This is a genomic window from Ruegeria sp. AL7, from assembly GCF_056536105.1.
In genome coordinates this window covers 2258214-2312967 of the sequence record NZ_JBQFJF010000001.1, presented here as the reverse complement: position 1 = coordinate 2312967, position 54754 = coordinate 2258214, and the positions used below count along the sequence as shown (strand labels likewise).

Annotated in this window: 60 protein-coding genes (2 of these 60 only partly in view); 35 read left to right on the top strand and 25 right to left on the bottom strand. The window is 58.1% G+C overall.

The window, feature by feature from the left end; translation table 11 throughout:
* The 6 genes from serA to ACR3E2_RS11670 all read left to right on the top strand — a co-directional run.
* Positions 1–1359, top strand: the 3' portion of a protein-coding gene (gene serA, locus ACR3E2_RS11695) for a phosphoglycerate dehydrogenase (RefSeq protein WP_480484180.1). It extends 237 nt beyond the left edge of the window; the window shows 1359 of its 1596 coding nt (coding positions 238–1596); the start codon falls outside the window, past its left edge; it ends in the stop codon at positions 1357–1359.
* Positions 1360–1480: 121 nt separating this feature from the next.
* Positions 1481–2209 (top strand): metallophosphoesterase family protein, encoded by a 729-nt coding sequence (locus ACR3E2_RS11690; protein WP_480484179.1) that lies wholly within the window; start codon positions 1481–1483, stop codon positions 2207–2209.
* Positions 2210–2244: 35 nt separating this feature from the next.
* Positions 2245–3123 carry a phosphoserine phosphatase SerB gene (serB, locus tag ACR3E2_RS11685; RefSeq protein ID WP_480484178.1) on the top strand — a complete coding sequence of 293 codons (879 nt, stop codon included), beginning with the start codon at positions 2245–2247 and terminating at the stop codon, positions 3121–3123.
* Positions 3124–3164: 41 nt separating this feature from the next.
* Entirely contained in the window at positions 3165–3494 is a 330-nt protein-coding gene (locus ACR3E2_RS11680; protein ID WP_480484177.1) for an ArsR/SmtB family transcription factor, read from the top strand.
* Positions 3482–3910 (top strand): SRPBCC family protein, encoded by a 429-nt coding sequence (locus ACR3E2_RS11675; RefSeq protein WP_480484176.1) that lies wholly within the window; start codon positions 3482–3484, stop codon positions 3908–3910. Before ACR3E2_RS11680 ends, ACR3E2_RS11675 begins: the two co-directional genes overlap by 13 nt.
* 22 nt (positions 3911–3932) lie before the next feature.
* Positions 3933–4253, top strand: a complete 321-nt coding sequence (locus ACR3E2_RS11670; RefSeq protein WP_480484175.1) for a YciI family protein — start codon at positions 3933–3935, stop codon at positions 4251–4253.
* A gap of 5 nt (positions 4254–4258) precedes the next feature.
* On the opposite strand, the gene ACR3E2_RS11665 is transcribed toward ACR3E2_RS11670, so the two are convergent.
* Positions 4259–5257 (bottom strand): asparaginase, encoded by a 999-nt coding sequence (locus tag ACR3E2_RS11665; RefSeq protein ID WP_480484174.1) that lies wholly within the window; start codon positions 5255–5257, stop codon positions 4259–4261.
* Positions 5258–5436: 179 nt separating this feature from the next.
* Between ACR3E2_RS11665 and ACR3E2_RS11660 the strand changes: the two genes are divergently transcribed.
* Positions 5437–5973, top strand: coding sequence for an invasion associated locus B family protein (locus ACR3E2_RS11660; RefSeq protein WP_209505046.1), 537 nt, complete (start codon positions 5437–5439; stop codon positions 5971–5973).
* A gap of 303 nt (positions 5974–6276) precedes the next feature.
* Here the strand turns inward: ACR3E2_RS11660 and tcuB are convergent, their stop codons facing one another.
* From tcuB to ACR3E2_RS11645, 3 genes are read right to left on the bottom strand one after another with little or no spacing between them, the layout of a single operon-like run.
* Complete coding sequence (gene tcuB, locus ACR3E2_RS11655) at positions 6277–7356, bottom strand: tricarballylate utilization 4Fe-4S protein TcuB (protein ID WP_480484173.1); 1080 nt, start codon at positions 7354–7356, stop codon at positions 6277–6279.
* Positions 7346–8740: an FAD-dependent tricarballylate dehydrogenase TcuA gene (gene tcuA, locus ACR3E2_RS11650; RefSeq protein WP_480484172.1), complete on the bottom strand. Its 1395-nt coding sequence runs from the start codon at positions 8738–8740 to the stop codon at positions 7346–7348. The genes tcuB and tcuA overlap by 11 nt, the downstream gene beginning before the upstream one ends.
* An 11-nt stretch (positions 8741–8751) precedes the next feature.
* Positions 8752–9432, bottom strand: coding sequence for a GntR family transcriptional regulator (locus ACR3E2_RS11645; RefSeq protein ID WP_480484186.1), 681 nt, complete (start codon positions 9430–9432; stop codon positions 8752–8754).
* Positions 9433–9510: 78 nt separating this feature from the next.
* On the opposite strand from ACR3E2_RS11645, the gene ACR3E2_RS11640 reads away from it, so the two are divergent.
* Positions 9511–10575: an AbrB family transcriptional regulator gene (locus ACR3E2_RS11640; RefSeq protein ID WP_480484171.1), complete on the top strand. Its 1065-nt coding sequence runs from the start codon at positions 9511–9513 to the stop codon at positions 10573–10575.
* Here the strand turns inward: ACR3E2_RS11640 and ACR3E2_RS11635 are convergent.
* The 5 genes from ACR3E2_RS11635 to ACR3E2_RS11615 form a co-directional block, all read right to left on the bottom strand.
* A complete protein-coding gene (locus ACR3E2_RS11635) occupies positions 10544–11524 on the bottom strand; it encodes a D-2-hydroxyacid dehydrogenase family protein (protein WP_480484170.1) in 981 nt (326 codons plus the stop codon). The two genes, ACR3E2_RS11640 and ACR3E2_RS11635, sit on opposite strands and share 32 nt — an antisense overlap.
* Positions 11521–11757: a hypothetical protein gene (locus tag ACR3E2_RS11630; protein ID WP_480484169.1), complete on the bottom strand. Its 237-nt coding sequence runs from the start codon at positions 11755–11757 to the stop codon at positions 11521–11523. Before ACR3E2_RS11630 ends, ACR3E2_RS11635 begins: the two co-directional genes overlap by 4 nt.
* A gap of 51 nt (positions 11758–11808) precedes the next feature.
* Positions 11809–12897 carry a 4-oxalomesaconate tautomerase gene (locus tag ACR3E2_RS11625; protein ID WP_480484168.1) on the bottom strand — a complete coding sequence of 363 codons (1089 nt, stop codon included), beginning with the start codon at positions 12895–12897 and terminating at the stop codon, positions 11809–11811.
* A 10-nt stretch (positions 12898–12907) separates the two neighbouring features.
* On the bottom strand, positions 12908–14938 hold the full coding sequence (locus ACR3E2_RS11620; protein ID WP_209194861.1) for a tripartite tricarboxylate transporter permease: 2031 nt from the start codon (positions 14936–14938) through the stop codon (positions 12908–12910).
* Positions 14939–15012: 74 nt separating this feature from the next.
* A complete protein-coding gene (locus ACR3E2_RS11615) occupies positions 15013–16101 on the bottom strand; it encodes a tricarboxylate transporter (protein WP_480484167.1) in 1089 nt (362 codons plus the stop codon).
* 139 nt (positions 16102–16240) lie between these two features.
* Here ACR3E2_RS11615 and ACR3E2_RS11610 point away from each other — a divergent pair, with 139 nt between their 5' ends.
* From ACR3E2_RS11610 to ACR3E2_RS11585, 6 genes are all read left to right on the top strand, one after another.
* Positions 16241–16909 carry a response regulator transcription factor gene (locus ACR3E2_RS11610; RefSeq protein ID WP_480484166.1) on the top strand — a complete coding sequence of 223 codons (669 nt, stop codon included), beginning with the start codon at positions 16241–16243 and terminating at the stop codon, positions 16907–16909.
* 53 nt (positions 16910–16962) lie between these two features.
* A complete protein-coding gene (locus tag ACR3E2_RS11605) occupies positions 16963–18273 on the top strand; it encodes a sensor histidine kinase (protein ID WP_480484165.1) in 1311 nt (436 codons plus the stop codon).
* Between the two features lie 554 nt (positions 18274–18827).
* A complete protein-coding gene (locus ACR3E2_RS11600; RefSeq protein ID WP_267364300.1) occupies positions 18828–18995 on the top strand; it encodes a hypothetical protein in 168 nt (55 codons plus the stop codon).
* 108 nt (positions 18996–19103) lie between these two features.
* Positions 19104–19481 (top strand): lysozyme inhibitor LprI family protein, encoded by a 378-nt coding sequence (locus tag ACR3E2_RS11595; RefSeq protein WP_480484164.1) that lies wholly within the window; start codon positions 19104–19106, stop codon positions 19479–19481.
* A gap of 93 nt (positions 19482–19574) precedes the next feature.
* Positions 19575–20762: a dual-specificity RNA methyltransferase RlmN gene (rlmN, locus tag ACR3E2_RS11590; protein ID WP_480484163.1), complete on the top strand. Its 1188-nt coding sequence runs from the start codon at positions 19575–19577 to the stop codon at positions 20760–20762.
* A gap of 286 nt (positions 20763–21048) precedes the next feature.
* Entirely contained in the window at positions 21049–21669 is a 621-nt protein-coding gene (locus ACR3E2_RS11585; protein WP_480484162.1) for a cytochrome P460 family protein, read from the top strand.
* Here ACR3E2_RS11585 and ACR3E2_RS11580 read toward each other — a convergent pair.
* The 3 genes from ACR3E2_RS11580 to ACR3E2_RS11570 all read right to left on the bottom strand — a co-directional run bounded on the left by ACR3E2_RS11580 (position 21666) and on the right by ACR3E2_RS11570 (position 24644).
* Positions 21666–23324 carry a U32 family peptidase gene (locus ACR3E2_RS11580; protein ID WP_480484161.1) on the bottom strand — a complete coding sequence of 553 codons (1659 nt, stop codon included), beginning with the start codon at positions 23322–23324 and terminating at the stop codon, positions 21666–21668. The two genes, ACR3E2_RS11585 and ACR3E2_RS11580, sit on opposite strands and share 4 nt — an antisense overlap.
* 64 nt (positions 23325–23388) lie before the next feature.
* A complete protein-coding gene (locus tag ACR3E2_RS11575) occupies positions 23389–23727 on the bottom strand; it encodes a hypothetical protein (RefSeq protein ID WP_480484160.1) in 339 nt (112 codons plus the stop codon).
* A complete protein-coding gene (locus ACR3E2_RS11570) occupies positions 23724–24644 on the bottom strand; it encodes a DnaJ C-terminal domain-containing protein (RefSeq protein WP_480484159.1) in 921 nt (306 codons plus the stop codon). Before ACR3E2_RS11570 ends, ACR3E2_RS11575 begins: the two co-directional genes overlap by 4 nt.
* 160 nt (positions 24645–24804) lie before the next feature.
* Between ACR3E2_RS11570 and ACR3E2_RS11565 the strand changes: the two genes are divergently transcribed.
* Positions 24805–25188, top strand: coding sequence for a hypothetical protein (locus ACR3E2_RS11565; protein ID WP_267363718.1), 384 nt, complete (start codon positions 24805–24807; stop codon positions 25186–25188).
* Here ACR3E2_RS11565 and ACR3E2_RS11560 read toward each other — a convergent pair whose 3' ends face one another.
* Positions 25189–26289, bottom strand: a complete 1101-nt coding sequence (locus ACR3E2_RS11560; protein WP_480484158.1) for a cystathionine gamma-lyase — start codon at positions 26287–26289, stop codon at positions 25189–25191.
* A 3-nt stretch (positions 26290–26292) separates the two neighbouring features.
* Entirely contained in the window at positions 26293–27135 is an 843-nt protein-coding gene (locus tag ACR3E2_RS11555) for an LOG family protein (RefSeq protein ID WP_480484157.1), read from the bottom strand.
* A 79-nt stretch (positions 27136–27214) separates the two neighbouring features.
* Between ACR3E2_RS11555 and ACR3E2_RS11550 the strand changes: the two genes are divergently transcribed.
* The 3 genes from ACR3E2_RS11550 to dapD all read left to right on the top strand — a co-directional run bounded on the left by ACR3E2_RS11550 (position 27215) and on the right by dapD (position 29707).
* Positions 27215–28126 carry a threonine/serine dehydratase gene (locus ACR3E2_RS11550; protein WP_480484156.1) on the top strand — a complete coding sequence of 304 codons (912 nt, stop codon included), beginning with the start codon at positions 27215–27217 and terminating at the stop codon, positions 28124–28126.
* 44 nt (positions 28127–28170) lie between these two features.
* Positions 28171–28770, top strand: coding sequence for a GntR family transcriptional regulator (locus ACR3E2_RS11545; protein WP_480484155.1), 600 nt, complete (start codon positions 28171–28173; stop codon positions 28768–28770).
* A 109-nt stretch (positions 28771–28879) separates the two neighbouring features.
* Positions 28880–29707, top strand: coding sequence for a 2,3,4,5-tetrahydropyridine-2,6-dicarboxylate N-succinyltransferase (gene dapD / locus ACR3E2_RS11540; RefSeq protein WP_480484154.1), 828 nt, complete (start codon positions 28880–28882; stop codon positions 29705–29707).
* A gap of 117 nt (positions 29708–29824) precedes the next feature.
* Here dapD and ACR3E2_RS11535 read toward each other — a convergent pair whose 3' ends face one another.
* Positions 29825–30241: a hypothetical protein gene (locus tag ACR3E2_RS11535; RefSeq protein WP_480484153.1), complete on the bottom strand. Its 417-nt coding sequence runs from the start codon at positions 30239–30241 to the stop codon at positions 29825–29827.
* Positions 30242–30467: 226 nt separating this feature from the next.
* Positions 30468–30803, bottom strand: coding sequence for a cupin domain-containing protein (locus ACR3E2_RS11530; protein ID WP_209505030.1), 336 nt, complete (start codon positions 30801–30803; stop codon positions 30468–30470).
* Between the two features lie 115 nt (positions 30804–30918).
* Between ACR3E2_RS11530 and ACR3E2_RS11525 the strand changes: the two genes are divergently transcribed.
* Positions 30919–31263: a hypothetical protein gene (locus ACR3E2_RS11525; RefSeq protein ID WP_209598381.1), complete on the top strand. Its 345-nt coding sequence runs from the start codon at positions 30919–30921 to the stop codon at positions 31261–31263.
* Here the strand turns inward: ACR3E2_RS11525 and ACR3E2_RS11520 are convergent.
* A complete protein-coding gene (locus ACR3E2_RS11520) occupies positions 31260–32318 on the bottom strand; it encodes a transporter substrate-binding domain-containing protein (RefSeq protein WP_480484152.1) in 1059 nt (352 codons plus the stop codon). The genes ACR3E2_RS11525 and ACR3E2_RS11520 overlap by 4 nt on opposite strands.
* 209 nt (positions 32319–32527) lie before the next feature.
* On the opposite strand from ACR3E2_RS11520, the gene dapE reads away from it, so the two are divergent.
* The 3 genes from dapE to rnr are packed head-to-tail and all read left to right on the top strand — an operon-like array spanning position 32528 to position 36552.
* Entirely contained in the window at positions 32528–33667 is a 1140-nt protein-coding gene (dapE, locus tag ACR3E2_RS11515) for a succinyl-diaminopimelate desuccinylase (protein ID WP_480484151.1), read from the top strand.
* 3 nt (positions 33668–33670) lie between these two features.
* Complete coding sequence (locus ACR3E2_RS11510) at positions 33671–34246, top strand: TIGR04282 family arsenosugar biosynthesis glycosyltransferase (protein WP_480484150.1); 576 nt, start codon at positions 33671–33673, stop codon at positions 34244–34246.
* Between the two features lie 47 nt (positions 34247–34293).
* Positions 34294–36552, top strand: a complete 2259-nt coding sequence (rnr, locus tag ACR3E2_RS11505; RefSeq protein WP_480484149.1) for a ribonuclease R — start codon at positions 34294–34296, stop codon at positions 36550–36552.
* Here rnr and ACR3E2_RS11500 read toward each other — a convergent pair.
* Together ACR3E2_RS11500 and ACR3E2_RS11495 are read right to left on the bottom strand one after the other, a co-directional pair.
* Positions 36543–36929: a DUF1801 domain-containing protein gene (locus ACR3E2_RS11500; RefSeq protein WP_480484148.1), complete on the bottom strand. Its 387-nt coding sequence runs from the start codon at positions 36927–36929 to the stop codon at positions 36543–36545. The two genes, rnr and ACR3E2_RS11500, sit on opposite strands and share 10 nt — an antisense overlap.
* Positions 36926–37624 carry a glutathione S-transferase family protein gene (locus ACR3E2_RS11495; RefSeq protein ID WP_480484147.1) on the bottom strand — a complete coding sequence of 233 codons (699 nt, stop codon included), beginning with the start codon at positions 37622–37624 and terminating at the stop codon, positions 36926–36928. Before ACR3E2_RS11495 ends, ACR3E2_RS11500 begins: the two co-directional genes overlap by 4 nt.
* 84 nt (positions 37625–37708) lie before the next feature.
* On the opposite strand from ACR3E2_RS11495, the gene ACR3E2_RS11490 reads away from it, so the two are divergent.
* Positions 37709–38422: a helix-turn-helix transcriptional regulator gene (locus ACR3E2_RS11490; protein ID WP_480484146.1), complete on the top strand. Its 714-nt coding sequence runs from the start codon at positions 37709–37711 to the stop codon at positions 38420–38422.
* Positions 38423–38509: 87 nt separating this feature from the next.
* Positions 38510–39802, top strand: a complete 1293-nt coding sequence (locus tag ACR3E2_RS11485; RefSeq protein WP_480484145.1) for a lytic murein transglycosylase — start codon at positions 38510–38512, stop codon at positions 39800–39802.
* Positions 39803–39852: 50 nt separating this feature from the next.
* Here ACR3E2_RS11485 and ACR3E2_RS11480 read toward each other — a convergent pair whose 3' ends face one another.
* Positions 39853–41250: an aspartate aminotransferase family protein gene (locus ACR3E2_RS11480; RefSeq protein ID WP_480484144.1), complete on the bottom strand. Its 1398-nt coding sequence runs from the start codon at positions 41248–41250 to the stop codon at positions 39853–39855.
* 77 nt (positions 41251–41327) lie between these two features.
* Positions 41328–42011, bottom strand: coding sequence for a GntR family transcriptional regulator (locus ACR3E2_RS11475; RefSeq protein WP_480484143.1), 684 nt, complete (start codon positions 42009–42011; stop codon positions 41328–41330).
* Positions 42012–42151: 140 nt separating this feature from the next.
* Here ACR3E2_RS11475 and ACR3E2_RS11470 point away from each other — a divergent pair, with 140 nt between their 5' ends.
* From ACR3E2_RS11470 to ACR3E2_RS11450, 5 genes are all read left to right on the top strand, one after another.
* Positions 42152–43237 (top strand): polyamine ABC transporter substrate-binding protein, encoded by a 1086-nt coding sequence (locus ACR3E2_RS11470; RefSeq protein WP_267363696.1) that lies wholly within the window; start codon positions 42152–42154, stop codon positions 43235–43237.
* A gap of 69 nt (positions 43238–43306) precedes the next feature.
* The gene (locus ACR3E2_RS11465) at positions 43307–44434 is read left to right on the top strand and encodes an ABC transporter ATP-binding protein (RefSeq protein ID WP_480484142.1); all 1128 of its coding nucleotides are present in this window, start codon (positions 43307–43309) and stop codon (positions 44432–44434) included.
* Positions 44434–45324, top strand: coding sequence for an ABC transporter permease subunit (locus ACR3E2_RS11460; RefSeq protein ID WP_480484141.1), 891 nt, complete (start codon positions 44434–44436; stop codon positions 45322–45324). Before ACR3E2_RS11465 ends, ACR3E2_RS11460 begins: the two co-directional genes overlap by 1 nt.
* Complete coding sequence (locus ACR3E2_RS11455) at positions 45321–46139, top strand: ABC transporter permease (RefSeq protein ID WP_480474178.1); 819 nt, start codon at positions 45321–45323, stop codon at positions 46137–46139. The genes ACR3E2_RS11460 and ACR3E2_RS11455 overlap by 4 nt, the downstream gene beginning before the upstream one ends.
* Positions 46136–47440, top strand: coding sequence for an NAD(P)/FAD-dependent oxidoreductase (locus ACR3E2_RS11450; protein WP_480484140.1), 1305 nt, complete (start codon positions 46136–46138; stop codon positions 47438–47440). Before ACR3E2_RS11455 ends, ACR3E2_RS11450 begins: the two co-directional genes overlap by 4 nt.
* Here ACR3E2_RS11450 and ACR3E2_RS11445 read toward each other — a convergent pair.
* Genes ACR3E2_RS11445 through ACR3E2_RS11435 form a run of 3 tightly spaced genes read right to left on the bottom strand, consistent with a single transcriptional unit; the run spans position 47433 to position 50280 of the window.
* Positions 47433–48320, bottom strand: coding sequence for a phosphotransferase (locus ACR3E2_RS11445; RefSeq protein ID WP_480484139.1), 888 nt, complete (start codon positions 48318–48320; stop codon positions 47433–47435). The two genes, ACR3E2_RS11450 and ACR3E2_RS11445, sit on opposite strands and share 8 nt — an antisense overlap.
* 50 nt (positions 48321–48370) lie before the next feature.
* Positions 48371–49033 carry a flagellar hook capping FlgD N-terminal domain-containing protein gene (locus ACR3E2_RS11440; RefSeq protein WP_480484138.1) on the bottom strand — a complete coding sequence of 221 codons (663 nt, stop codon included), beginning with the start codon at positions 49031–49033 and terminating at the stop codon, positions 48371–48373.
* 2 nt (positions 49034–49035) lie between these two features.
* Positions 49036–50280: a flagellar hook-length control protein FliK gene (locus ACR3E2_RS11435; protein WP_480484137.1), complete on the bottom strand. Its 1245-nt coding sequence runs from the start codon at positions 50278–50280 to the stop codon at positions 49036–49038.
* A 110-nt stretch (positions 50281–50390) separates the two neighbouring features.
* Between ACR3E2_RS11435 and ACR3E2_RS11430 the strand changes: the two genes are divergently transcribed.
* The 6 genes from ACR3E2_RS11430 to ACR3E2_RS11405 all read left to right on the top strand — a co-directional run bounded on the left by ACR3E2_RS11430 (position 50391) and on the right by ACR3E2_RS11405 (position 54081).
* Positions 50391–50666, top strand: a complete 276-nt coding sequence (locus tag ACR3E2_RS11430; RefSeq protein WP_480484136.1) for a rod-binding protein — start codon at positions 50391–50393, stop codon at positions 50664–50666.
* Positions 50656–51015: a flagellar biosynthesis protein FlgN gene (locus tag ACR3E2_RS11425; RefSeq protein WP_480484135.1), complete on the top strand. Its 360-nt coding sequence runs from the start codon at positions 50656–50658 to the stop codon at positions 51013–51015. The genes ACR3E2_RS11430 and ACR3E2_RS11425 overlap by 11 nt, the downstream gene beginning before the upstream one ends.
* Before the next feature lie 210 nt (positions 51016–51225).
* On the top strand, positions 51226–52437 hold the full coding sequence (locus ACR3E2_RS11420; RefSeq protein WP_209505009.1) for a flagellin N-terminal helical domain-containing protein: 1212 nt from the start codon (positions 51226–51228) through the stop codon (positions 52435–52437).
* Between the two features lie 77 nt (positions 52438–52514).
* Positions 52515–52889, top strand: a complete 375-nt coding sequence (gene flaF / locus ACR3E2_RS11415; RefSeq protein WP_267366590.1) for a flagellar biosynthesis regulator FlaF — start codon at positions 52515–52517, stop codon at positions 52887–52889.
* Positions 52889–53290: a flagellar biosynthesis repressor FlbT gene (gene flbT, locus ACR3E2_RS11410; protein WP_480484134.1), complete on the top strand. Its 402-nt coding sequence runs from the start codon at positions 52889–52891 to the stop codon at positions 53288–53290. The genes flaF and flbT overlap by 1 nt, the downstream gene beginning before the upstream one ends.
* Positions 53287–54081: a DUF1217 domain-containing protein gene (locus ACR3E2_RS11405; RefSeq protein ID WP_480484133.1), complete on the top strand. Its 795-nt coding sequence runs from the start codon at positions 53287–53289 to the stop codon at positions 54079–54081. The genes flbT and ACR3E2_RS11405 overlap by 4 nt, the downstream gene beginning before the upstream one ends.
* Before the next feature lie 75 nt (positions 54082–54156).
* On the opposite strand, the gene ACR3E2_RS11400 is transcribed toward ACR3E2_RS11405, so the two are convergent.
* Positions 54157–54754 carry the end of a DUF427 domain-containing protein gene (locus ACR3E2_RS11400; RefSeq protein WP_480484132.1) on the bottom strand. Its footprint extends 977 nt past the window's final position, so 598 of the gene's 1575 nt are visible here — the last part of the coding sequence; the start codon falls outside the window, past its right edge; it ends in the stop codon at positions 54157–54159.

Genomic DNA, 54754 nt, shown 5'->3' with positions numbered 1-54754 from the left:
AATGTCGACAAAGAGGCGGCCTCGAAAAAAGGTGTGATCGTGATGAACACACCCTTCGGCAACATGATCACCACCGCCGAACACGCCATCGCGATGATGTTCGCCGTGGCGCGGCAGATCCCCGAGGCCAGCACCTCGACCCATGCGGGCAAGTGGGAAAAGTCCAAGTTCATGGGGATCGAGCTGACCAACAAGACACTGGGCGTGATCGGTGCCGGCAACATTGGTGGCATCGTGTGCGAACGCGCGTTGGGCCTGAAGATGAAGGTTGTCGCCTATGATCCTTATCTGGGCGAAGAGAAAGCCTCTAAGATGGGCGTCGAAAAGGTCGAGCTGGATGAACTGCTGGCGCGTGCCGATTTCATCACCCTGCATGTGCCGCTGACGGATCAGACTCGCAACATCCTGAGCCGCGAGAATCTGGCCAAAACCAAAAAGGGTGTACGGATCATCAACTGTGCCCGTGGCGGTCTGGTCGATGAAGTGGCGCTGGCCGAGATGCTGCAATCCGGCCATGTTGCCGGAGCGGCCTTTGACGTGTTCAGCGAGGAACCCGCCAAGGACAACGCATTGTTCAACCTGCCCAACGTGGTCTGCACGCCCCATCTGGGCGCGGCGACGACCGAGGCGCAGGAGAACGTGGCCTTGCAGGTGGCTGAACAGATTTCGAACTACCTGCTGACAGGCGCGGTCGAGAACGCGCTGAACATGCCCAGCGTGACCGCGGAAGAAGCCAAGCTGATGGGGCCGTGGATCAAGCTGGCAGGTCATCTGGGCAGCTTCATCGGCCAGATGACGGACGAGCCGGTCAAGGCGATCAACATCCTCTATGACGGTGTGGCCGCTGAAATGAACCTGGCCGCGCTGAACTGTTCGGTGGTCGCGGGGATCATGAAAAAGTTCAACCCCGAGGTGAACATGGTCTCGGCCCCTGTGGTCGCGAAAGAGCGCGGGATCAAAATCTCGACCACCAATCAGGATAAGTCGGGTGTTTTTGATGGCTACATCAAAGTCACGGTCGTAACGGACAAGCGTGAACGGTCGATCGCTGGCACGGTGTTCAGCGATGGCAAGCCGCGCTTTATCCAGATCAAGGGCATCAACATCGATGCCGAGGTCGGCGCTCATATGCTGTACACCACCAACGAAGACGTGCCAGGCATCATCGGCACGCTGGGTCAGACCATGGGTGAGAGCAACGTCAATATCGCCAACTTTACCCTCGGCCGCGCTGAGGCCGGAGGCGAAGCGATTGCATTGCTCTATGTCGACGAACCGGTCCCGGCCGAAGCGCGGGCGAAGCTTGCCGAAACAGGCCTGTTCACACAGATCAAGCCACTGGAATTCGACGTCGCCTGATCGGGGCTGTTGAGTTTGAGGAACAGTTCAGGACCCGGTTATGCGAATATCCGGGTCCTTTGTTCTCTCAAACCATGATCTGAGGCACAAGCAAGCTGAACTTTATCGCCGGAGGCCGTCTATGACGCAGCCAATCTATGTTATTGGTGATCTGCACGGGCAGGTGGCTGAGCTGGAGCGCGCGCTGTCCCTGATCCAAAGCGACGGCGGCCCCGATGCTCAGATCGTGTTTCTGGGTGACTACGTTGACCGCGGCCCTGACAGTCGCGGGCTGATCGAACGCCTGATTGCCGGGCGTGATGCGGGTCGGAACTGGATCACTCTGCTGGGCAATCACGACCGCATGTTTGCCTGGTTCATGGAGGACACGCCGCGCCACGATCCGCATTTGTTGGTGGGATACCACTGGCTGCATGACAGGTTGGGCGGGGTCGAAACCCTGCGCAGCTATGGGGTGGAATTCGAAGGTCAGATCCGCCTTGAAAACCTGCACCGGATGGCACAGGCAGCCGTGCCGAAATCGCACCTGACCTTTCTGCGCGATCTGGTGGCGATGCATCAGACGCCCGAGATTGCCTTTGTTCATGCGGGTATCCGTCCGGGTGTGCCGCTGAATGAACAGCAGGCAAGTGATCTGATCTGGATCAGACAGGACTTCCACGACTACCAAGGCCCGCATCCCAAACTGATCGTTCATGGACACACGCCTGTGGATCAGGCGACGCATTATGGCAACCGGATCAATCTGGACACGGGGGCCGGGTACGGACGACCGACGGGCGTCGCGGTATTCGAGGGACAGAATTGCTGGGAACTGACCGAACAGGGTCGAAAACCGTTGACGCCCTGACTGTCCCGCATGGGTATGACACTGGAGATTGGAATATGTACGTCGCCACTTTGCTGACCAACCCGGCTGCACCCTCACTGGACCGCGCCTTGCCGGAATCGTTGCGCAACGCGTGGGGCGGTGGGGATGTCCTGTGGCTCAGCCCGGACGAGGCGGTCGAGTTTGACCTGCGCGACATGCCCGCCAATCGCTGGGACGTTTGGGCAGACTTGCAGGGCATGGGCGTGGACCTGATTGTGCAGCCCGCACAGGGGCGGCGCAAAAAGATGCTGTTGGCCGATATGGACAGCACCATGATCCAGCAGGAATGCATTGACGAACTGGCGGATGAGGCTGGCGTCGGCGAAAGGGTCAAGGACATCACCGCCCGCGCCATGAACGGAGAGTTGGATTTCGAAGGTGCCCTGATCGAACGGGTTGGTCTGCTGAAGGATCTGGATGAAAGCGTCATTGGCAAAGTTCTGCGCGAACGGATCACGCTGATGCCCGGCGGACAGGCGTTGCTGGCAACGATGCGGGCCAACGGTGCCTATGCTGCACTGGTGTCCGGTGGCTTTACCGCCTTCACCGCGCGGGTGGCAGAACTGCTGGGGTTCGATGAAAACCGCGCCAACACTCTGCTGGCCTCAGATGGCAAACTGACGGGCGATGTGGCGCGTCCTATTCTGGGACGTCAGGCCAAGATCGAAGCGCTTGAACAGATCTCGACACGCCTTGGCCTGTCCGAAAGTGACGTGATCGCCGTGGGCGACGGGGCCAATGATCTGGGCATGCTGGGGCGGGCCGGAACCGGGGTTGCGCTTCATGCCAAACCGTCGGTGGCCGCAAAATGCGACGTGCGGGTGAATCACGGCGACCTGACGGCACTGCTTTACCTGCAAGGGTACAGTCGCACGGATTTTGTCGAATCCTGACAGGGCTTTTCATTATTTAACATTTGTGTTAAATAGAGGTCATGAGCACGCTTCTGACCACCTTTTCCGCTTTGTCTGATGCCACCCGGTTCTCGATTGTCGAGCAACTGATGGAGCAGGGCGAACTGCCCGCCGGTGACCTGATCGAAGGGCGTGGAATATCCGGCGCTGCGATCTCGCGACACCTCAAGGTGCTGCGCGAGGCAGGGTTGGTGCAGCAGCGTGTGCGGGGCACCCAACGGATGTACTCCATCCGGCCCGACGGGCTGCGGATGATTGCCGACTGGACCATCTCCAAACGGCAATTCTGGGAGAGCAGCCTGGATCGTCTGAGTGAAGTAATCGAAAGGGAGAATTCATGGCCGACCTGAAACTGGAACGGGACTTCCCCGTCAGCCCAGAAGACCTGTTCGCATGGATCAGCGACGGCAGCCGGTTGTTGCAATGGTGGGGGCCCGAAGGGATGCACGTACCTGATCACAATCTGGATTTCTCGCGCACCGGCCCGTGGTACTCGGTGATGGAGAATGGCGAGGGCCAGCAATACAAGGTCTCGGGCCACGTCACGCATGTCGACCCGCCAAACTCGGTGGGGTTTACCTGGGGCTGGCATGACGATCAGGATCAGCGCGGGGCCGAAAGCCACGTCACCTTCACAGTCACAGCGACAGGCACGGGGTCACGTCTGGTTTTGGACCACCGCGAACTGGCCGATGCCGAAGCAGCCGCGAACCACAATCAGGGCTGGACGTCTTCGCTGCGCAAACTCGAAGCGAAGTGCAAATAAGGTTTCATCAGGGAGGAGCGATATGCCCCAATATTTGTTTGTCTATCACGGGGGACACACCCCGACCGACCCCGCCGAGGTCGAGGCGACCATGGCCGCTTGGGGCGCATGGTTTCAGGGTATGGCCGAAGCGTTAGAGATCCCCGGTAACCCGGTCGGACAATCCTATACGGTCAGCAGCAACGGGGTTGTCGACAATGGCGGTGCAAACCCGGCCTCGGGCTTTACCGTGATCAAGGCCGACAGCATCGACGCCGCGACCGAGATGGCCAAGGGCTGTCCGATGGTTGTCAACGGCTCGGGCTCGGTTGAAGTGGCCGAGGTGCACGAGATCGAGATGTAGCGGCCTTAGCCGGGGAAACCCGGCGCAGGTTTGATCACGCCGCATTCCAGCCCCCGGCGGCTGTATTGTGTGGCGTTCATGAATTTGCGGGTGGCCGGGTGATCGGCCTCCAGCACACCTAGGCTCACCAGAATAGCGGCGATGGCGCATTCGCTGGCCCGTGTGGTGCCATCGGTGATCTTCAGCGCAACGCCCATGCGTTTTTCCGGGATGATGGCCACAAACACCGCCTCGGCCCCGGTCTTGATGGCGACGCGCCCGTTCATGGCGCGCATCAGTTCGGTGCAGGCACGGGTCTCACCGGCAACCAGTTCCGGATGTTTCACCATGGCTGCCACCAACTGAACCGCCGCCTCGCTGGAACGGTCGGACCGATCCGAGGCGCTTGCGAACCACGCCATCGACCGGGCCAGCCCGGCCAGCGACACGGCGAAATTCGGGGCGGAACAGCCGTCAATACCGTAACCGGGGCTGGTTTCGCCTGACGTCTCTTCGATGGCAGACAGGCAGGCCTGCTGCACCGGGTGGTCGATTTCCAGATATTCCGGTCCTGCGCCCATATGCTGACCCAGTGTCAGGAAACCACAATGCTTGCCGGAACAATTGTTGTGGATCTGGCACGGGGTGTCATCCGCCAGAATCAGCCGATCCCGCGCGGCAGTGTCCGCTGGCTCCTGTGGCCCGCAGCGCAAGTCGTGCTCGCTCAGCCCCAGATGATCAAGCCACGCTGTCACGCGGTCGGTATGGATCGCGGCCCCATTGTGGGACGCGCAGGCCAACGCAAGATGTTCGCTGTTCAATCCGTATTTTGCCGCGGCTCCCGACGTGACCAGCGGAAGCGCCTGAATCATCTTGGCGGATGAGCGCGGATAGATAACCGCCTGCGGGTCGCCCCAGCTGAGCACGATCTGGCCGGTGTCGTCGCAGATGACCGCGTGACCCAAATGCAGGCTTTCCAGCAAGTTGCCACGCCACAGTTCTGTCATTGCTACGGGCTGCGTCATCTGGACCTCCGAAATTTATGCGCAAAATTCTGCCAATCGCCCTTTCGCCTGTGGCGAAACCTGCGTTAGTGTGTGTATGTCGGCAATCATCGGAATGCGCAACGGAATAGACGGGCCGGAAGGGTTCGCAGCCATGTCCGATGGATTTGAGGTATCGGTCGAGCTAGGAGGCTGGACAAATGGGATCAATGCTCGTTCGTACGATCGCGGGCCTGTGTGTGGCAGGCATCGCCGCAACGTCTGCACTCGCCCAACAGGCGACAAGCACAAACCGGGTTGCTGCAAAAACGGACTGGAGCGTTTTTGTCGAAGATGATCCCACCGAATGCTGGAGCGTTTCGGCCCCCAAGGAAACCGTGAACACCCGGGGCGGGCGCGTCGTATCCGTGCGGCGCAGCGACATCCTGTTGTTTGTGTTCTATCGCCCCAATGCCGAGGTCAAAGGGCAAGTGACCTTTACCGGCGGCTATCCGTTTGCACCGGGATCGACAGTGAACCTGAATGTCGACGGGTCCGAGTTTGAACTGTTCACCGAAGGTGAGTGGGCCTGGCCCGCATCAGATGCAGATGACGCCAAGATCGTCACCGCGCTGAAACGCGGAACCGAGGCTGTTCTGACTGCCCGGTCCGAACGCGGCACACAAACCAAGGACACTTTCTCGTTGCTGGGCTTCACCGCAGCAATCGAAGACGCCGAAAAGCGCTGCACCAAATAAGCACCCCGGCCTAAGCAAATGGTCCCGTCTTTGGCGGGGCTTTTCTTATGTGGACTTCCGTCAAGTGGGTCAGTCCATGCTGCGATTGCTCAATCCGCCCTCAAATGGCAGGATTGAGCCCAGAGTGCAAATTGCTGCGGTCGGCCCAAATACGTGCGAAGCGTGCGTCGCTGCCGTTGGTCCTACAATGGACGGCCCATTCCGGACGTTGACCGCCACTCGAAGTGCCGCAACGCAGAGTTCTTCACAATCATATTTGATCCTATTGCATGTTCTTTCTGCTCACTCAGACGCGACGGGCTGTTAACGGACCATGGACGCATCTCTTTTTCGTTGTGCGTCTCGGACCAGCGCCGCAAGCCGATAGAAGCCGTGTGCCATTTTTGTGTAGGGCGTCAGCAGGAAGAAGGTCAGGACCGATCCGAGGTGGATGGCCAGCAGTGCGGGCATCAGAGGTGTTGAACCGAGGGCGTAAAGAACCAGCCCGCTGAGCCCCACAAACCCGAGCAACAGGATGAAGCCGATATCCCCGCCCCAGGCCGACGGATCGCCGAGGTCTCGGTCTGACTTTAGCTTGAGCAGCGCCATCGCACCGCACCCCACCGTCAGCAGAAGCCCCCCGGAAATCCCGAACAGTTTCGGCAACGACCAGAACCCGTAAGGCGCGTACATTCCGAAGACATAGTGCATGATCGTCGCCACCGAGGTCGACGCAAAGCACAGCAGAAAACCATACATAACAGCGTGGTGGATGTGACGTCGGCCCTGACTGAACCGGTCTTCGTCCTCAAAGTTACAACCCTCGCCATGGCCTGCGGCCAGATCCTGCATCTTGCCCGCGCGTTTGAGCGCAACCGTCAGATCAGACATCTGGATCGGTTTGCCACCAACCTCTGCCCAATAGCGCCTCAGGCTGAAGGCGATACTGAACAGAGGAAGCAGGAATGCAGGCGCAAAGATCGCGACCATCGCGTTGTGGGACAGGACGGCATAAAACCCTTCGCCTCCACTGGAACCGATGGCGCGGGTCGCCCAGAACAACAGGGCAAATCCGACCACCAACGCCAGGGCGATGGCTCCGCCATGGGTGTGGAACCGGCGTGCCAGCGGCTGCGGCCAGGCGAAGCTTTCCCAACTGTCTCGCCGCACTTCAGCCAGCGCCTTGGGCAGGTTCAGGTCAAACGCGTGCGGGGCGGTGTACTGACAGGCGTAGTAACAGCCCCGGCAGTTGTGGCACAGGTTGGCCAATTGCGTGATGTCCCCATCCGAGAACGCGCGCTCTGCGTGCAGCGACGGGAAGACCGAGCAATAACCCTCGCAATAGCGGCAGGCGTTGCAGATCTCGGCCTGGCGGCGGGCTTCCTGAATAAGATCAGTTTGCATAAGCGGCGGCCTCTCGTCCTGCGATGCGTCCAAAGACAGTTCCGATGGTCATGCCAAAGCCCGCCAGATAGCCTTGCCCAAGGATGGACCCGGCCATCGTTTCCCCGGCCGCCCAAAGGTTTTTGATCTTGCCGCTTGGGGTCGAGCACTGGGCTGTCTCGTCAACCTTCAACCCAAGATAGGTAAAGGTCACGCCGGTCCGCATCGAGTAGCCGTAAAACGGCGGTTCGGTAATTGGGCGCGCCCAGTTGGTCTTGGGCGGGATCAGGCCCGAGGTCGCCACCCCGTCCAGTTCGGTCGGATGAAACCCGCTGGTGTCACCGCAGGCGGCGTTGAATGCGCTGACGGTTGCTTTCAGTTTCTCCGCGGGCAGGCCCATCATCCCGGCCAATTCGTCCAACGTGTCCGCCTTTAGCGGAGGGAACACGGACGGCATGAACAGGTTCAGCGATTTGGCGTCGATGATGGCATATCCCACCTGATCCGGCTGCGCCGCCACCAAACGGCCCCAGATCGCGTAGCGTTTGGGCCAGACGTCTTCGCCCTCGTCATAGAACCGCTCGGCATGTTTGTTCACGACGATGGAAAACGGAACGCAGTCCAGACGGGTGACGATGCCGCCGTCGAATTTCGTCGCGCGCCCGTCGATGGCAACGGCGTGGCATTGGGTCGGGTCGCCAACGCTTTCTACTCCTTGGTCCAGTAGATCAGACAGGACAACGCCTCGGTTGTAAGGCGTTCCCCGGATCAGGAAGTTCTTGGCAGGTTCACCCCAGGCTCGGGTGAGCCAATCCGTGTCGGCCTGAAAGCCGCCGGAGGCAACGATGACCGCCTTGGGCGCGATGCGATGAGACTGGCCTTCATAGCTATAGTCGACCCACTCGATCCGATCACCATTCAGTTCCAAATGCGTGACGGCGGCTTCGTACAGCACATCTACACCCAAACCTGCCGCCGTGCGGTAATAGGCATTCACCAGAGATTTGCCGCCCCCCATGAAAAACGCATTGGTCTGTGCCAATGACAATGTGCCGGAAAGCGACGGCTGAAACCGGACCCCGTGTTCTTGCATCCAGGGAAGGCATTCTTCCGACGTGCGGATCGCCAACCGGGCAAGATGTTCATCGGTTTTTCCACCGGTGACTTTCAGCAGATCCGAGAGGTATTCGTCTTCGCTATACGCCTCGACGAGCGGACCCAACGGGCCCGAATGCATGCAGCGAAAATTGCGCGTATGGCGTGAGTTTCCGCCGCGATAAGGTTTTGGCGCCGTTTCAAGGATCAGAACACGGGCGCCTGCCTCGGCTGCAGTCATCGCAGCGCAGAGAGCCGCATTGCCGCCACCGATCACAGCGATATTGTAAGCTTCCTTTGGGGTGGCCATATCCTGTCTACCTACTGGCTTTCGTCGATTGAGCGGTCGCGGTCCTGCAACGCGCGGATGCGCATCCGCTGCGCAGCCTGAATATGCGCGCGCATCTCTGTCTCGGCCGCTGCGCCATCGCGGGCTTTCAAAGCCGCCATGATGCGCCGATGCTCGGCCACTGCGGCCTCGGCGCGGTCGCTATCCAGCAATTGCGAGGGACCCAGGATCAACAGCGCCTTTTGCAAGGACAACATGGATTTTGCCAGAAATCGGTTCTTGGCCGCATCCAGAAGTGTTTCGTGAAAGATCTTGTTGATTTGGGCCGCATCGGGGCCAGTACCCGCCTCGGCCAGCCGGTCGTTCAGAACTTCAAGCTCGTCCAGTTCGACATCAGACGCCGCGCGGGCTGCCAGACGGGCCGCTGTCCCTTCAAGCACGGCGCGCATCTCATAGAGTTCCATGACCTCGGCGTAATCCAGACTGCGCACGGTGGCACCTTGCCGTGGCACATGCGTGACCAGCCCGTCGGCCTCCAACTGCCTTATCGCCTCGCGTACCGGGGTACGGCTGACGCCCAACCGTTCAGACAGCTCAATCTCACGCAGCCGGTCGCCGGGCAAAAGAGTGCCCTCGCGAATCTCGCCCAGCAGGCGCTGATACGCAGAATTGCCTTGTGGGCCAGGTTGTAACGGGTCGTCCTGAAGGGTCATCGCAGGCTCTCTTGTCATCTTGCGTCCAGTTGTATACACATGGATACATTATAAGTCAATGAAGCTGGAACGCTTACCTTGCACAGCCAAACTGATACCCCCTCTCTTCTGACGAAACGGGCCGTCACGCTCGGCCTGGCGGTGTTGGGCACAGGGGTATTTTGGGCGCTAAACCTGCCGCTACCTTTTCTGTTCGGGCCAATGAGCGCATGTTTGATTGCAGCTCTTGCGCACGCACCGATGGAAGGCTTTGGACAGGTCTCGGTTGCCGCCCGCACTATACTGGGCGTGGCGGTAGGGGCATCGATTACGCCGGCTCTGTTTGCTGAATTGCCAAAAATGGCCGCGTCAATTGCGCTGATCCCGTTCTTCATCCTGCTAATCGCGCTGGTAGGTGTGCCATTCTTTCGCAAATTCTGGGGCTTTGACTCCACAACGGCTTTCTACGCAGCCATGCCGGGCGGTTTGCAAGACATGATCATCTTTGGCACTGAGGCGGGGGCCAATCCGCGTACCTTGTCCTTGATCCACGGTACGCGCGTGCTGATCATCGTGACGTTGGCCCCCTTGTTCCTCACCGTGTTCTATGATGCCCAACTCACCAATCCGATTGGCGAGCCCGCGCACAACCTGCCAATACATGAATTGGCGCTGATGGTTCTGGCCGCCATTATCGGCTGGAAAGGCGGGGAGCGGATCGGCCTGTTCGGGGCGTCAATCCTGGGGCCAATGATCCTTACGGCCGCCTTGTCAATGGGCGACTTAATTCATACCCGACCGCCTCGCGAGGCCATCCTTGCAGCGCAGTTTTTCATTGGCTGCGGAATTGGTGTGAAATTCGTAGGTGTCACATGGGTCGAACTACGCCGGGTAGTGGCAGCGGGCTTCGCCTATGTCATTGTCCTTGCCGTCCTGGCAGCCACTTTCACCGCCGTTGTCACCACCTTGGGACTGGGCCAACCTGTCGAGGCGTTTCTGGCCTTCGCGCCCGGTGGGCAGGCAGAGATGACGGTGCTGGCCATCGTCTCGGGCGCGGATTTGGGCTTTGTGATCACCCACCATCTGACAAGGATCGTGCTGGTGATCATTGGTGCGCCCATCGCCGCGAATCTTATTCTGCGTTGGTCCAAACCTCGGGGTTGATCATGTGGACCGGAGCGCCTTCGGCATAGGCGTTCACCTGATCGAAAATATCCGCGAATTGCAGGTCGAACTCGTCTTCAGTGACAAAGCCGATATGTGGGGTCGCGATCAGGTTGGGATGTGACAAAAGCGGGTCGGTCGAATCAATCAGTGGCTCGGAATCAAACACATCAATCGCCGCTTTGCCGGGGCGACCGACTTTCAGCGCCTCAAGCAAAGCACCAGGTGCGATCAGCCCGGCTCGCGAGGTGTTCACAAACAGCGCCTCCGGCTGCATCTGTGCGAAATCCGATGCGGTGATGATCCCGCGCGTATCCGGTTTCAAGCGCACATGGACCGAGACAACATCGCTGCTGCCAAAGAACGCTTCACGGCTGGGCGCGACCTGTGCGCCATCCGCCTGCGCACGCGCCCGGCCTTCTACGGATGACCACCAGACCACATTCATCCCAAAGGCCTCGGCATAACTTGCAATGGCGCGAGCAATGCGGCCATAGCCATAGAGCCCCAACTGACGCCCCCGCAGCGTCTTGCCCACGCCCGCCTGCCAGTGCCCTGCTTTGACCGAGGCCATTTGTGCGGGCAAATCCCGCATCCCGACCATGATTAGCGCCCAAGTAAGTTCAGCTGCAGCATAAGACGGCGTTCCGCCGTGCATGTTTGAGCACAGCAGCACGTCTTGATCTGTACAGGCTTCGACATCGACATGCGGATAAACGCTGCGCTGGCTGATAAGTTTCAGGTTTGGTAATTTCTCCAGCAAGGCGCGGGTGACTTTGGTACGTTCGCGGAACAGGACAAGCACCTCCGCGTCATGCAGTCGTTCGGCCAGAGTGTCAGTTTCTTCGACATGATCCGTCCATAACGTCACCTCATGACCGGTGAGTTTCTCAAAACAAGGCAGGCCACGCAGCGTGTCAAACCAGTCATCAAGAATGTGGACCTTCATCGGCTTTCTATACCCTGCTCGGTGTACAGTTTTCTTGGCGTCGGCACAAAATGACATGTGTTGAGAGCGGAAAGTGCATTGCGGACCCATTCGCTTTGATCCAGCAGATGGTTGAACTGCTCATCGCAGCCAGCAATCGGTGTCGGGTAGTCCGCGATGTCCCGCCGTAGGGCCGACTGCGCCAACATGAGTTCCTGACGCGCGATATCGAGGCATTCCGAGTAGTTGTCCATCGTGTCACTCCCACTATGTATACAATAGTATACTATTTGGGTTGCACTTGATCAACTCCCGTTCCAAACAGACTCAGGCACATAAACATGCCCGTCCGCCAACTTGCGCGCGGTCCGCACCAAACCCGCCGCGTTCACTGTGAACCCGTCGGTGGTGGAAAAATCCACCAACACGTCGATATTGCCCGAGGCGTGTTCCAGAACGACTTCAGCCGGGCTTGTCGTGGGGCGATCCAGCAAACCGTCGGCGACGGTTCCGGGAGTCAAAGCGCAAGACGCCATGCATTGCGCGCCGGTGACCGCCATGGTCGGGTGGGTTTTCCACGGCATGAAATACCGCACTGCGAGCGTTCCGCCTTCTCTGGCCGGAGCAACAAGGCCGAACTTAGGGGTGACCGATTTGGACACATCCCCCATACCCATCCGCTGCCCTGCTTCGATCCTAACGGCCTCCATCCGGTCAAAGAACGCGCGGTTTGCGTCCAGCTCATTGGCGCTCTCATAGCCCGTCAATCCGAAGTCTGTGGCGCGGGCGATAGCCATCGGCATAGCGACATCCATGCAGGTCAGTTCGACGCCCTGAACTGCATCGCGCAGGTTGCCCGTAGGCAGGAACGCTCCGGTGGCCGAGCCCACCACGCCCATGAAACTCAACTGCACCGGCGCTGAATGACCGGGAACGCCGGCGATCTCCGCATCACCCTCATAGGTCAATTCGCCCCCGGGTGTATTCACCTTGGCCACGATCCGAGCCCCAGTGTTGACGGCCCGAATGCGAACTTCAGTTTCATCACCCTGCGGTTTGAACAAGCCCATCTCGATGGCAGCAGGGGCAACGCCAGACAGGATATTGCCGCAAGTGGGTTTGAAATCGACCAGCTTGTCCTCGACCGAGACCTGCGCGAAGAAATAGTCGATATCGGCCCAGTCATCCTCGCCGACCGACAGCATCGCGACCTTTGTGGTCACCGCCGCGCCGCCGCCGATGCCGTCGATGTTCAGCGACTGCCCGGACCCAAGAGCGGCGATCAACACCTCGGCCAGCGCGTCCAGATCCTCAGGCAAATCCGAGCGGCGGAAATACGGGCCTTTCGACGTGCCGCCACGCATCAAGATATAAGGGATTGCGGTTTGAGTCATTTTGAACCCCTCACTTCAACGGCCAGGGCAGGCTGACCATGTCCTGCAACAGACCTGGCGGGAAATCGCGGTTCAGAGCGCCCGCCATCAGGCACATGAACCCGATGCCGCAGGCGGTCAGGATCAGAGTCATCTGCCAGCTGGACCCGGCGCGGATACGGAGAAAGGCGATCAGGAACCCTATCAGGGCGAGGATGAAGCCCACCACCCACGTGGCCGCGATCAAACTGGCGAACCACGCCAGAGTGGACCACAGACCGTGGGGTGCGCTGGCGTCTTCACCGGCGATTTCCTTGTCGGCAAAGATCACGTCGCCTTCGGGACGTCGCATCATCTGGATCAGAAGGATCACGCAACAGAATAGCGAGACGCTGCCGATAACCAGCGGGATGATCTTGTCGGTCATATTGTAGTCGGGGATCATGTTGGCGTTGACCAATGCGACGATCAGATAGGCCATGATCACCAGCAGAAAGATAAGCGGCGCGCGTTTGGTACCGGCCTGAACATCACCCTCGGCCATGATCATCTTGGCCTGCCGGATACCCAGAATGACCGAAACAACCGTGACCACGATCAGCACGATGACGATAGGGCTGAAGACATATTCCATCCCCTCGCCAAAGCTTTTGCGGAACCGGAATGAGGCGATCTGGAACGCCTGATTGGTGAACTTCTCAACCGGGTTCGACAGAACGAAACCGATCAGGAAGGCCGGGCGCGACCAGTCGAAACGGCGTAAAAAGATGCCGATCAGGCCGATCACGAACAGGGCCAGCAAGTCTTCGAAGTTTTGGCCGGATTGGAACGCCGCAAAGCTGATCAACATGAACAGGAACGGCGCCAGATAGGTGAAGCGGATCGTGGTCAGCTTGGCGATCCCGCCCGATGCCGCGATGCACAGGATGGTCCCGACGACGTTGGCCAACGCCAGCAGCCAGACGATCGAATAGGTGATGTCGAGATTGTCCTTGAGCATGCTCGGACCGACCTCGATATCGCCTGACCCCAGCAAAGCCACCGCGCCGATGAAGATCGCCATCGAGCCTGAACCAGGGATGCCAAACAGCAGAGTTGGCACCAGCCCTCCACCCTCTTTGGCGTTGTTCGAGCTTTCCGGGCCGATGACGCCGCGCACTTCGCCTTTGCCGAAATTGCTCTTGTCCTTGGTGGATTGCACCGAGTGACCGTAGGCGATCCAGTCGACAACCGAGCCGCCGAGGCCGGGAATGACTCCAACAATCACGCCAATGATCGAACAACGCACCGACAGCCATATATTTGCGAACCAGTCTTTGACGCCGTCCAGCCAACCGGCGCCCAGTGAGGCCCCCTTGGCAATCGACCGATCTTGACGCAGCAGCGATACGATCTCGGGCACCGCAAAGATACCCAGGCCAACGATGACCAGCTTCAAACCGTCCGTCAGATAAGGAATGTCGTAAGTTGCCATGCGCAGCGAACCGCCTGCATCCGCCTCACCAATCGTGCCAACCATCAGGCCCAGACCGGCGGCGGCGACTCCTTTCAGCGGGATCCGCCCGGCCAAAATGGCGACCATCGACAGGCCGAGAATTGTGATCATCAACATCTCGGGCAGGCCGAAGGCCAGAACGATGGGTCGCGCGATAAGTATGAACATGGTCAGGAAGGTCGCGCCGACGAGCCCTCCGAATAGGGACGAGGAAAAGGCTGCTGACAAGGCCCGTGCAGCCTCGCCCTTTTTCGCCATCGGAAAGCCGTCCAGCACGGTGGCCTGCGAAGCAGAACTGCCGGGGATGCCCATCAAGACGGACGCAAACGTGTCCGAGGTCGGCACCACCGCAACCATCCCGATCATCAGCGCCAGACCAAGGATCGGGTCCATTCCGAACATGAAAGGCAACAGCAGGGACAGACCGGCAATACCGCCAAGCCCCGGAAAGACGCCCACAGCCAGCCCCATGACGACGCCGAGAATGAGATACCCCAGAACGATGGGTTGCAGGATCAAACCCCACGCGTCACCAAGCGCAGGTAGAGCGGTGGCGAAAACCTCCATAGCGGCCGCCTTTCATAAACTGTTTTGTATGTAGAGAAACGCACGCCCTTCGTTGGGCGCGACGACGTGTCAGCTTAGTTCAGCTCGACGCCGTAGGCCTCTTTCAGCCAGTTCAGGACGTATTGCTTGGCATTGTCATCCACATTGGTCGCCGTCTGCAGAGCAGATTTCGAGCCGTCGCCGACGAACACCGGATACTTGCCGACGTGCTTCGAGGAGATATCAGCAAAATCACCCCGCTCGGTCACTGCTTGGAACGCTACGGTATAGGCGTCGACGACCTCTTGCGGCGTGTCACCGGGCAGGAAGGCCAGCTTCTGAACCGGGAAACCTGCCACGAAGAAGGCTTTCCATGCGTCCCATGCCTCACCACTGGTTTCGCAGCCATCGGTGGCCTCGCAGACCTCCTTGAAAGTCGGAATGTCCGGGAAGGTCGGGTCACGAACGATATTGCCATCAGCATCCAATGCGCCCCAAGTCATCATGGGAACGGCCTGACCGGCTTCGACCAACGGAGCCGAGCCGCCCAGAAAACCGGACGAGGTCTGGTAGTCGATATTGGCTTCGCCACGTTCGAACATCAGGCGACCATCACCACGGCCTTTGATGCCAAAGACCGGCTCCACATTCATACCCAACATCTGCCACGCCAGCAGCGGGACCAGATCCAGCCGGGTCGCGCCCTGCGAGCCGTAGATGAAATTGGTGTCTTTCAGCGCATTGGCAGAGCCATCGAATTTGGCTCCGTCCTCTGCGTTCAGATAGGCGACACCGCCGGTGCCCGACGCCATGACAGGAATCCAGTCATTGTATTCATAGCGGACGCGCGGGTCACTCAGCAGATAGGGGAACTGTGTCGAGCCAGAGGTGCCGAACAGCAGCGTGCCGTCGTCATGGCTCTGCTCCTGAAACCAGTTCGCACCCTTGGTCGATCCTGCACCGGGCATGAATTTAACCACAACGGTTGGCTGACCCGGCAGAGCCTCGGACAGAAGCGGCGCAAAGAAGTTGGCCCATTTAGCCGACCCGCCCGTTTCCGAGAACGGAATGACCCATTCGATGGTCTTGCCCGAGAAATCGACCTCGGCGGCGGCAGGTGCAGCGAATCCGGCAGCGGCGATCAGCCCCACGACGGCACGACGAGTGAAGTTGGAAATGGCCATTAGTTCCTCCCTGTTGACCAGACAACCACGTCAGCGTCCTTCGCACCACCGTGATTGCAAATAGAACTGCGGGGTTGATTCCCCCTCCCATCTGGCGATCATGGAACGCCAACCTTGCGCGAAACTTGCGGGAGACCTGATGCGGATCGTCATCGTCGAGGATAACGAAACCCTCGCCAACGCAATTGCTTACCGCCTGCGGGATCGAGGCCATGCCGCGGATGTGCTGACTGATGGCGACGCCGCCGATTTGTATCTGGAGCAAGAAGGCGCAGATCTGATCGTTCTGGACATCAACCTGCCGGGTCGGTCTGGGCTTGAGATTTTGCGGTCCCTTCGCAACCGGGGTGACAGCGCGCCCGTCATCCTGCTAACCGCGCGCACCGAGACCAGCGACCGCGTTTCGGGTCTGGATATGGGCGCCGACGATTACTTAGTGAAACCCTTCGAGATGGATGAACTCGAGGCCCGCATCCGTGCCCTGTCCCGCCGCAAACAACTGGATTACGGTGCGCGCGAAACGATCGGAGACCTGGAATTCGACCGCACCGCCCGGCAGGTGAGCGCAAAGGGCCAAGTCCTCGATGTGCCGCGTCGGGAAATGGCTGTGCTTGAATGCCTGCTGGAACGTCGCGGCAGGATCGTCCCCAAAAGTCAGTTGATCGACTACGTCTACGGCGTGGGAGCCGATGTCGACGATTCGGCCGTCGAGCCGCATGTGTCACGACTGCGCAAGCGCCTTCAGAACCTTGGCATCCGGATCAAGACCGCCCGTGGCCTTGGATATCTGCTTGAGGTGCAGAAGTGATCCGGCACGGCTCACTCAGGCTCAGGCTTTTCATTCTGATTCTGACGCCCTTGGTGCTGCTTGCAATCCTGCTTGGATACTGGCGCTACACGGTGGCTCAGCAAACGGCGCAGGAGCTTTTTGACGACAGCCTGTTGTCCGCCGGTCTGGCTATATCGCGCGATGTGGCGGTTTCAGAAGGCGATGCCCTGTCGCCCACCACGCGCAGCTTGATCCGCGACGCATCGGGCGGAGAGATTTTTTATCACGTGACCGGACCCGGTGGCATCTACGTCACAGGGTATGCATACCCTCCGACCGCTGCAAACCCGTCTGAGCAAGACGCGTACCAGCCGAGGTTTTTCGAGGCGATCTATCGGGATGAGCCGGTGCGCGTACTGAAAATGACCGAGCGCGTCACACTTGATAACCTGGTGGGCGATGCGACAGTAACAGCTTGGCAACGCGTTGCGGATCGCAACGCCTTTGCCAACGAACTGTCGATCCGCGCCGCGATCCTGATGGGTATCCTGCTGGCCACCCTTGCTGTTGTCGTGTGGTTCGGCGTCGCGCGAGGGCTGCGGCCCTTGCTGGATTTGCAGGATGCGATCGACCTACGCTCACCTGACGACCTGAGCGAAATCAAACGCCCGGTCCCGGTCGAGGTTCATGGCATTGTTCAGACCTTGAACCGGCTGTTTGGACAGGTCGAGCACAGCATCAACGCCCATCAGGTGTTTATCTCAGAAGCCGCGCATCAGCTGCGAAATCCGGCGGCAGCGGTCCAGTCCATGGCCGAGGCGTTGCGGGACGCAAAAACGGATGAGGACAAGGACAAACGGATAATCGAGCTGGTGGCAGCGGCAAAGAATTCGGCTACAGTGGCGGAACAACTATTGTCGCTGGAACGACTGCGGCAACCTACGCATCAGGATCAGATGGACAAGATTGATTTCCGTGCGGTTGTGGAAGAGGCCTGCGCTGATATGGGCGTTCATATCCTCGCAAAAGGGATCGATTTTGAAGTCACATTGCCAGAACCAACAATCTTGGTCTCGGGAGATCGGATCTTTTTGGCAGAGGCTATCAAAAACCTGCTGGACAATGCGCTTAAGCACGGCGGCGCTAAACTGAGTCAAATATCAGTTGTACTGCGTTGTGACGCGGGGAACGTCAAACTAACCGTATCTGATGACGGAACCGGCCTTTCACCCGACCAAAGCGAAGCCGTTTTCAGTCGATTTTCGCAGCTGGAATATTCCGAAGGTAGCGGTTTAGGGTTGTCGATTGTCTCAGCTGTCGCGAAGCGTCACGGAGGAGTGGTCGCAATCAACCAAGCCGAAAAAGGAGCAAGCGTTACGCTCGAGCTTCCCATAGCCCTGTAGTTTGTTTCAATTTCTGCTCGGAACCCGAAACCTGTCACAATCAAAGAGAGTTTTTCGATTACAGCGAATGACCGGTTTCCACCCCAGGTGCCGGGCACGGTGGTCTTGATACGTCTTCACCGGACTTTGAAGCCTTTTGCAGCGAAATGGCGCTTGGTCCGCGTTGCGGTCACTGATCGTTCGCATATCAACCCAATCCGCTCGCGTTGTGCGCGGCGAGTTGAAGGCCAAGACTGCGATGTTGACCGGTCTGCGTAAGCCTTTTCTTATTCGTGCCTGTCAGGATGCAGTATCACCAAGCGCCGCTTTCGGTACGCTCCACATTCAACCAGTATGCCACACAAGCGCTTCCGTCGTAATTATGTTTAAACCCTCTGAGATGGGGAACCTTCAACACCGCAGAACTCAATCACAACGTGGAACAGCACTGTTACTCACCCCAGAGCGCAAGATGCAACTTTACGCAGGATCAACCCGTTTACTTGATCCGTATCAATGTGAGCTCTGACGATTTCCGAACTAATCAGTTCAAGAGAAACCAAGGAGTTGCCACCATGCTGAACAAATCTCTTGTCGCGTTGATGATGATATCAGCCATGCTGCTGAGCGCCTGCGAAAACAAGGGCGAGACATATCCTGTAACCGGCGAACAATGCGGACCGAACGATCCGGTCAAGACCCTGGATGCCGAAGATTGCTATGTCCCACCCGCGGGTGTCTGACGCGGAACAGCATTTCCGTTGGTTTAGGGGGCCAACCGGCATCTAAACCTTTCTGGCAAAACATGTTACTCTGGCCTGACCCCAGCTGAATGGATGAATGAGGCGGCCATGCGTCTGATCTTGATCGCGCTGCTTTTGCCAGCCACCGCAACCGCCGACCCGGCGTTGGAATGTTCCGACGCCGGATCACAAGTCGAAATCGGATCCTGCGTCGGAGAGATGGAAGCACGGGTCTCGCGCGCGCTGCAGGTGAGTTTTGATTTGGCGGTACAATCTGCCAAGGAGCTGGACGAGGTCACCGGGCGGATAGTGGCTGAACCTGCCCTCATAGCGGCGCAACAGGCCTGGGAAACCTATCGCGATACGCATTGCACCGCCGTCGGCGCGTCGTTTGGTGGCGGATCGGGTACAGGTATCGCAATCACATCATGCCGGGTGAATTTGGGGCGGGCACGCGTTGAAGAACTGTTGAGTTTTGCAGACTGACTGAAACGATTCCTTTTGATCTTTGCACAGGTTCCTATATAGAGGCGCATCCCAAGCCAGAATCCTTGAAGATACGCCTCAGCAGGTACCACAATGTCGCCCAAAGCGCCGATCACTCAAGACGTCATGACCCTCCCTCGCAAATTGCCCGAGGGGAAGGTGAACCTTGTCGGTCTCACCCGCGACCGTTTGCGCGAGGTCCTGATCGAACATGGTACGCCCGATAAGCAGGCAAAGATGCGTACCGGTCAGATCTGGCAGTGGATCTATCAATGGGGCGTGCGCGATTTTTCCCAGATGACGAATCTCGCCAAAGCGTACCGTGCGCAACTGGCCGAAAACTTTGTGGTCGAGATACCCGAGGTGGTGACCCGACAGGTATCCGAGGACGGCACCCGCAAATATCTGTGCCGTATCGCGGGCGGGCACGAGGTCGAGGTGGTCTACATCCCCGAAGAAGATCGCGGTACGCTGTGCATTTCATCTCAGGTCGGATGTACACTGACATGTTCGTTTTGTCATACGGGCACCCAGAAGCTTGTACGTAATTTAACATCTGCCGAAATTGTCGGGCAGATCATGATGGCGCGCGACGATCTTGACGAATGGCCGACCCCCGGTGCGCCAAAGGATGAAACGCGCCTTCTGTCAAACATCGTTCTGATGGGAATGGGCGAGCCGCTTTACAATTTCGAAAACGTCCGCGATGCGATGAAGATCGCGATGGACCCCGAGGGGATTTCCCTGTCGCGCCGCCGCATTACGCTGTCGACCAGTGGAGTGGTACCCGAAATTGCGCGCACGGCTGAGGAAATCGGCTGTCTGCTGGCGATCTCGTTCCATGCAACCACGGATGAAACCCGCGACGTTCTGGTTCCAATCAATAAACGCTGGAATATCGAGGAGTTGTTGCAGGCGCTGGCCAGCTATCCCAATGCCTCGAACTCCGAGCGGATCACGTTCGAATACGTGATGCTGGACGGTGTGAATGACAGCGACGCGGATGCCCATCGTTTGATCGACCACATCAAGCGTCACAAAATTCCGGCCAAGATCAACCTGATCCCGTTTAACGAATGGCCCGGCGCGCCGTACAAGCGCAGCTCGAACAACCGCATCCGCGCTTTTGCCAACATCATCTATCAGGCAGGCTACGCCTCTCCCATTCGCAAGACACGGGGCGAGGATATCATGGCGGCGTGCGGTCAGTTGAAATCGGCAACCGAACGTGCCCGCAAATCGCGCAAACAAATTGAGTCCGAAGCCGGTTTAACCCCGTAGTTTTTCTGTTCGGTTCATCATGGATCGGGTGGTCGTGCTTTGATTGTCCAAGATGACCGCCTGCACGCATGAAGTGTGCCTGTAAACTTAATGTTTCAGATGCTGATTCAATATGCATAATTTGCTATATTTTAATGATTCAATGCCGCAGGATGCAGGTTCAAATCGATGCACAAGGCGGTGAGATTCCGGGACCTGAGCTGGTAAGAGTTCCCGGAGCCGCTAGAATAAGAACACTGTCGTCACGTGGCGCTCAGGCGAACTGATTTTCAGGTGGGTCGTAATAATGGACTCGTATCTTCGAATAATTCTCCAGCACAAGGCCATTGCGTGCGCGATACTTCTGATTTCTTCAGGACTGGCAACGGCAGATGGTCACAACGCCCACATAGCGATCGAAAACCCGGCAGAGCTGAGCAAGGATGAGGCCGCGGCCCACTACCATTCGCTCAGCCGCCGCATGGCACGGGGGTATGCTGCGGCGCAACTGGATCTGGTTCTAAACTACCAAAGCTGGCCGCTTTTCAACGACGCGCCATATATCTCGGCCACACACGGACAGCGTTTCGTCAACACGTATGCCAACCGAATGGCGCACAACTATGGGACATTGCGACAGGGCGAAGAACTGCCCGTGGGATCGGTGCTTGCCAAGGACAGCATGACGGTGACCGATGAAGGTCACATACATCCAGGCGCCATGTTCATAATGGAAAAATTGCCAGACGGTACCAGCCCGATCACCGCTGACTGGCGTTATATAATGGTGCTGCCGGACGGGTCGGTGTTCGGGGATACTATGGGGGACCGCGCCAGTGAGGTCGCGTACTGCCATGTCTGTCACGAGCAAGTGGCGGATCGCGACTATACGTTCTTTATCCCCGAAGAATATCGGGTGGGAAACTAAGCCGGTTCACCCGGCAGCTTGAGTTCTGTCGCCTCACGGCGGCTGAGCTGTTCGCCTTGTTTTCGTTTGGACAGTACCTCGCGGGCCAACGCGTATTTGTCATCCTGCCAGAAGATCAGGCATCCGTTGCAGCCCTTGCCGCAGCATCCTTCCGTGCCGATGCGGTTTGTCTTGAACCGGCGTTCGTTACCGTCTTCGCCAATCTTTTCAACCAGATCATCGCGACGGCGTGCATAAGCTGTTGAATTGTCGCGACCGGAGGTTTCCAATCCCTGCACGAGCTTGTCAAAGCGAATGCGGCTCCAGTGTTCGTCGGTCAGGGCGCGTTCCTTGCGCAGCACTGAATAGACCGGAAAACGGGCGCGCAGATCGTCGATATCCTCGTGATCAAACAGGGTGAAAGGCAACCGGATGATGGTTTTTGTGCTGCCATGAACCACGTCCAACCGTGCGCCATCATGGGCGCGTTCGAAATCATAAACCCGCAGCAGAACCGTGTCGCGCGCAACTGGCGAGACGAAATCCAGCACATCACCCGGTTCCAGCTTGTTCTTCACCTCGACCAGAAAGGCATCCTCGGTCACTTCGGTGACGATCCCGGCATATTCCCATTGCGCGATGGATGCGGTGTGTTCGTAATCATGGGCGTAATTGGTCAGCCGCCCTTCGTGGAAGGCCAGCGTATAGCCGCGATTCCCGACGGTTTCGAGCTCACGCATGTAAGGCTTGGGGTCCCAGTTTTCGGGGTCTGCGAAATAGTCATCTATCGCCATACGATAGGCCCGTGCGACGATCGCGGCGTAGTATTCCGATTTGCCGCGCCCTTCGACCTTGAGGCTGTCGACACCGATTTTCAGGTACTCATCCAGCTTCGGCATGATGCAGAGGTCGCGTGAGTTGAGGATGTACGAGCCGCGATCATCCTCTTCGATGGGCATCAGGTCACCGGGGCGGCAGCCTTCTTCCAGCAGGAATTCGAACAGGTCGGCGTTTTCCTCGGTGATACGCAGCTCCTGATGTGTGCCATCCTTGAGGCGCAGTTTCAGACCATAGTTCCAGCGACAGGAATTGGCGCAGTTGCCCTGGTTGGCCCCGCGTTCGGCCATGAAATTCGACAGCAGACAACGGCCCGAATAGGTCATGCACATAGCACCGTGCACGAAGGATTCTAGCTTGATATCAGGGCACTTCTCACGGATCTCGACCAGTTCGGGATAGGAAACCTCACGCGCCAGAACCACCAGCTCGGCCCCCTGATCCTGCCAGAACTTCACCGACAGCCACGAACAGATATTGGCCTGGGTCGAGATATGCAGCGGCAGTTCGGGCGCGCGCTCGCGGACGTATTGGAACACGCCTGGATCGGCGATGATCAACCCGTCGGGCTGCACCTTGCGCACCGTGTCGATGTATTCGTCCAGCTTCGGGATGTCTTTGTTATGCGAGAACAAGTTCAGTGTCAGGTAGGCGCGCCGACCATGGCTGTGACAGAACTCGACCCCTTCAATCACCTCGTCCAGCGAAAACTCGGACTTGGTGCGCAGCGACATATCCGGCGTACCCAGATACACGGCGTCTGCCCCATAGAGGATGGCGAGCTTAAGTTTGCGCAGATTGCCCGCAGGCATCAGCAATTCGGATCTGGGCTGGGTCATGGAAGCTACCTGACAAAGGATCAAGGCGGCCTTCTACGCCAAAATCATTGCGCCCAAAACCCTGTTATCTGCGACGGAACCGCGCTGTGCCAATGACCTCGATCAGTTGTTGGCGCACCGGCTCGGGTTGCGCCTCGACTGCGTTCAGAACCTCACGCAGTTCAGCGCGCAGCCCATGCATCTGATCAATCAATGAGATCATCATCGACAGCGCATCGGCCTCCATGTCGTATTGCTCGTGCAACTCGCAAGCCAGTTCCAGCCGGGCAACGTCGATACTGTGATAGACCAGCCCCTGCTCCGATTGTTCAGGGATCACGATTTCGGCCGCAAGATACTCGGTTAGGCGGTCCGAGGTCAGGCGCGAGACGGTTTCGATCAGTTCCTTTTCGGTCAGGGTCATGACGGCATTCCTTTCCGCGGATCGTAGCGGTGCGTTTCGCGCCATGTCTCCATGAACTGCCTGAGATCATCATCGATCTTGTCGGGCATCGAGACAGTCAATTCGATCAGTTGGTCTCCGCGCAGGGACGAGCCGCGTTTCTTCACCCCCTTGCCGCGCAGGCGAAGGGTTTTGCCGCTGCTTGTGCCCGCCGGAACATTGACGTTCACACCGCCATCGATGGTGGGGGCGGCGACTTTCCCGCCCAGAATGGCCTCATCGAAGCTGATCGGCAGCGTGATATGGATGTCGTCGCCCTGACGGTCAAACACCGGATGTTTGGCGACCGTGACGGTCACCAACGCATCCCCCGGAGGGCCTTCGCCATAACCCGGAGCACCCTTGCCGCGCAGACGGATGGTCTGACCTTCTGTTATGCCGGCGGGGATCTTGACCTCGATCCGGTTGCCGTCTGGTAGCGTCAGTTTCTGGCTGGCGCCAAACACGGCATCCAGAAAGCTGATCTGAAGGGAATAGTTCAGGTTATGCCCCGGCGCATGAAACTCATGCCTTTGCTGGCCGCCAAATCCACCGCGGCCGCGCATGAATTCAGCAAAGATGTCCGACATGTCGTCCGGGTCCGCCTGACGCCCGCGATAGGGGTTTCCAGCGGCCTCGGCATAGTCCCGGTAATAGTGTTGTTGCGGGCGTTCCTGACCCGATGCGTCGATTTCGCCATTGTCGTAACGGGCGCGGGTTTCAGGATCTTTCAGCAAGTCATACGCTGCAGCTGCGGCCTTGAATTTGGCCTCGGCCTTGGCATCGCCGGGTTTCAGGTCCGGGTGGCACTCCTTGGCAATACGCCTGTAGGCTTTCTTGATTTCGTCGGCACTGGCGTCTTTCGATACGCCAAGGACGGAATAGGGATCGTCGCTCATCTCACACTCACGGGTCAGGGACAGGTCTGATCTTGATGAATGTGTTCTACCACGTGTTTTCAACGGGTCAAAAGGAAGAGGCGATTGAATTGTCTCGAAAAAACTCAGAAGCCTGCTAATATCTTCATATTTCTGATTGTAGATTGACGGAGGCCATCCCATGTCGCGCAGAATCAAATCCGCTTTGGCCCTGCTGGCCGGCAATGCCATCGGGCTGTTGCTGGCTTCGCTGATACTGTCCGGTTTCGCGATCAAACCGATCTCATTTATCGTGGTTGTGATCGTTTTCACCGTCGTTCAGGTGATCGCCGAGCCCTTGATACTGAAGCTTGGCGAAAAGAAAGCGCCCGCATTGAAAGGCGGGATTGCCCTGGTCGTGACATTTGTGGGCCTGCTGGTGACCGACCTCATCGCGTCGGGGCTGACCGTTGGTGGTATCTCGAACCTGCTGGCGGCGACGCTGCTTGTCTGGCTGGGGGCGCTGATCGCCAGCGTGGTGCTGCCGATCTACGTTTTCAAGGACCTGCGTGCCGCGAAGAAGTAATCACAGCGCGTTCAGGCTGGCCTCGATCGCCTGCCACAGTTCGTCCACCGGTTCGCATCCAACGGACAGGCGGATGAAGGCCGGGTCGACCATATCACCCCATCGCGCGCGGCGTTCGGCCGAGCTGTGAACACCTCCGAAGGATGTGGCGGGGCGCAAAAGCGGGCAGGTGTTGATGAAGGCTTCGGCCTTGTCTTCGCTCTCCAAAGTCAAGGATAGCAGAAATCCGAACCGTGCCGTTTGTGCCTGCGCCAGTGCGTGCGATGGATCATTGGCCAGCCCGGGATAGCGGACCTGTTTGACCGCTGGGTGAACTGCCAACCGTTCTGCTATTACCTGAGCCGAATTGCACATCCGGTCGAACCGGACATCCAGCGTTTCCAACCCGCGATGCAGCAACCATGCCTCATGCGGTCCGGGGATCGAGCCGGAGACCTTCCGCCATTCCTCGACCCGTTCCATGATGTCACTGTTGCGGCTGGCCACATGGCCCATCAGCATGTCGGAATGCCCGCCCATCGCTTTGGTGTCGGACGACACGACCACGTCGATGTCCAAATCCAACGGACGCTGACCCAACGGCGTCATCGTCGTATTGTCGGCAATCGTCACCCCGCCAGCAGACCGCACCTGTTCGGCTGTGGCTTTCAGGTCAATCATGTCCAGACCGGGGTTCGAAGGGCTTTCGACGAACACAACGTCAAACCCGTCAAAACCACCTGCGGCAAACGCAGTGGTCGGGCGCTCTTCAACTGTCACGCCAAGACGCGAAAGGAACCGGTCGGCCAGCAGACGGGTGACATAGTACCCGTCCGAAGGAATCAGAAGGCGCGACCCGGCTTGCACCGTTGCAAAAAGAGCCGCAGAAATTGCGGCCATCCCTGAAGGAAAACTGAGGCAAGGCGCGTCTTCCAGATGGGACAAAACATGCTCAAGATGTACCCAGGTGGGGTTATCGACACGGCCATAGGTCGGGTGACCGTCCGGCATGCCCGGCAGATGGAACATGCTGCTTTGCGTCAGTGGAAGGGCGACGGGTTCGCCTTTTGACAACGCGTTGCCACGTAGGTGGAGCATTTCGCCTGTCTTTGGGGGTTTCATCGCTCAGCGCCCCGGAATTTCGTCGCGGGGCGGGGCGGGTTCCCAGTTCTCGATGATCTCGGCCGCCTCCTGCGCGGTATCGACAAAGCGGAACAGGTCCAAATCCTCCTCCGAGATCGTACCGGCATCCGCCAGTGCGTCCCAGTTGATAACCTTCTCCCAGAACGCGCGGCCAAACAGCAGGAATGGCACGCGATCCATTCTGCCGGTCTGGATCAGAGTCAGGGATTCGAACAGTTCATCCAGCGTCCCAAACCCACCGGGAAAGATGGTGATGGCGCGGGCGCGCATCAGGAAGTGCATTTTGCGGATCGCAAAATAGTGGAAATTAAAGCTGAGCTCTGGCGTCACGAAACTGTTTGGCGCCTGTTCGTGCGGAAGCACGATGTTCAGCCCGATCGAGCACCCGCCCGCTTCGTGTGCACCGCGATTGCCAGCTTCCATCACACCGGGGCCGCCGCCAGTGACGATCACATTCTCGCGGCAGCCGGTTTCTTTTGATTTTACGGTCATCAGCCGGGCAAACTCGCGCGCCTCATCATAATATTTCGACAGGCTGGCCAGAGTCTCTGTCCGCGCGGTGTGCTTTTGCGAGGGTTCGGGAATGCGGGCGCCGCCGAACATTACGATGGTCGACGCGATCTCACGCTCGGTCATGATCATTTCGGGTTTCAGCAACTCAAGCTGCAAGCGTACAGGGCGCAGCTCGTCCCGGCACAGAAACTCGTCATCCGCGAAAGCCAGACGGTAGGCCGGAGAGCGTGTTTGCGGTGTGTCCGGAACCTCTTTCGCGGTCGAGCGGTCGGTCTGCGCATCGCGAAACGGACTGTGACGGTCTTCTCTCATCGGTGATTGATCCCTGCTTGCGTGTTTGACAAACAGCTATAGGGTTCGCGGGCAGAGTGCCAGTCACGGAAAGACGAGAATGAATTGGAAAAGTGAAATATCGGCGGCACGGGACCGCATCGCGGGATATGCGCAAGTGACCCCGGTTATGGAAAGCAACATTCCCGGCTATCCGGTTGAGCTGAAACTCGAGCACATGCAGCATACTGGCAGTTTCAAGGCGCGGGGTGCGTTCAATACGCTGCTCAGCTCGGATGTGCCGCCCGCAGGCTTGGTCGCCGCATCCGGTGGCAATCATGGTGCGGCGGCGGCTTATGCAGCGCAGACGCTGGGTTATCCTGCAAAGATATTTGTGCCGGAACTGGCAGGCCCGTCCAAGATCGCACTGATCCGGCAAACCGGCGCCGACCTGAGCGTTGTTTCCGGTGAATACGCGAACGCGCTGACCGCAGCGCAGGAGCATGAGGCAACAAGGGGGGCAATGCAGATCCATGCTTACGACGCCCCGGCCACGGTGGCTGGGCAAGGAACCTGTTTTGCGGAATGGGACGCCCAGGGCTTGCAGGCGGATACGGTACTGGTCGCTGTTGGTGGCGGCGGGCTGATCGCCGGGGCGCTGGCCTGGTTCGGTGGCGCGCGCAAGGTTGTGGCGGTCGAGCCGGAAACGTCCAGCGCGTTGAATGCAGCGTTGCGCGCTGGTGAGCCGGTTGATGTTTCCGTGTCGGGCATCGCCGCAAACGCGCTGGGCGCGCGGCGGATCGGCGAAATTTGTTTTGAATTGGCACAGGGTATGAGTTCGGTTCTGGTGTCAGACGATGCCATTGCGGCGGCACAGCAAGCGCTTTGGCGCGCGCATCGCATTCTGGTAGAGCCTGCGGGCGCGACCGCATTGGCCGCCTTGACCTCGGGTGCGTATCGACCTGAACCGGGTGAGCGCGTGGCCGTTCTGGTTTGTGGTGCAAATATCGCGCCGGACCCGTTCGCTGAGTGAATTATCGGGTTGTGGATGTGGATGGTGGATTTTATCTATAATCCATGACTGCAATGATCTCCGACACGATTTACCAAAGCCTCAGCCAGCGGATCATCACCGGAGAGCTGGCGGCCGGTGAAAAGCTGCGGCAGGACCATATTGCCCGAACCTTCGATACCAGCCATGTTCCGGTGCGCGAAGCCTTGTTGCGGCTTGAGGCGCATGGGTTGGCCCGGCATGAACCGCGCAAGGGAATGCGTGTTACAGCGTTAGACCCGGCAGAGGTTCGGGAGGTGATCGAAATGCGTGTGGCCTTAGAAACGCTGGCGTTGCAGCAATCGATACAAAACATGTCTCCGGTCGCGTTGGAAAAGATCGAGAACGCACGCATCGCCTGTGACGAGGCGCAGTCGATGCCGCAATGGGAGGCCCTCAACAGAACGTTCCATCGAGCCATCCTGACACCTTGCGGGCTGCCTCGGCTTTTGCACGCAATTGACGATCTGCATATTGCAAGCGCACGCCATCTGTTCGCGCAATGGCGGTTGAAATGGGTGCAACGGGCTGACACGGATCATGCGGCCATTGTGCGGGCTTTGAAGCGCAAGGAAATGGCCACAGCAACGGCGATCCTGACCCGCCATATTCGGCGCGCGAGCTGATGACCCTCTGCCTCAGACGCAATTGGGCCCGTCTACGTCGCATTGCGCCATGGGTCCGGCTTGCGTATAGGCCAAATCAACGTGAACAGATTCTGTAGGGAGACACCCCATGTCCAACGCGCAACTGGAAGCCGCCATCGAAGCCGCCTGGGAGGCACGCGAGACAATCACGCCCGCCACCGCAGGCGAGCAGCGCGAGGCGATCGAGGATACGCTGAATGCGCTGGACAGTGGCTCGTTACGCGTGGCGGAAAAGCTGGAAACCGGTGACTGGCACGTAAATCAATGGGCCAAAAAGGCGGTTCTGCTGGGCTTCCGTATCAAGGACATGGAAATCCAGCCGGGCGGTCCGCAGGACGGCGGCTGGTGGGACAAGGTAGACAGCAAGTTCGCCGGTTGGGGTGAAAACCAGTGGCGGTCTGCCGGGTTCCGCGCGGTTCCAAACTGCGTTGTCCGCAAGTCGGCATATATTGCACCGGGCGTGGTGCTGATGCCGTCTTTCGTGAATCTTGGGGCCTATGTTGACGAAGGCACGATGGTTGATACCTGGGCCACCGTCGGATCCTGCGCGCAGATTGGCAAGAATGTGCACCTGTCGGGCGGCGTTGGCATCGGTGGAGTGCTTGAGCCGATGCAGGCTGGCCCAACAATCATTGAAGACAATTGCTTTATCGGCGCGCGCTCGGAAGTGGTCGAGGGATGTATCGTCCGCGAAGGCTCGGTTCTGGGGATGGGCGTGTTCATTGGTAAGTCTACCAAGATCGTGGACCGAGAAACCGGAGAAGTCATGTATGGCGAGGTTCCGCCCTATTCGGTTGTGGTCGCGGGTTCCATGCCGTCAAAGAACAATGTCAGTCTCTATTGCGCGGTGATCGTGAAGCGGGTTGACGAAAAGACCCGCTCGAAAACGGGCATCAACGAATTGCTGCGGGACTGATCGTTCTGGGAATGTCATAAGGCCGGAGCAGTTACGCTCCGGCCTTATTTGTTCTTTGGGTCAGGTCGGCTAAGGCAGATACCAAGCTTGTGGCCCTAGCCTGCCTTGAAGTGCTGCTTAGCGGCTCTCACCCTGCATGGCTTCCACTTCTGTGCTTCCTGCATTGGTTTCCGCACCATCGGCCTCACCACCGCCATCGGCCTCACCACCGCCATCGGCTTCACTGCCACCTTCGGATTCACCATCGCCGCCGGATTCGCCTCCGCTTTCGGCCTCACTACCGCCATCGGAATCGCTACCGCCCTCGGTTTCACTGCCACCTTCGGCCTCACCATCGCTGCCGGATTCACCTCCGCCTTCGGTCTGCGCGCCGCCTTCGGCCTCGCCGCCACCGGTGGTTTCGCCGCCTTCACCGCCCGCTTCTTGGGCATAAGCAGCATCACTTGTTACAAAGGACAGAATTGCAACAGCCGGTATACCTGAAAGTACAATCACGCTTGCTGTTGTTGTCATCAATCTGGACAGAACACTCATCTCAACTCTCCTTTGAAAATGACTTATGCAGTACCCACAGCGTAGGGCCGGCATCGACGCTTAGTTGTGAATTGCTGGCGTCGTGTCCCGGCTAGCGGGAATTGGCCTAAAATGATGAGGAAGACTGGCGCAAAAGTGCCGGATTCAACTCAACAGCTTTTCAGGCCGGAGACCTTCAATCAATGAGGGAGGCCGAGACTCGCGTTCACTGAGTCTCTCACCCAGCTTATCCCTTGATCGGATATCGGTCCGGTTCCTCGAAAACATCTATGACCCGTGTGCCAGCCCTGATTTTGCCGCCATGTTCCACGCCTGATGGGATCGAATAACTGTCGCCCGAGCGGTAGGTCCGGGTCTGCCCGTCGATGGTCAATTCAATCTCACCCTCGACCACTGTGCCCCACTGGGCTTTGTGAGAATGTAAGGGCAATTCGAAATCCTGAAGAAACGTAAAGAACGCTACCAAGCCCGCATCCGACCGGATCACGGCCGTTTGCACCACGTCGTCAGGGAATGGTACGTCGAGGCTGGGAAAACTTGCTATGAAATCTGGGTAGGGCATGAAGGCGTCCTTTGTATCCGGGATCGGTTTATTCTGGGTACTATGGGCGCAAGGCGGGATTCCTGCAATTGTTGGCTGCTTGACCGCGAACCGGCGTGGGGCTATGGCCCGGTGCATGGAGAAGCAAAAGAAACCCTCGCGTCAGCAAGTCTATACCCTTCTGGTCCAGATTGGCCGCAAGGAGGGCGACGGGCTGCCCGATGGGGCGACCGGCGCGGCGCTAATGTGCTATGCCAGCGGCGTGGATGAGGCCGAGGCCGTGCGTGAGACGGTCGCGATCCTGAAGCAGGCCGACACCGCACCGCTGGATGTCACCGGATACGGCACATTGGCCGAGCGTGAAGCGCAAGGTCACGATATCGAGGCGGACGAACGTGCGCTGATGCAAAGAGCATTGGATGAAAACGCAGTGATCGTCGCGCAGATGACACCGTTTTTCGGAGACGAGGCGCAGGCCTAGTTCCGCGATCCGAACCACTTGCGATAGATTTCGTCATAGGTTCCGTCTTCGCGCAAGCCAAGCAATGCCTGGTTTACATCCTCGACCAGAGGTGATCCGGTCGGGAAAGCGATGCCGTAGTTTTCGCGCAGGAAAACACCACCTGTCATCGACGCAATGCGCCGCCCTTCATGGGCCGCAAAATAGGACAGGATCGGCGCGTCGAATACGACGGCATCCAGATCTTCGGCCTTGAAAGCGTCCAGCATCTCATTCAGCCCCGGATAGCTGGTAAACTCGATCTCGCGCCGGTTCAGAAAACTTGCCGCAGTCGACCCTGATATTGTCCCGACAGTCTTGCCGTACAGGTCGTTCACCGAATTCACGCTGCCGGTAATGGCGTCCACAGTCATGACCGAGGTGATGCGGGCGGTGAACACCGAAACGATGAACAAGGATGACACCACCAGCACGACACCCAACATTCGACCGAACGGAGTGCGCGGCATTCGCTCTTCGAACCCGCCATTCACAACCAAGTTCAGCGCCCACCAGAACGATGGGAACCACGCTTCGTTCAAGTCGCGGTCGAAATAGGGTTGGGCGCGGCGTTCAAAGCTCCACATCAACATGCCGCCACCGAGGAGAATGGCAAAGGCCAGCCCTATGGCGATGAACAGTTCTTTCGAGAGCAGGGCCTGCAACAGCGATGGTTTTCGTACCGCGTCCGAGGGTACCATGATCTGAAGACCCGCTTCGAAGATCGGCTGAGAGAAATCCATTTGCGTTTCACGCAGGGCGGTGATCGAGATATTGGCGATGGCAAGGTCTGCAGATCCGCTCTGCACGGCACCCAACATGTCAGAAAACGCCTCGACGCGGTTGACCGTGTAGTCCCAGTTCAGAGCCTCGGCCAAAGCCGCCAGCAAATCCATAGAGAAGCCGGTTTCGTCGCCATCCTCGACATAGGAAAATGGCGGGCGGGTCACGGTTGTGACCGAAAGGGACTGTGCCAGGCTTTGCTGTGCGATGACGGCGAAAGTCAGGCAGATCAGTGCGAAGAAGGCGCGCTTCATATTCAATTCACCTGTTTCGCGGCCCTGTAACGCGAATTTGTGGCGGGCGGCAAGGTGGTCGCAGGGTAAAGTGTCATGTTTTATTGGGGTGTCGCTTTGATATCTAAATATTCGGATGACCGTTTTTTTACGGATTGGGGTTGGAAAACCGGCCAAATCGTTGAATCTGTGCGCGAACCCGCGTCAGACACAGTTCCAGAGGCCCCCGCATGACTGATCCCGTCCAATTGACAGCCGAACTGATCCGTTGCCCTTCGGTCACACCCTCAGAAGGCGGAGCACTTGTTTTGCTTGAGGCGGTGCTGTCGGAGGCAGGTTTCGAATGCACGCGCGTTGATCGCGGCGGCATCAGCAACCTTTTCGCGCGTTGGGGGCAGAAAGGTCATGCGCGCAGTTTCGGATTCAATGGTCACACGGACGTCGTCCCTGTCGGCGACGAAGCTGCCTGGACTGCGCCGCCCTTCGGGGCCGAAGTGCGGGATGGTGTGATGTATGGGCGCGGCACTACCGATATGAAATCCGGAGTTGCGGCTTTTGCGGCTGCCGCAATGGATTTCGTGCGTGACACTCCTCCGGATGGGGCAATTGTCCTGACAATTACGGGTGATGAGGAAGGCGATGCGTTGGACGGCACCACTGCGCTTCTCGATTACATGAAAGGCGCGGGTGAGCGTATGTCGGTCTGTCTGGTAGGAGAGCCAACATGCCCGAACAAAATGGGTGAGATGATCAAGATCGGCCGTCGGGGCTCAATGACTGCGTGGTTTAAGATTACAGGTGTGCAGGGGCATTCGGCTTATCCCCATCGGGCCAAAAACCCGCTGCCCGCAATGGCGCGGCTGATGGACCGGCTTGCCAGCCATGAACTGGATCAGGGCACGGACCATTTCGACGCCTCCACGCTGGCTGTTGTCACCATCGACACTGGAAACGCCGCGACCAACGTGATCCCGGCGCAATGCAGCGGCGCGGTCAATATCCGCTTTAACGATCTGCATTCCGGAGCCAGCCTGAGTGACTGGTTGCAGTCAGAGGCGGATCAGGTGGCAGCTCAGTACGGTGTCGAAATCGGTGTCACGATCAGTATTTCGGGTGAAAGTTTTCTGACCCCGCCGGGGCCTTTGTCGGATCTGGTGGCCAAAGCGGTCGAAGCCGAAACCGGCGTTGCGCCTGAACTGTCGACAACCGGCGGCACTTCGGATGCGCGCTTTGTCAAAAACCATTGTCCGGTGGTGGAGTTCGGCTTGGTCGGGCGCACAATGCATCAGGTGGACGAGTGCGTTGAGGTCGCGCAGATCAAACAGCTCAAATCGATCTATACCCGTATCCTGACGGATTATTTCGCCTGATCCATGCAGCGCACATTGGTGATCATGGTCAAGGAACCCAGACCGGGCCGTGTCAAGACGCGGCTTGGGCGTGACATCGGCATGGTTGGCGCCGCGTGGTGGTTTCGGCACCAGACCCGCGCCTTGATCCGCAGGCTACGTGATCCCCGTTGGCAGATTGTGCTGGCCGTGTCGCCCGATGCGGAGGGCCTTGTAAGCCGTGTCTGGCCCGTTGACCTGCCACGCGCGCCGCAGGGGTCCGGCGACCTGGGTGGCCGGATGAAGCGGATGTTGCGCGGAATGCCCAAGGGGCCGGTTTGCCTGATTGGTGCGGATATTCCGGGTATTTCGCGTGCACATATTGCCCGTGCTTTTGGTGCGCTTGGGCGATCCCAGATGGTGTTCGGCCCCGCGCCGGATGGCGGCTATTGGCTGGTCGGTGCGCAGCGTTATGGCGCGCTGCCCGCAGGTCTGTTCCACGATGTGCGTTGGTCGACAGAACATGCTTTGGGCGACACACTTGCCTCAATCCCAAACTGCCGTGTGACCCTGCTGGACCAGCTGCGCGATGTGGATACGGTTGCTGATCTGAAACCCTGAGGTTTTTTGGTCATGACGCGGTCGCAAACGCGTGCTACGCCGGAAGCATGACTCGCATCCCCACCAAGCAGGAGGTCCTTGACTGGATCTCGGCGAACCCCACCCTGACCTCGAAACGCGACATCGCCAAAGCCTTTGGTATCAAGGGCGCGGATCGCATTGACCTCAAGCGCATCCTCAAAGAGCTTGAGGCCGAAGGACATCTTGAAAAACGCAAGCGCAGCTATCGCGACCCGGACCGCCTTCCGCCTGTCAGTGTTTTGCAAGTGAAGGCCCCGAATGCCGATGGTGATCTGTTTGCCCGTCCACTGGAATGGCATGGCGAAGGGGTCGAGCCCATCGTTCTCGTCATCGCGCGGGCCAGCGACCCGGCTCTGGGTGAGGGTGACCGCATTCTGGCCCGCCTGACCGTCGTGCACGAAGAAGATCACAATTACGAAGCCCGCCTGATCCGCCGAATCGGGACCAACCCGCGCAAGATCGTGGGCATATTCCGCAAAGGGGCCGAAGGGGGCAGAATCGTTCCTATCGACAAGGCAGGCCAGACTGAATGGCTGGTTGCCGATGGCGCGGTGCATGGTGCCAAAGACGGCGAATTGGTCGAGGCCGAACAGGCCGGGCCGAAAAATCGCATGGGCCTGCCGCGTGCGCGCATTGTTGAACGGTTGGGTGATCCGACAGCGCCCAAGGCTGTTTCGCTGATCGCGATCCACCAGCACGGTATCCCGGATGACTTTCCCGACAAGGTCATTGCCGAGGCAGACAATGCCAAACCCGTTGGCCTGAAGGGCCGCGAGGACCTGAGGGACATGCCGCTGCTGACCATCGACCCTTCGGATGCGCGCGATCGTGATGATGCCTGTTACGCGCACGCGGATGAAGACCCCAAGAACCCTGGTGGACATGTGATCTGGGTCGCTATCGCCGATGTTGCTGCTTATGTGCTGCCCGGCTCGGCCCTGGACCGCGAGGCGCGCAAGCGGGGCAATTCAAGTTATTTCCCTGACCGTGTGGTGCCGATGCTGCCTGATCGGCTGTCGGGTGATCTGTGTTCCCTGCATGAAGGCGTCCCGCGCGCCTGTGTCGCTGTGCGGATGCAGATTGACGCGGACGGTAACAAGATTGGTCATCGTTTTGTGCGGGGGTTGATGCGTTCGGTTGCGTCACTGAACTATGCCGAAGTGCAGGAGGCCATCGACGGCAACCCGAACGACCGCACTGGGCCATTGCTGGAGACGGTCTTGAAACCGCTTTATGCCGCCTATGCCGCGCTAAAGAAAGCGCGGGCTGTGCGACAGCCACTGGAACTGGACCTGCCCGAGCGTAAGATCGTGCTCAGCGAGACGGGTCATGTTGAAAGCGTGGCGTTCCGCGACCGGTTGGATGCGCATCGGTTGATCGAAGAGTTCATGATCCTCGCCAACGTCTCGGCTGCCGAGACACTGATCGCCAAGCGCCGTCCGCTGCTGTTTCGCGTGCACGAGGAACCCGCGCCCGAGAAACTGGAAAGCCTGCGGGAAACGGCGCAGGCCGCCGGATTGAACCTCGCCAAGGGGCAGGTGCTGCAAACCCGCCACCTGAATGCGCTGCTGAACGCCGCCGCCGGGACCGAGGATGCGGAACTGATCAACCTGACCACCCTGCGGTCGATGGCACAGGCCTATTACAACCCTGAAAACTTCGGCCATTTCGGGCTGGCGCTGCGGAACTACGCGCATTTCACCTCGCCGATCCGGCGCTATGCCGACCTGGTCGTGCATCGGGCGCTGATCTCAGCCCACGGTTGGGGCACGGACGGTTTGACCGAAGACGAGATTACCCGGCTCGAAGAAACGGCGACTCATATCTCAGATACCGAACGCCGATCCATGATGGCTGAACGGGACACGACTGATCGCTATCTGGCCGCGTATCTGAGCGAGCGTGTCGGCAATGAATTCACGGGCCGGATCAGCGGCATTGCCCGGTTTGGTGCATTTGTCAAAATGGACGAAACCGGCGCGGATGGCTTGGTTCCGGTGCGATCATTGGGGCGCGAGTTCTTCCATTTCGACCGCGAGGCCGGGACACTTATGGGGGCGGACACGGGGCTGATTATCGCCATCGGCCAACGTGTCACCGTTCGACTGACCGAAGCGACACCTGTGACCGGTGGGTTGGAGCTGGAGCTGCTGTCCATTGACGACCAGGCCCTGCCGCGTGGACATGGGCCAAAAGGGCGATCATCCCGGCGCAAAGCGATCAGCACCAAGCGCAAGAAAGACAAGATCAAGCGCAAGGTCGAACGCAAGCGCCGTCAGAGGTGATAGGTCAACGCGCGGGCAATCAGCCATCCGTGGCGTGTTGGATCGATTTGTGCGGTGTCATCAAACAGAACGGCACGGGTCCCATCGATCCGGTCCTCGGCCGGAAAGGCGGAAGTGAAATCGCTTATCAACCGGCTCTGACAGTGCACAAACAAGGCGAAACGTGCCGATTTGTGGGCGCCCAGCCGGATCGTTGACCCTTTGGGCGCAAGATAGGCGGGCTGACCCCAGCGCAGTTCCTCTTGCACCGAGGGGACAGCAGGCAGAGAGGCTGCCGTGTCAAACACAAGCTCCCGCAAGGCCAGAGCCCCCGCACGGGTTTGCGGGGGCAGGGTCTCAAAGGCCGAAGCGACCAAAGGGATCTCAAAGGGTTTCATGCAATTGGTATCGCCTGTTCCAACCGGTCCACGTAGCTGTTCAGTAGGTTATCCTGTTTGATCCGGCGGGTCAGGGGGGTGTCCGCAGGTGTGGCGCGCATCGCGGCAAGCATTGGACCAACGCTCATATCAGCCGATGTCGGACGGTCCCCAAGCAGGAAAGAGGATTGCCACAAATAGGCTGAGATCGCCTCGAGGTCACGTTCGATCCGGTCCAGCCGTTCGGACAACGAAAACCGCCCGATTCCCTGTGACGTAATCCCCTTCAGAACGGATTTCCGGATCGCATTGGATGCCGGTTTCCGGATCAACGCCGGAATTCCGGTAAAGAACGTATCGCGTAAGACTGGCCAGACTTCGTCATTGCCCCAACGATCCAGAACGATGTGAAAATACAGATGCTCTTCGGCCATGCGCACCAGTGTGCGGGACTGCGCCTTTTCGACATCCGTCAACCCTTTGTCGAAATCCGCGCCCTGCTGTTCCAACCAATCGCGGATCAGGTCGCTGTCCGGGACCAGGCGTTCCGGTGTTCGCAAAACGGGCAGCTTCTGGTGAGGCATCTTGCGGGGGTCAAGCATGTCCGAGCGTTGCCAGGTCTGGCCGGACTGCTGAAGCATCAATGCTGTCTTGACGCAGAAGGGGCTGGCACTGAACAGGCCGAAGGCGGAGGGGAAGGTGAGAAGGGTCAGCATTATGAGGCTCCGTGTCATTGTGTGCTGACTGAGTATCGGGACCTAATGACAGTTTCTGTCATTAGGGATAAGCTATTATACATCATGTCCCGCACCGCTCGATTGTTCCAACTGATGCAAGCCCTGCGTTCTGGCCCTTCGCCCAGAACATCCGAACAGTTGGCGCAGGATCTGGGTGTTTCGGCCCGAACAATTCATCGGGATATTGATGCATTGCGCGGACTGGGTGCCGTGATCGATGGCGAAGCGGGGTTTGGCTTTACGCTGATCGAGGACGCGACCCTGCCGCCATTGGGGTTCACTGACGATGAGCTTGAAGCGTTGGTTCTGGGCTTGCGCGAAGTTCAGGTGATTGGCGATCCGGCTTTGTCGGGCGCAGCGGGTACGGCCCTGCGGAAACTTCAGGGACGCTTGCCGCAACGCCAGTCCCATCGGCTCAGCCACGCGGTTCTGGCTGCTACGCGGTTCAACCGCCCGCCTGAGCCCACGATTGACGTGGCCACTCTGCGGCAGGCGACGTGGGATGAGCGCGCGGTCGAGTTTTTCTATACGGACGCGAAAGGCGACGCTACGCACAGGCGCGTCAACCCTTTGAGCATCGTCTATCTGGATCACTCGAACGTGTTGTTGGGCTGGTGCCACCTGCGACAGGATTTTCGCGTTTTCCGGTTGGATCGCTTACAGGACATGTCAGTGACGGAACAAAGTTTCAGGCCGAACCGCGTGCCCCTGCTGCGCGAGGCATTGGAACGCATTCGGGCAGAGCGTGCTGCGCAGGAGCGAGAGGCGAACGTCTGAGCACTTTGTGAATTTCTGATTCTGCGCTACCCTGTGGTCGAGCAGTAATCAGGAAAAAACGGAATGCGAAAATGCGTAGGCGGCGTCATGACCGTCGCATTGTGGGCATCCATAGTGCAGGCGGAAACAACAGAAAACACCAGATGGGCAGACAGCGGGATTTCACGCGCAGCGCTGCAACTGGCTTCGGCGGATGTGACCGTTTCGATCCGTCCGGTCCCGCGCCCGTTGATTGAGGCCTTGCCCGTGGCTTCTGCGACAACGGCAAGGTTTCAGTCCTGGCTTGGCGCCTTTCAGGGACGCGCGCGGCGGCAGGGCATTTCGCAGGGAACACTGACTCAGGTGTTTTCGGGGATGAGCTATGACGAAGATGTCCTGGAACGGGATCGCAATCAGGCTGAGTTTTCGAAACCCATCTGGGAGTATCTTGAAACCGCAGTGTCGGAAACGCGCCTGTCGAACGGGCGCGCCGCCCTGCAGCGGCATCGGCAGGTGTTGAACCGGATCGAGGCTGAATACGGTGTCGAAAAAGAGGTGGTCGCTGCCATCTGGGGGCTTGAAACCTCTTTCGGGTCTTATCGCGGCAGCAGTCCAACGCTTCGTTCATTGGCAACGCTAGCCTTTGATGCGCGGCGGGCACAATTCTTTGAAACGCAGTTGGTCGCTGCCCTGCGGATTGTGCAGGCTGGCGATATCAGCGCCGGCAACATGCTTGGCAGTTGGGCGGGCGCAATGGGGCATACACAATTCATGCCCACGTCATATCTGGATCACGCGGTGGATTTTGACGGTGATGGCCGGCGGGACATCTGGTCGGATGACCCGACGGATGCGCTGGCTTCGGCGGCGTCTTATCTGGCGCGGCATGGTTGGACCAGGGGTCAGCCGTGGGGCGTGGAGGTGCGTCTGCCCACCGATTTCGATTACGCCTCAGCCCGTCGTGATTTTACGCTGACGCCGTCCGAATGGGCCGCACGGGGTGTCGTGGCGCGGGATGGCACCGCCGTGCCGGATCATGGGAAGGCCGCGATCCTGCTTCCGGCCGGAAGTCAGGGCGTCGCGCTGATGATTTTTGACAATTTCAACGTGATCGAGGCGTATAACGGGGCCGACGCATATGTGATCGGCATCGGGCATCTGTCTGACCGGCTTGTAGGGGGCGCACCGTTTCAATCCGACTGGCCGCGCGGCGACTTGGTGCTGAGTTTTGCCGAGAAAAAGGAACTTCAGACCCGTCTGACGGATGCGGGCTTTGACACAAAGGGTGTCGACGGGCGTACCGGGCCAAATACGATCAACGCGGTTCGGGCGTATCAAATGGCGCAGGGGCTGGTCCCGGACGGATACCCCACGCCAAACCTGCTGGAGAGGTTACGGTAAAGAAAAGGCGGCCCGAATGGGCCGCCTTTGAAGACGCATAAGTCGCTAAATCAAGATGCGGCTTTCATCAGCCCTTGTGCAATGATCTCGGCCTGCGCTTCGTCCAGCGACTTGTAGATCCGCACGAACATCTCGTCGATATCCGCAGGTGTCAGGATCAGCGGGGGTGAAATGATCATCCGGTCGCCAACATGGCGCATGATCAGGTTATTGGCAAAGCACCGATCACGGCAGATATAGCCGACCGCGCCGGGTTCGGATGCGAATTTGGCGCGGCTGGCTTTGTCCGGGGTCAGCGCGATGGATGCCATCATGCCAACGATCTTGGCCTCACCCACCAGCGGATGATCTGCCAGTGCCTCCCATTTCTCTTTCAGATAGGGGGCTGCAACGTCGCGCACATGCTCAACGATCTTCTCTTCTTCGAGGATGCGCAGGTTCTCCAACGCCACGGCGGCCGCGACCGGGTGGCCGGAATAGGTATAGCCGTGGTTGAATTCGGTACCGCCGATTACTTCGGCAATTTCGTCGTTTACGATGGACCCGCCGATGGGCGCATAGCCCGAGCTAAGGCCCTTGGCGATGGTCATAATATGCGGCTTGATGCCAACGGTTTGCGACCCGAACCAGTTGCCTGTCCGGCCAAATCCGCATATGACCTCGTCAGCTATCAGCAGGATATCGTACTTGTCGCAGATACGCTGAATTTCCGGCCAGTATGTATCGGGCGCCACGATTACACCGCCTGCGCCCTGAACCGGCTCGGCGATAAAGGCGGCGACCCGGTCTTCGCCCAACTCTTCGATCGCCTCTTCCAGCTCGCGCGCGCGGGCCAGACCGAATTCTTCGGGCGACATATCGCCGCCTTCGGCCCACCAATTGGGTTGGTTAATGTGGTGGATATTCGGGATCGGAATGCCGCCCTGCGCGTGCATCCCGGCCATACCACCCAGCGAGGCCGAACCCACGGATGAGCCGTGATAGGCGTTCTTGCGGCTGATGATGATGTTCTTGTCAGGCTGGCCTTTCTGGGCCCAGTAGGTGCGCACGAGGCGGATATTGGTATCGTTTGCCTCGGACCCTCCTGCTGCGAAAAAGACATGGTTCAGATCGCCCGGTGCCAGTTCGGCAATCTTGGCGGCTAAAGCAATCGCGGGGACGTGGGTCGTTTTGAAGAAGGTGTTGTAATAGGGCAGCTCGCGCATCTGGCGCGCGGCAACATCGGCCAGCTCATCACGCCCATATCCGATATTGACGCACCACAGGCCTGCCATTGCATCCAGAATTTCCTCGCCTTCGCTGTCGGTCAGATAAACACCATTGGCACGTGTGATCACGCGCGCCCCTTCCTTCCCCAGCGCACCATTGGCCGAGAAAGGGTGAATGTGATGCGCGGCATCCAGCGCCTGCAATTCGGTGGTCGGCATGTGGTTGGTGATGGTAGACATCGGAGAATCTCCTACAAGAACGCAGTTGGCGAACACAATATGATCAAATTTTTTCCTGTCAATCGAATCAAGTTAGATCAGACAGACGTCAATGCCTCCGCCATCAGGTCCATACCCTGTTCGATGTCCTGAGCGGTTGCCTTTGCAGTCATTTCTGCGTCACCGGCGCGCAAAGCGGCAATAATGTCCTTGTGCCGATCCGGAAGGCTCTGTGTGCCGAAGCGCCCGCAGACAACACGCAAAGAGGGGCCAAACCGCAACCAAAGTCTTTCAGCCAGATCACTGAGGATCGGCGCGTTTGCGTAAGAATACAGCGTTTCGTGAAAAGCTTGGTTCAAACGCAGATAGCCACCGACATCACCATCGGCGATCATGCGATCCAAATGCCTGTCCAGGCGTTCCAGGTGATCAATGTCCTGCGTTTTCAGGTTGGCGGTTGCACGTCTGGAAAGCTCTGATTCTATTGAAATTCTGGCGAAGATCATCTCTTCAATATCGTTCGAGTTCAGCAGCGGTACACTGACGCGCCGATTGCCCTGGAAAACCAACCCTCCATCCGAGATCAACCGGCGAATCGCTTCGCGGACCGGAGTCATCCCAACACCCAGCGAATCAGTCAGGCCCTGGATTGTGACGGGCTGACCTGGGACCAGTTCACCGAACAGAATCTGTGATCTGAGTGTTTGGTAAACCTGCTCATGCGCGGGTTGTTTGCCCCCTTCGGTCGACGGCGCATATGCCTTATTTTTGATCAAATCCAATTGGTTCTTCCCATTTCGACTAAGCCTGACTTGTCAGGTGACTGGCCACGTGAAACCATACGCTGGATCGAGGGAAAACGCAAAACTTGATCAAATCCAAAAAAACGGGAAAATACCCGTACACTTGCAGGGAGAAGAATATGACAATCAAAACGCTGACTATGACGGCGGTCATCGCATTGGGGACTTCGGCGGCATTTGCTGAAGAGGTGCGTGTTTACAACTGGTCCGACTACATCGACGAAGAACTGCTGAGCAAATTCGAAGCAGAAACAGGTCTGACCCTGATCTATGACGTGTTTGACAGCAACGAGGTTCTGGAAACCAAGATGCTGGCTGGTGGTTCGGGCTATGATGTGGTGGTGCCGTCAGGTACATTCCTTCAGCGCCAGATCCAGGCCGGCGCGTTTCAGCAGCTGGACCAAAGCAAGCTTTCGAACGCCGGAAACCTTTGGGATGTAATCGAAGAGCGAACCGCCGGTTATGACCCGGACAACGCGTATTCGATCAACTACATGTGGGGAACAACCGGGATCGGCGTGAATGTCGGTAAGGTCAAAGAGGTTCTGGGCGACGACGTTGCTCTGAACAGCATGGATCTGGTCTTGAAGCCCGAGAACATGGAAAAGCTGGCCACTTGCGGCGTGCATTTCCTGGATGCCCCGGCCGAGATCATTCCCATGGTGCTGCAATACCTTGGTGAAAACCCCGACAGCCACGACGCGGACGTGATTGGCAAGACCGAAGCGGTTCTGACGGCGGTCCGCCCGCATATCCAGAAATTCCACAGCTCGGAATACATCAATGCACTGGCAAACGGCGATATCTGCGTTGCTGTGGGCTGGTCGGGTGACATCCTTCAGGCACGCGACCGTGCTGCAGAAGCAGATAACGGTGTAGAGATTGAATACCACCCCTTCGCCGAAGGGTCGCTGATGTGGTTCGACCAGATGGCAATTCCTGTCGATGCTCCAAATCCCGAAGGCGCACACACGTTCCTCAACTTCATTCTGGACGCCAACAACATGGCGGCGGCATCGAACTATGTGTATTACGCCAATGGCAACAAAGCGTCTCAGGAATTTCTGGAAGAGGACGTGATCGGCGATCCGGCCATCTATCCGGATGATGCCACGATGCAGAACCTGTACATCACGACACCTTATCCGGCGAAAACACAGCGGGTCGTGACGCGTCTGTGGACCAAGGTCAAATCGGGTACCTGATCCGAATTGCACCGGCAGGGCGGCGCCGCCGCCTTGCCTCTCTTTCCAGCTATTCGAACGAGGGCCGTAGTGAATTCTGACGTCTTTGCGCCATGGGATGACCCGCAGGCGAAACCCTTGATCCAGTTCCGAAACGTGACCAAGCGTTTTGGTGAATTTACTGCCATCGACAACCTGTCTCTGGATATCTTCGAGCGAGAGTTCTTTGCCCTGCTTGGTCCGTCTGGATGTGGCAAAACGACGATGATGCGGATGCTGGCCGGGTTCGAAACACCGACCGAAGGCCAAATCCTGCTTGGGGGGAAGGATATCGACCCGATCCCGCCCAACAAGCGGGCCGTGAACATGATGTTCCAGTCCTATGCCCTTTTTCCTCATCTTAGCGTCTGGGAAAACATCGCCTTTGGCTTGCGCCGGGACAGAATGCCCAAACACGATCTGGAAGACCGGGTCGAAGAGATGCTGCGCCTGACCCGGCTTGAACAGTTCGCCCGCCGCAAACCGCATCAGATATCGGGTGGGCAGAGGCAGCGTGTGGCGCTGGCGCGCTCACTTGCCAAAGCGCCCAAGCTTTTGCTGCTGGATGAACCGCTGGGCGCGCTGGACAAGAAGTTGCGCCAGGATACCCAATTCGAACTGATGGATATTCAGGAAAAAACCGGCACCACATTCGTGATCGTTACGCACGATCAGGAAGAGGCCATGACAGTCGCCAGCCGTGTGGCGGTGATGGATCAGGGTCAGCTTATGCAGGTTGCCACTCCGGACCGGATTTATGAGAACCCCGCCTCGGTCTATGTCGCTGATTTCATCGGGGACGTGAACATCATCGAAGGGCGCGCGACATCTGTCGGAGAGGATACCTATCAGGTAGACTGGGCCGAAGGGCAAGCGCCGCTGACCGCCGCATCAGCGAAGAACTTTGAAAAAAGTCAGTTTTGCCATCTGGCGATCCGCCCGGAAAAAGTGACAATCTCGGCCGAGCGTCCGGCAGATGCAGTGAATGCGGTGCAAGGCAAGGTTCATGACATCGCGTATCTGGGCAATCTGTCCACTTACCACGTTGAGTTGGCAAACGGCACAATCATCAAGGCACAGACGGCCAACACCCGCCGCATCTCGCGCCGTTCATTCACCTGGGAAGACCCGGTCTGGCTGTCCTGGACGGCCACGGCTGCGGTTCTGCTGGCCGACTGATGCGCCGCGCTGTTCTGATCGCCATACCTTATGTCTGGCTGTTGGCGCTGTTCATGGTGCCATTCTTCATCGTTCTGAAGATTTCGCTGTCGGACACCGCGCTTGCGATCCCGCCCTATACACCGACACTGGATTTTTCAGCTGGTTGGTCGGGGATCAAAGAGTTCTTCAGCCAGCTTGATCTTGAAAACTTCATCTGGCTGACCGAGGACGACCTGTACTGGAAAGCGTATCTGTCCAGCGTCAAGATCGCTTTGATCTCAACCTTCCTGACTTTGCTGGTTGGCTACCCCATCGCCTATGGCATGGCCCGTGCGCCCGAGGAATGGCGGCCAACACTGATGATGCTGGTGATCCTGCCTTTCTGGACGTCATTCCTGATCCGGGTCTATGCGTGGATGGGCATTCTGTCGAATGAAGGGTACCTTAACCAACTGCTTCTGTGGACGGGCATCATTTCGACGCCTTTGACGATCCTGAACACCTCGACTGCCGTCTATATCGGTATTGTCTACACTTATCTTCCGTTCATGATCCTGCCGATCTATTCGTCATTGGAACGCATGGATGGTTCGTTGATCGAGGCGGCCGAGGATTTGGGTTGCTCGAGGGCACAAGCCTTCTGGCTGGTCACCATTCCACTGTCCAGACCGGGCATCATCGCAGGTTGTTTTCTGGTGATGATCCCCGTGATCGGTGAGTTTGTGATCCCGTCACTACTGGGTGGGTCCGGCACGTTGATGATCGGCAAGGTTCTGTGGGAAGAGTTTTTCTCGAACCGAGACTGGCCCGTGGCAAGTGCTGTCGCGATCGTGCTGTTGCTTATTCTGGTCGTTCCCATTGTGCTGTTCCAGCGCAACCAGCAGAAACAGGCGGAGGCTGACGGATGAACAGATTAAGCTGGTTCAATACAGTTTCGCTGACGCTGGGTTTTGCGTTCCTCTATATTCCGATGATCATCCTGATCATCTTCAGCTTTAACGAAAGCAAGCTGGTCACGGTCTGGGCCGGGTTTTCGACCAAATGGTATGGCGAACTGGTTCAGAACGAGGCATTTCTGGATGCCGCGTGGGTCACGGTCCGGGTTGCGGTGTTTTCTTCGACACTGGCAACGATTCTGGGGACTGCGGCCGCTTATGTGCTGGTTCGGGGCAAGCGGTTCTTTGGCCGGACACTGTTTTCCGGCATGATCTACGCGCCACTTGTGATGCCCGAGGTGATCACCGGCCTGTCGCTGTTGTTGCTGTTTATCGGGATCGGGCTGGACCGGGGTATCCTGACAATCGTTCTGGCTCACACAACATTTTCGATGTGTTTTGTCTCGGTTGTCGTCTCGTCACGGCTTGTGACATTCGACAAATCGCTGGAAGAAGCCGCTTTGGATCTGGGTTGTTCACCCGCGCAGGCCTTTGGTCTGGTCACCCTGCCGATCATCGCGCCTGCGGTAATCTCGGGCTGGCTGCTGGCTTTCACATTGTCGCTGGATGATCTGGTTATCGCGTCGTTCACATCGGGCCCGTCGGCGACGACCCTGCCGATCAAGATCTTTTCGGCCGTGCGGCTGGGCGTCAGCCCCGAGATAAACGCGCTGTCGACGATTATGATCGCGGTCGTGACGGTTGGGGTGATCACGGCCTCACTTGTGACCAAACGCGCGATGATGCGCCAACGGCAGGACGAGCAGGCCGCTGCGCGCACCGAATGAAACGGATATTTCCCGAATACACCTATGGCGCAGGTCCTCGTGGTGGTTGCTGGTGGGACGAAACCATTGCAAACCCGAACTGGCCAGAGCTTCAGGGCGATCTGAACGTTGATGTTGCCATCGTCGGTGGCGGCTTTACAGGGGTCTCAGCGGCTTTGCATCTGGCCGAAAACGCGACCTCGGTAGCTGTGTTCGAGGCAGGCCCGCCGGGGTGGGGCGCATCAGGTCGCAATGGCGGTTTCTGCTGTCTTGGCGGATCGAAGCTTGGGCAAAAGTCTATGGTGCGCCGCTATGGCCGCGAAGCGGCGCAAGCCTATGAGACGGCTGAACAGGATGCGGTCCAGCTTGTTGCCGATCTGCTGGCGCGGCATCGGATTGACGCCGATACGCATTCCAACGGTGAGACTCAACTGGCCCATTCGCGGCATGCGATGGATGTCCTGCGCCGATACGCGGACGAGACCGGCATTCTGCACCAAGCCGCTGAATTACCAGCGCTCGGTATGGGTGGTGCATTTTTCGGTGGGTATACTCTGCCGGTTGGCTTCGGGCTCAATCCCCGGAAATACCTGTTCGGGCTGGCAAGCGCTGCGGCAGCTTCGGGAGCGAATTTCTTCCAGAACAGCCCCGTTCTGAACATTGAAAAAACGACGTCCGGCTTCAGGCTGCAAACAAGCGCGGGGCAGGTTAACGCACAGGTCGTGCTGATTTGTACCAACGGGTATTCCAGCGAAGACATCCCCGATTGGATGTCCGGACGCTATTTGCCTGCGCAATCGACGGTTATGGTAACACGCCCACTTAGCCAGGCAGAACTATTGGCGCAGGGCTGGAACTCGGACCAGATATGTTACGACACGCGCAATCTTCTGCACTATTTTCGCCTGATGCCGGATGGGCGCTTTTTGTTCGGAATGAGAGGCGGCTTGTTGTCGTCGCCCCGGTCCGAGGCCGCGATCCGGGCAAAGGTTCAACAGGATTTCAAACGCATGTTCCCGGCCTGGGCAGCGGTTGAGGCGACTCATATCTGGTCGGGGATGGTGTGCCTTTCGCGAAGCCTGATGCCTTATGTCGGTGCCGTGCCCAAGCAGCCAGGCATGTTTGCCGGATTTGCGTATCATGGCAACGGCGTCGCTATGGGGACTTACAGCGGGCGCGCATTGGCGCGGCTGGCATTGGGCAAAGAGGCCCACTTGCCAGCCCCGATGAGGCAAACTCCTGAACGGTTTCCGATGGGCCGCTGGCGTCGCGCATTGATGCCACCGGCATACGCCCTCTTTGCGCTTTCCGACCTCAGGTAAACTCAATCGGTTTCAGGATTTCGATTTCCAGTTTCAACCCTTCGGAATAGTCGGGTGCACCGTTTTCTGCGCGCCACAGGCAATAAGCGGCCATGCGCCAAGCATACCATGGCTTGAGCCGTTGATAACGGGCAACAATCTCGGGTCTGCGATAGGCGGACAGAAACTGAACTTCTTCCGCGTCCGACAATGGTGAGCCCCGGTACAACCTTTGCATTGCCGGGGACAGAAACAGCGCAAGGTCTTCGCACGGGTCGCCAAAGGCCGGGCATTGCCAGTCGATCAAGGTCAGGCCGCGGGACGCGACCAGAATATTTCCAGCGACCGGATCGCCATGGATCAGGCAAGTCTTGGTCGTGGGGGGGACGGATATCGAAGGTTGCAGTTTTGCCAGTTCGTTTCGGGTTTCTGACCTGCACCCTTGCAGAATTCTGTGCCCATGGGCCATCAGGTCCGCGCTGCCGTTACACCCGGCGGGCGCTGGAATGGTGTTGGGCAGCGAGTGCAACCTGCGCAGCAGTTCACCAACCTTGTCCGACCCATTCCGCCAAGGTGTTCCGGGTGCGTGGTCGTAAAACACCCAATGCGCGTTCCTGTGCTGTCCTGCGGCGCGAAGCCTTGGTACAAATCCGGTCGGACCAAGCGCCTTGAGGCAGAGGGCTTCCAGCTTTGCATCATTTCGAAACAGGGGGTTGCGTAAGGTCGGGCTGTAGAGCTTCAGTACTTTGTCGCCGTTGTCCCCCAGCACTTTCCACACCCTGTTGGTCCGACCACCATACAGGATTTCGAACTGCGCGTACATGTTGACCAACCCCATAGTGCTGAGGTGTTCAACCAGATCATGAGGGGGGGCAGGCAGGTCGGGCAGAGGTCTTTTCACTTCTTCTGGCGAGTCGAGTTGCCAACCTTTGGCCCGTACTGCCTGACAGATCAAGCGCCCGTTCGGACCGCAGTGACCAGATCTGCGGAAATCACTTGACCACCTTGCAGGGTCAGCAGAACAGCATCCTCTCCCACCTGCGCTTCGACAACGCGGTTATAGGCAGCGACCGGTTTCTCGGAAATCAGCCGGTCATTTTTGTAGCTTTCCAGCGTCGCGGTGTAGTTGCCAGCGGCCATCGGATCGCCTGAGGAACTCACACCTGCCCAAGCAAACTCCGTCGCTGTTGTGGGAACAGAAACCGTGTCGACGACTGCGCCTTCATGATCACGGATCACCAGTCTGGTTGCGTCCGCGTCAGAATCCGCGTTCGAGAACAGGGTCACTGGCTGGCCGTTGAAATGGAAACCCGAGGCAGATCGGACGTCCATTCCGACCCAGCTTGCAAGGTCGTTCAGATTGACACTGCCAAGCGTGCTGGTCAGGGCGGAAAGCAGGTCATTGGTTTGAACCTGTTGTTCAACCATCGAAAACTGCGCAAGTTGCGATGCGTATTCGGTTGAATCCATCGGCTCCAGCGGGTCCTGATTTTGGGCCTGCGCGGTCAGCATCAGCAGAAACGTTTCGAAATCCGAAGTGATCGCAGAACTCCGGGACGGACCGGCAGTATGCTGAGAGGTGGCAGCCTGTGTGGCGGTGATGGGTGTGATCATTTTCAATATCTCATATCGATGCCCCTGACCGGAGCAGGAGTTTGTGGAAGCGGCGTGGCTTGCGCGAGGTGTACGTTCTGAACCGGTTCGGATTCCGGTGCGGCCTGAGCGTCGAATTCATCTGTCCACTGATCCCGAGCACCTGAATCCGACGGAGTCCCCAGATCGATGTTCAGGTTCCCATAGCCCAGTTTCTGAAACTCCTCCGTAAGAACGGACAGGTGGCGGCGCAAAAGTTCCATCGTGTCCGGGCGTTCGGTGGCGATTGTCATCTGGAGCCCGTCATCCCGACCGTTCAGCACAATGGATACGCGCCCCAATTCTTCGGGGCTTAGCGAGATTTCCATGATGCCGGTTCCCGGTCGGGTCTGGATCGTTGCCGCCAATTGCCCGGCTATGGCACGGGCAATTTCAGCACGGGCGAACGGAGAGGGCATCGCCGAGTGTTGTGCCACCTCGCGGGGGGCTTGCTGAACGGGTTCGTCTAAGGCGATGGGCACAGAGTCAACCTCTTGAACCGGTGCCGCCTGTTCCGCTTCGATTGAGTTGAGGATCAGTTGAAGCTGTGCAACGGGTGTCGCGCGGTTTGGACTTGTCGGATTGGGCGTGGCAGCGACTTCCGCTGTCTCGGGCACCGTCTTTGCGCCTTCAAGGAGGGGTTCGGCTGTCAACCCGGCTGTCTGGTCCTTTGATCGGGTTGGCTGGCTCAGCACAGGCAAAGCCTCTGAGGGTTTTTGGGCTGGCGTGACCTGGGTCGAAGCGGTGTGAACCTGCTCTTCGATTGGTTGCCCGGGCACAAAGGGTTGAATGTCGGTCTGACGGGGCAAACCCGTTGACGCAACGGTTTGTTCCGGTTCTGTCGTACCCGTTGCGGGGATATCCGCTGCAGCAGGAACAAACGGCGCGGGATGCGTTGTATCTGCCCCAGGCGTTTCGGATGTCCCGGCCATTTCGGTCTGCGATGAAATGTTGTTTGCCAGCTCTGGTGCCCGAGGTGAAATCGCCTCGACAGATGCCTCAGCCGTGTTTGACAGAACGGCCTCAACCTCAATCTCGGCAGTTTCGTCGGTGGTTTCGATAGAAGTGGCCAAAGCCGTGGTGCCGGGGAGAGGATGTGTTTGGTTTCCCTGTTCAAGGATATCCTCGAAACTGTCCGACCCGGCAGTACGACCCGGTTCTTTGGCGGGCGAATTGGGTTTCGCAGTTGCTGTTGGCGCTGCGGCCGCCAGCGTTAGTGGGTTGGGCATTTTGCTCTGGCTCCGTGTGATTGATCAGAACTCTGCCCGCAGGAAGTTACGTTTATTTTAACCGCTTTCACCTTTGATCGAGAAAGTTCGAAGCATTTTCGGAGAAAACCATGCACGTCTCAGCAATTTCCCAGGTGGCTCAAACGCCATTGGCCCAGACACGACTGAAAGACGCGGCCATAGAGTTGGAGGCCGCATTCCTCAGCGAAATGATGAAGTCGGCCGGATTGGGCAAAACGCGCCAGTCTTTTGGAGGAGGAGCCGGTGAAGACCAGTTCTCTTCGTTTCTTGTTCAGCATCAGGCACGCGAACTGGCCCGGGCTGGAGGGGTGGGTTTGTCAGAAATTCTGCTGAAATCACTGATGGAGAAAACCGATGACATCTGAAGTCGACATGGCACTGATCAAATCTCTGGAAGAAGTTCTGGATCTGGAGCGTGCGGCGCTTGTCCAGGGCGATCTGGATCGCCTGACGCATATGGTGCCGGAAAAAGAAAAACTGATCGGCGCGATCAACGACCTTCAGGTGATTGACAGCGATGCATTGGTTCGAGTGCAGCAGAAAGTCGAACGCAATCAGGCATTGCTGAACAGTGCCGCCGACGGGATTCGGGCCGTCGCCAGCCGCATGGCTGAACTGCGACGGGTTCGGCAGGAATTCAGCACGTACGGCGCGGATGGGCAACGAAGTGAGTTTTCCGTTCGAAATACGGCAAAGCTGGAAAAACGCGCATAGGCTTGGGTTTGATTCAAATCTGAAACACCTGGTTCGGGCGTTTTAGCACTCCGTTAGGGGATCGGGCTCAAAAGTGATGCTGCACCTGGAAACATCAGGTGGCGCGAACAGCCACGCGGCGCGTCGCACAAGTCAGAAAGACACCAATGCCCGCAGATATTGTGGGGTGAACATGGGCGAAAATCGCCCGAAGGCAAAAGGATAAAAGCTATGTCCAGCATTCTGACAAACAATGGCGCGATGGTTGCGCTGCAAACTCTCAAGTCGGTCAACAAGAACCTGGCGATGACCCAGAACGCGATTTCGACCGGTAAGGACGTCGCGACAGCCAAGGACAACTCGGCGGTTTGGGCGATCTCGAAAGTGATGGAGTCCGACGTCAAGGGCTTTAACGCGATCAAAGACAGCCTCGCGCTGGGCGAATCGACTGTTGCAGTTGCGCGAAATGCGTCTGAAACTGTCACCGACCTCTTGACCCAGATGAAAAGCAAGATTGTCGCGGCGCAGGAAGACAACGTTGATCGCGGTAAGATCAATGACGATGTGACCGCACTGAAGGATCAGATCGCATCGGTTGTCAGCGCGGCCCAGTTCAACGGTCTGAACCTTGTTGACGGCTCGACCGGCTCTGCATCGATCCTCGCATCGCTGGATCGGGACAACACCGGGGCGGTGACTGCGTCGTCAATCTCGGTCTCGGGGCAGAACCTGTCGACCGGTGGATATGTCACCAAACAGGTTTTCGACGGCTCTACCGGCGCATCGACCGGCAATGACCGCGTGGGGGCAACCATTGACAATGGTGCAACGGCCGCGACGGCGTTGGTGACCGATGAATCCAGCGGTGCTTTCGCGGCCGGAGACAAGGTTGTCGTCGCCATTAACGATCAGGTTGTGTCCTATACCGTTTCTGCGGAAGATGCTGCCGCGACAACGACCGGTGACCTTGTTGCTGTCGGATTGAAATCGAAGATCGAAGAGCTGGGAATTACCGGTCTGACTGTCGATTACGACTCCGGCACTGCGGGTACGTTGTCGGTTACAAACGGCACAGGATCTGACATCTCGTTCTCGGCTCAGTTCGTGAATGCGGGTGCCGGTGGTTTGGGCGCGCTGGCAGGTATTGATGTGTCGACAGGTGCGGGGGCAACCGCTGCGTTGGCGGCTGTCGAATCGCTTATCGATACTTCGATTGATGCCTCGGCCGCCTTTGGCTCGGCGCAGGGTCGTATCGAGACCCAGAAAGAGTTCATTTCGAATCTCTCTGACTCGTTCAAATCCGGTATCGGTGCGCTGGTCGACGCTGACATGGAAGAAACCTCGGCGCGTTTGCAGGCCCTTCAGGTGCAGCAGCAGCTGGCAACACAGTCGCTTTCGATCGCCAACCAGGCGCCGCAGTCGATCCTGTCGCTGTTCCGCTAATACGCAACGCGGTCCGGGGCGCGGTTTTCGCGCCCCGGTCGAGACTATCTGACGACGGCTTTTTGGAAGGATTTCAAGTGACCCCGCAAACCCTCGCTCAATACACCTATGCGCAAGCCGCCGCGCCGACGCGAACGCCCCGTGACACTGAATATGAGGCAATTTCCAGAATTACACGGCGTCTCAAGGCGGCCACGGCGCGCAAGGCAACGGATTTCTCGGCGTTTGTTCAGGCCGTGCACGAGAACCGCCGGTTATGGGGGGTGTTGGCGACAGGTGTCGCGGATTCGGCAAACGCTTTGCCGAACGATATTCGCGCCAGGATTTTCTACCTTGCCGAGTTTACGGAACTGCACAGCAGCCGCATTTTGGCGGACGGCGCGTCCATCGAACCATTGCTTGAAATAAACACGGCGATTTTGCGCGGATTGCGCCAGATGAGGGCAACCTGATGAGCGGGCTGGTTTTGAAACTCGCCCCGAAGGAAAGGGTGCTGATCAATGGTGTTGTGATTGAAAACGGCGACCGCCGTGGCCGGTTTTCGATCATGACGCCGCAGGCCAATGTCCTGCGGTTGCGCGATGCGATACATCCGGATGAAGTAAATACTCCGGTGCGCCGTGTCTGCTATGCCACGCAACTTGTTCTGTCCGGAGACATGGATCCGGCTCGGGCGCGTCAACACCTGTTGCGCAGCGTAGAAGAGCTGAGCCAAGTTTTTACGGATACAGATAGCCGTCGTGTATTGTCCGAGGCGACAGACGCGCTGGTGGCCGAGCAATACTATAAATGCCTCAAGTCACTTCGCTCGCTTCTCCCGCGCGAAGATCGGTTGATGGCCTATCAGCAATGAGCTTTCAACCTGTCATTCCGACTGGCGGGATCGTCGGCTGGCGGTTTCTGCAACGTACTTACCAAGGACAGTTTCAAAGTTTCTCGTCTTCGGCAGTGAATGAGAGGGAGACAAAGTATTTCCTGGACAACATTGGGAAAGTGAAGACCGCCGAACAGTTGGTTTCTGACCGCAGATTGTTGCAGGTCGCTTTGGGTGCCTTTGGGTTGGAAGGGGATGTGGATAACCGGTTCTTTATCCGGAAAATCCTGGAGGATGGAACACAGGCGGATGACGCTTTGTCCAATCGTTTGGCGGATAAACGGTACCGGGAATTTTCGGATGCTTTCGGGTTTGGTCCGGGAGCTGTTCGAAAAACGGTGCTGGTCACAAATATGGAAGAGATAGCTCAGGTCAGCCTGTCAGCGCGGTTTGAGATCGCGGTCGGACAGTCAGATGAGACGATGCGCATTTCGCTTTATGCCCAGCGCGAGCTGTCTGATCTGGCGAAAAGCGGAAGCAGTACAGATACGAAATGGTTCGATCTTATGGGGTTGCCGCCGCTGCGCAAAATGATGGAAACGGCGCTTGGGCTACCGCCATCATTCGCCCAACTGGATATCGACAAGCAATTGGTCGAGTTCAAAAGCCGGCTATTCCGTCTGACTGGATCGGATGATCTGGCACAGTTTTCCGACCAGAAGGCGGTTGAGAAACTGACCGACACCTATCTGGCCAGAAGTCAAATCGCGGGTCTTCAGAGTACGATTTCGCCAGCGCAGACCGCTTTGATCTTGCTTCGGGCTGTGTAATAAGAAGACGCGGGCAAAAGCCCGGGTCGCAATCTAGTACCCGGCTTCTCTCGTTTGACCTGCACAAACCAGAAGTTAACCGTTCAAAATCTCGTCGGCTGTGGTTTGCAATGCGTAGCATATAACGGGTCTAGTCACGTTGTGCAGGTTGACCGCGCCCAATGGTAAGGCGTTGGAACAGGCAGGCTCAATATCTTCGGACACGACTATGCGATGGCCTTCGGTTTTCCCATATTCGCCCAACCGCGCTGCTATGTTGGCCGCTTGTCCAATAACCGTAAAATCAAGTCGTTCACGAGAGCCCACATTGCCATAGGTGACGCGCCCATAAGCCACGCCAATAGAACAGTCGCAATGTATGCCGGTACCTGCTTTGCGCAACTCTCCCAACGTTTCGACGATTTTGATTGCCGAGCGCTGGGCATTGGCACGGGCCGCGCTGGCGTTTTCATTGGCTGCCGGGAATACCGCCAGAACAGCGTCACCAATGAATTTCAGAACTTCACCTTCGTTTTCGTGAACGATACCCGAGACGGTTTCAAAGAACTCGTTCAAAACACTGATATATGTGCCCCGCCCCAGTTTCTCTTCGAGGCTTGTCGAGTTGCGGAGGTCACAGAACATGATTGCAGCGTCGATTTCATCCCCGTCACCGCGCCGGATCTCACCCCCC

Excerpts from the sequence above, each read along its gene's own strand:
- ACR3E2_RS11690 (WP_480484179.1), top strand. The coding sequence starts at position 1,481 with ATGACGCAGCCAATCTATGTTATTGGTGATCTGCACGGGCAGGTGGCT.
- serB (WP_480484178.1), top strand. The coding sequence starts at position 2,245 with ATGTACGTCGCCACTTTGCTGACCAACCCGGCTGCACCCTCACTGGAC.
- ACR3E2_RS11680 (WP_480484177.1), top strand. The coding sequence starts at position 3,165 with ATGAGCACGCTTCTGACCACCTTTTCCGCTTTGTCTGATGCCACCCGG.
- ACR3E2_RS11675 (WP_480484176.1), top strand. The coding sequence starts at position 3,482 with ATGGCCGACCTGAAACTGGAACGGGACTTCCCCGTCAGCCCAGAAGAC.
- ACR3E2_RS11670 (WP_480484175.1), top strand. The coding sequence starts at position 3,933 with ATGCCCCAATATTTGTTTGTCTATCACGGGGGACACACCCCGACCGAC.
- ACR3E2_RS11665 (WP_480484174.1), bottom strand. The coding sequence starts at position 5,257 with ATGACGCAGCCCGTAGCAATGACAGAACTGTGGCGTGGCAACTTGCTG.
- ACR3E2_RS11660 (WP_209505046.1), top strand. The coding sequence starts at position 5,437 with ATGGGATCAATGCTCGTTCGTACGATCGCGGGCCTGTGTGTGGCAGGC.
- tcuB (WP_480484173.1), bottom strand. The coding sequence starts at position 7,356 with ATGCAAACTGATCTTATTCAGGAAGCCCGCCGCCAGGCCGAGATCTGC.
- tcuA (WP_480484172.1), bottom strand. The coding sequence starts at position 8,740 with ATGGCCACCCCAAAGGAAGCTTACAATATCGCTGTGATCGGTGGCGGC.
- ACR3E2_RS11645 (WP_480484186.1), bottom strand. The coding sequence starts at position 9,432 with ATGACCCTTCAGGACGACCCGTTACAACCTGGCCCACAAGGCAATTCT.
- ACR3E2_RS11635 (WP_480484170.1), bottom strand. The coding sequence starts at position 11,524 with ATGAAGGTCCACATTCTTGATGACTGGTTTGACACGCTGCGTGGCCTG.
- ACR3E2_RS11630 (WP_480484169.1), bottom strand. The coding sequence starts at position 11,757 with ATGGACAACTACTCGGAATGCCTCGATATCGCGCGTCAGGAACTCATG.
- ACR3E2_RS11625 (WP_480484168.1), bottom strand. The coding sequence starts at position 12,897 with ATGACTCAAACCGCAATCCCTTATATCTTGATGCGTGGCGGCACGTCG.
- ACR3E2_RS11620 (WP_209194861.1), bottom strand. The coding sequence starts at position 14,938 with ATGGAGGTTTTCGCCACCGCTCTACCTGCGCTTGGTGACGCGTGGGGT.
- ACR3E2_RS11615 (WP_480484167.1), bottom strand. The coding sequence starts at position 16,101 with ATGGCCATTTCCAACTTCACTCGTCGTGCCGTCGTGGGGCTGATCGCC.
- ACR3E2_RS11610 (WP_480484166.1), top strand. The coding sequence starts at position 16,241 with ATGCGGATCGTCATCGTCGAGGATAACGAAACCCTCGCCAACGCAATT.
- ACR3E2_RS11600 (WP_267364300.1), top strand. The coding sequence starts at position 18,828 with ATGCTGAACAAATCTCTTGTCGCGTTGATGATGATATCAGCCATGCTG.
- ACR3E2_RS11595 (WP_480484164.1), top strand. The coding sequence starts at position 19,104 with ATGCGTCTGATCTTGATCGCGCTGCTTTTGCCAGCCACCGCAACCGCC.
- rlmN (WP_480484163.1), top strand. The coding sequence starts at position 19,575 with ATGTCGCCCAAAGCGCCGATCACTCAAGACGTCATGACCCTCCCTCGC.
- ACR3E2_RS11585 (WP_480484162.1), top strand. The coding sequence starts at position 21,049 with ATGGACTCGTATCTTCGAATAATTCTCCAGCACAAGGCCATTGCGTGC.
- ACR3E2_RS11580 (WP_480484161.1), bottom strand. The coding sequence starts at position 23,324 with ATGACCCAGCCCAGATCCGAATTGCTGATGCCTGCGGGCAATCTGCGC.
- ACR3E2_RS11575 (WP_480484160.1), bottom strand. The coding sequence starts at position 23,727 with ATGACCCTGACCGAAAAGGAACTGATCGAAACCGTCTCGCGCCTGACC.
- ACR3E2_RS11570 (WP_480484159.1), bottom strand. The coding sequence starts at position 24,644 with ATGAGCGACGATCCCTATTCCGTCCTTGGCGTATCGAAAGACGCCAGT.
- ACR3E2_RS11565 (WP_267363718.1), top strand. The coding sequence starts at position 24,805 with ATGTCGCGCAGAATCAAATCCGCTTTGGCCCTGCTGGCCGGCAATGCC.
- ACR3E2_RS11560 (WP_480484158.1), bottom strand. The coding sequence starts at position 26,289 with ATGAAACCCCCAAAGACAGGCGAAATGCTCCACCTACGTGGCAACGCG.
- ACR3E2_RS11555 (WP_480484157.1), bottom strand. The coding sequence starts at position 27,135 with ATGAGAGAAGACCGTCACAGTCCGTTTCGCGATGCGCAGACCGACCGC.
- ACR3E2_RS11550 (WP_480484156.1), top strand. The coding sequence starts at position 27,215 with ATGAATTGGAAAAGTGAAATATCGGCGGCACGGGACCGCATCGCGGGA.
- ACR3E2_RS11545 (WP_480484155.1), top strand. The coding sequence starts at position 28,171 with ATGACTGCAATGATCTCCGACACGATTTACCAAAGCCTCAGCCAGCGG.
- dapD (WP_480484154.1), top strand. The coding sequence starts at position 28,880 with ATGTCCAACGCGCAACTGGAAGCCGCCATCGAAGCCGCCTGGGAGGCA.
- ACR3E2_RS11535 (WP_480484153.1), bottom strand. The coding sequence starts at position 30,241 with ATGAGTGTTCTGTCCAGATTGATGACAACAACAGCAAGCGTGATTGTA.
- ACR3E2_RS11530 (WP_209505030.1), bottom strand. The coding sequence starts at position 30,803 with ATGCCCTACCCAGATTTCATAGCAAGTTTTCCCAGCCTCGACGTACCA.
- ACR3E2_RS11525 (WP_209598381.1), top strand. The coding sequence starts at position 30,919 with ATGGAGAAGCAAAAGAAACCCTCGCGTCAGCAAGTCTATACCCTTCTG.
- ACR3E2_RS11520 (WP_480484152.1), bottom strand. The coding sequence starts at position 32,318 with ATGAAGCGCGCCTTCTTCGCACTGATCTGCCTGACTTTCGCCGTCATC.
- dapE (WP_480484151.1), top strand. The coding sequence starts at position 32,528 with ATGACTGATCCCGTCCAATTGACAGCCGAACTGATCCGTTGCCCTTCG.
- ACR3E2_RS11510 (WP_480484150.1), top strand. The coding sequence starts at position 33,671 with ATGCAGCGCACATTGGTGATCATGGTCAAGGAACCCAGACCGGGCCGT.
- rnr (WP_480484149.1), top strand. The coding sequence starts at position 34,294 with ATGACTCGCATCCCCACCAAGCAGGAGGTCCTTGACTGGATCTCGGCG.
- ACR3E2_RS11500 (WP_480484148.1), bottom strand. The coding sequence starts at position 36,929 with ATGAAACCCTTTGAGATCCCTTTGGTCGCTTCGGCCTTTGAGACCCTG.
- ACR3E2_RS11495 (WP_480484147.1), bottom strand. The coding sequence starts at position 37,624 with ATGCTGACCCTTCTCACCTTCCCCTCCGCCTTCGGCCTGTTCAGTGCC.
- ACR3E2_RS11490 (WP_480484146.1), top strand. The coding sequence starts at position 37,709 with ATGTCCCGCACCGCTCGATTGTTCCAACTGATGCAAGCCCTGCGTTCT.
- ACR3E2_RS11485 (WP_480484145.1), top strand. The coding sequence starts at position 38,510 with ATGACCGTCGCATTGTGGGCATCCATAGTGCAGGCGGAAACAACAGAA.
- ACR3E2_RS11480 (WP_480484144.1), bottom strand. The coding sequence starts at position 41,250 with ATGTCTACCATCACCAACCACATGCCGACCACCGAATTGCAGGCGCTG.
- ACR3E2_RS11470 (WP_267363696.1), top strand. The coding sequence starts at position 42,152 with ATGACAATCAAAACGCTGACTATGACGGCGGTCATCGCATTGGGGACT.
- ACR3E2_RS11460 (WP_480484141.1), top strand. The coding sequence starts at position 44,434 with ATGCGCCGCGCTGTTCTGATCGCCATACCTTATGTCTGGCTGTTGGCG.
- ACR3E2_RS11455 (WP_480474178.1), top strand. The coding sequence starts at position 45,321 with ATGAACAGATTAAGCTGGTTCAATACAGTTTCGCTGACGCTGGGTTTT.
- ACR3E2_RS11450 (WP_480484140.1), top strand. The coding sequence starts at position 46,136 with ATGAAACGGATATTTCCCGAATACACCTATGGCGCAGGTCCTCGTGGT.
- ACR3E2_RS11440 (WP_480484138.1), bottom strand. The coding sequence starts at position 49,033 with ATGATCACACCCATCACCGCCACACAGGCTGCCACCTCTCAGCATACT.
- ACR3E2_RS11435 (WP_480484137.1), bottom strand. The coding sequence starts at position 50,280 with ATGCCCAACCCACTAACGCTGGCGGCCGCAGCGCCAACAGCAACTGCG.
- ACR3E2_RS11430 (WP_480484136.1), top strand. The coding sequence starts at position 50,391 with ATGCACGTCTCAGCAATTTCCCAGGTGGCTCAAACGCCATTGGCCCAG.
- ACR3E2_RS11425 (WP_480484135.1), top strand. The coding sequence starts at position 50,656 with ATGACATCTGAAGTCGACATGGCACTGATCAAATCTCTGGAAGAAGTT.
- ACR3E2_RS11420 (WP_209505009.1), top strand. The coding sequence starts at position 51,226 with ATGTCCAGCATTCTGACAAACAATGGCGCGATGGTTGCGCTGCAAACT.
- flbT (WP_480484134.1), top strand. The coding sequence starts at position 52,889 with ATGAGCGGGCTGGTTTTGAAACTCGCCCCGAAGGAAAGGGTGCTGATC.
- ACR3E2_RS11405 (WP_480484133.1), top strand. The coding sequence starts at position 53,287 with ATGAGCTTTCAACCTGTCATTCCGACTGGCGGGATCGTCGGCTGGCGG.